This window comes from Streptomyces sp. NPDC050743 (assembly GCF_044456925.1).
Lineage (GTDB): Bacteria > Actinomycetota > Actinomycetes > Streptomycetales > Streptomycetaceae > Streptomyces.
In genome coordinates this window covers 1-57,671 of sequence record NZ_JBITGJ010000008.1, presented here as the reverse complement: position 1 = coordinate 57,671, position 57,671 = coordinate 1, and the positions used below count along the sequence as shown (strand labels likewise).

46 protein-coding genes, 2 tRNA genes and 3 pseudogenes (1 of these 51 running past the window's edge) are annotated in these 57,671 nt (G+C 71.0%); 11 read left to right on the top strand and 40 right to left on the bottom strand.

The window, feature by feature from the left end; all coding sequences use genetic code 11:
* Positions 1-491, bottom strand: partial view of a leucine--tRNA ligase gene (leuS, locus tag ACIBJF_RS11530; RefSeq protein WP_399173479.1) — the start only. 2,389 nt of this gene lie to the left of the window's left edge; 491 of the gene's 2,880 nt are visible here — the first part of the coding sequence; its start codon is at positions 489-491; its stop codon lies beyond the left edge, outside the window.
* Between the two features lie 423 nt (positions 492-914).
* On the opposite strand from leuS, the gene ACIBJF_RS11525 reads away from it, so the two are divergent.
* A complete protein-coding gene (locus tag ACIBJF_RS11525; protein ID WP_399173478.1) occupies positions 915-2,192 on the top strand; it encodes a cytochrome b/b6 domain-containing protein in 1,278 nt (425 codons plus the stop codon).
* Positions 2,189-3,799, top strand: a complete 1,611-nt coding sequence (locus ACIBJF_RS11520; protein ID WP_399173477.1) for an NADH-ubiquinone oxidoreductase-F iron-sulfur binding region domain-containing protein — start codon at positions 2,189-2,191, stop codon at positions 3,797-3,799. Before ACIBJF_RS11525 ends, ACIBJF_RS11520 begins: the two co-directional genes overlap by 4 nt.
* A 115-nt stretch (positions 3,800-3,914) precedes the next feature.
* On the opposite strand, the gene ACIBJF_RS11515 is transcribed toward ACIBJF_RS11520, so the two are convergent.
* The 4 genes from ACIBJF_RS11515 to ACIBJF_RS11500 all read right to left on the bottom strand — a co-directional run bounded on the left by ACIBJF_RS11515 (position 3,915) and on the right by ACIBJF_RS11500 (position 6,448).
* Positions 3,915-3,987 (bottom strand) — tRNA-Ala (locus tag ACIBJF_RS11515).
* Between the two features lie 634 nt (positions 3,988-4,621).
* Positions 4,622-4,855, bottom strand: a complete 234-nt coding sequence (locus ACIBJF_RS11510; RefSeq protein WP_006136074.1) for a hypothetical protein — start codon at positions 4,853-4,855, stop codon at positions 4,622-4,624.
* A 3-nt stretch (positions 4,856-4,858) separates the two neighbouring features.
* Complete coding sequence (locus ACIBJF_RS11505; protein WP_351797802.1) at positions 4,859-5,032, bottom strand: hypothetical protein; 174 nt, start codon at positions 5,030-5,032, stop codon at positions 4,859-4,861.
* A gap of 69 nt (positions 5,033-5,101) precedes the next feature.
* A complete protein-coding gene (locus tag ACIBJF_RS11500; protein ID WP_399173620.1) occupies positions 5,102-6,448 on the bottom strand; it encodes an MFS transporter in 1,347 nt (448 codons plus the stop codon).
* Between the two features lie 351 nt (positions 6,449-6,799).
* On the opposite strand from ACIBJF_RS11500, the pseudogene ACIBJF_RS11495 reads away from it, so the two are divergent.
* The 4 genes and pseudogenes from ACIBJF_RS11495 to ACIBJF_RS11480 all read left to right on the top strand — a co-directional run.
* A pseudogene (locus tag ACIBJF_RS11495) lies at positions 6,800-7,096 on the top strand (hypothetical protein); the annotation flags it as partial.
* 38 nt (positions 7,097-7,134) lie between these two features.
* Positions 7,135-7,878 carry a hypothetical protein gene (locus ACIBJF_RS11490; protein WP_399173476.1) on the top strand — a complete coding sequence of 248 codons (744 nt, stop codon included), beginning with the start codon at positions 7,135-7,137 and terminating at the stop codon, positions 7,876-7,878.
* A 503-nt stretch (positions 7,879-8,381) separates the two neighbouring features.
* Positions 8,382-9,011 carry a LuxR C-terminal-related transcriptional regulator gene (locus ACIBJF_RS11485; RefSeq protein ID WP_399173475.1) on the top strand — a complete coding sequence of 210 codons (630 nt, stop codon included), beginning with the start codon at positions 8,382-8,384 and terminating at the stop codon, positions 9,009-9,011.
* Positions 9,012-9,867: 856 nt separating this feature from the next.
* A complete protein-coding gene (locus ACIBJF_RS11480) occupies positions 9,868-10,614 on the top strand; it encodes a transcriptional regulator (RefSeq protein WP_399173474.1) in 747 nt (248 codons plus the stop codon).
* 53 nt (positions 10,615-10,667) lie between these two features.
* Here ACIBJF_RS11480 and ACIBJF_RS11475 read toward each other — a convergent pair.
* The 7 genes from ACIBJF_RS11475 to ACIBJF_RS11445 all read right to left on the bottom strand — a co-directional run bounded on the left by ACIBJF_RS11475 (position 10,668) and on the right by ACIBJF_RS11445 (position 14,968).
* Positions 10,668-10,740: transfer RNA gene (locus tag ACIBJF_RS11475), tRNA-Ala, on the bottom strand.
* A gap of 92 nt (positions 10,741-10,832) precedes the next feature.
* Positions 10,833-11,501 carry a histidine phosphatase family protein gene (locus tag ACIBJF_RS11470; protein WP_399173473.1) on the bottom strand — a complete coding sequence of 223 codons (669 nt, stop codon included), beginning with the start codon at positions 11,499-11,501 and terminating at the stop codon, positions 10,833-10,835.
* Positions 11,501-11,944 (bottom strand): ribosome silencing factor, encoded by a 444-nt coding sequence (rsfS, locus tag ACIBJF_RS11465; RefSeq protein ID WP_228620453.1) that lies wholly within the window; start codon positions 11,942-11,944, stop codon positions 11,501-11,503. The genes ACIBJF_RS11470 and rsfS overlap by 1 nt, the downstream gene beginning before the upstream one ends.
* 102 nt (positions 11,945-12,046) lie before the next feature.
* Positions 12,047-13,762: a LytR C-terminal domain-containing protein gene (locus tag ACIBJF_RS11460; protein ID WP_399173472.1), complete on the bottom strand. Its 1,716-nt coding sequence runs from the start codon at positions 13,760-13,762 to the stop codon at positions 12,047-12,049.
* Between the two features lie 16 nt (positions 13,763-13,778).
* On the bottom strand, positions 13,779-14,474 hold the full coding sequence (gene nadD, locus ACIBJF_RS11455; RefSeq protein ID WP_399173471.1) for a nicotinate-nucleotide adenylyltransferase: 696 nt from the start codon (positions 14,472-14,474) through the stop codon (positions 13,779-13,781).
* A gap of 56 nt (positions 14,475-14,530) precedes the next feature.
* A complete protein-coding gene (locus ACIBJF_RS11450) occupies positions 14,531-14,683 on the bottom strand; it encodes a hypothetical protein (protein WP_399173470.1) in 153 nt (50 codons plus the stop codon).
* A 120-nt stretch (positions 14,684-14,803) separates the two neighbouring features.
* Positions 14,804-14,968, bottom strand: coding sequence for a hypothetical protein (locus tag ACIBJF_RS11445; protein WP_399173469.1), 165 nt, complete (start codon positions 14,966-14,968; stop codon positions 14,804-14,806).
* 104 nt (positions 14,969-15,072) lie between these two features.
* Here ACIBJF_RS11445 and ACIBJF_RS11440 point away from each other — a divergent pair, with 104 nt between their 5' ends.
* Entirely contained in the window at positions 15,073-16,161 is a 1,089-nt protein-coding gene (locus ACIBJF_RS11440) for a M48 family metallopeptidase (RefSeq protein WP_399173467.1), read from the top strand.
* 234 nt (positions 16,162-16,395) lie between these two features.
* Here ACIBJF_RS11440 and ACIBJF_RS11435 read toward each other — a convergent pair whose 3' ends face one another.
* The 5 genes from ACIBJF_RS11435 to proB form a co-directional block, all read right to left on the bottom strand.
* Positions 16,396-17,466 (bottom strand): hypothetical protein, encoded by a 1,071-nt coding sequence (locus ACIBJF_RS11435; RefSeq protein WP_399173466.1) that lies wholly within the window; start codon positions 17,464-17,466, stop codon positions 16,396-16,398.
* An 89-nt stretch (positions 17,467-17,555) separates the two neighbouring features.
* Entirely contained in the window at positions 17,556-18,122 is a 567-nt protein-coding gene (locus ACIBJF_RS11430; protein ID WP_399173465.1) for a hypothetical protein, read from the bottom strand.
* Positions 18,123-18,242: 120 nt separating this feature from the next.
* Entirely contained in the window at positions 18,243-19,529 is a 1,287-nt protein-coding gene (locus tag ACIBJF_RS11425; RefSeq protein WP_399173463.1) for a glutamate-5-semialdehyde dehydrogenase, read from the bottom strand.
* Between the two features lie 111 nt (positions 19,530-19,640).
* Complete coding sequence (locus tag ACIBJF_RS11420) at positions 19,641-20,066, bottom strand: hypothetical protein (protein WP_399173462.1); 426 nt, start codon at positions 20,064-20,066, stop codon at positions 19,641-19,643.
* A gap of 133 nt (positions 20,067-20,199) precedes the next feature.
* Positions 20,200-21,306, bottom strand: coding sequence for a glutamate 5-kinase (gene proB, locus ACIBJF_RS11415; RefSeq protein WP_351798653.1), 1,107 nt, complete (start codon positions 21,304-21,306; stop codon positions 20,200-20,202).
* Positions 21,307-21,528: 222 nt separating this feature from the next.
* On the opposite strand from proB, the gene ACIBJF_RS11410 reads away from it, so the two are divergent.
* Positions 21,529-22,923 (top strand): polysaccharide pyruvyl transferase family protein, encoded by a 1,395-nt coding sequence (locus tag ACIBJF_RS11410; RefSeq protein WP_399173461.1) that lies wholly within the window; start codon positions 21,529-21,531, stop codon positions 22,921-22,923.
* Positions 22,924-23,316: 393 nt separating this feature from the next.
* Here ACIBJF_RS11410 and ACIBJF_RS11405 read toward each other — a convergent pair whose 3' ends face one another.
* From ACIBJF_RS11405 to ACIBJF_RS11340, 14 genes are all read right to left on the bottom strand, one after another.
* On the bottom strand, positions 23,317-24,531 hold the full coding sequence (locus ACIBJF_RS11405; protein ID WP_399173460.1) for a glycosyltransferase family 2 protein: 1,215 nt from the start codon (positions 24,529-24,531) through the stop codon (positions 23,317-23,319).
* A 303-nt stretch (positions 24,532-24,834) separates the two neighbouring features.
* Positions 24,835-26,928 (bottom strand): hypothetical protein, encoded by a 2,094-nt coding sequence (locus ACIBJF_RS11400; RefSeq protein WP_399173618.1) that lies wholly within the window; start codon positions 26,926-26,928, stop codon positions 24,835-24,837.
* Between the two features lie 165 nt (positions 26,929-27,093).
* Positions 27,094-28,590 (bottom strand): D-ribitol-5-phosphate cytidylyltransferase, encoded by a 1,497-nt coding sequence (locus tag ACIBJF_RS11395; RefSeq protein ID WP_399173459.1) that lies wholly within the window; start codon positions 28,588-28,590, stop codon positions 27,094-27,096.
* A gap of 207 nt (positions 28,591-28,797) precedes the next feature.
* Positions 28,798-29,814, bottom strand: coding sequence for a hypothetical protein (locus tag ACIBJF_RS11390; RefSeq protein ID WP_399173457.1), 1,017 nt, complete (start codon positions 29,812-29,814; stop codon positions 28,798-28,800).
* Positions 29,815-30,142: 328 nt separating this feature from the next.
* On the bottom strand, positions 30,143-31,606 hold the full coding sequence (locus ACIBJF_RS11385) for an FG-GAP-like repeat-containing protein (RefSeq protein WP_399173456.1): 1,464 nt from the start codon (positions 31,604-31,606) through the stop codon (positions 30,143-30,145).
* A gap of 151 nt (positions 31,607-31,757) precedes the next feature.
* Positions 31,758-33,206, bottom strand: a complete 1,449-nt coding sequence (obgE, locus tag ACIBJF_RS11380; RefSeq protein ID WP_399173455.1) for a GTPase ObgE — start codon at positions 33,204-33,206, stop codon at positions 31,758-31,760.
* A 127-nt stretch (positions 33,207-33,333) separates the two neighbouring features.
* Positions 33,334-33,588 carry a 50S ribosomal protein L27 gene (gene rpmA, locus ACIBJF_RS11375; protein ID WP_055703572.1) on the bottom strand — a complete coding sequence of 85 codons (255 nt, stop codon included), beginning with the start codon at positions 33,586-33,588 and terminating at the stop codon, positions 33,334-33,336.
* Positions 33,589-33,602: 14 nt separating this feature from the next.
* A complete protein-coding gene (rplU, locus tag ACIBJF_RS11370) occupies positions 33,603-33,923 on the bottom strand; it encodes a 50S ribosomal protein L21 (protein ID WP_030653874.1) in 321 nt (106 codons plus the stop codon).
* A gap of 232 nt (positions 33,924-34,155) precedes the next feature.
* Positions 34,156-38,652 carry a ribonuclease E/G gene (locus ACIBJF_RS11365; protein WP_399173453.1) on the bottom strand — a complete coding sequence of 1,499 codons (4,497 nt, stop codon included), beginning with the start codon at positions 38,650-38,652 and terminating at the stop codon, positions 34,156-34,158.
* Between the two features lie 262 nt (positions 38,653-38,914).
* Complete coding sequence (locus tag ACIBJF_RS11360) at positions 38,915-39,691, bottom strand: TIGR03936 family radical SAM-associated protein (protein WP_399173452.1); 777 nt, start codon at positions 39,689-39,691, stop codon at positions 38,915-38,917.
* A gap of 46 nt (positions 39,692-39,737) precedes the next feature.
* The gene (locus ACIBJF_RS11355; RefSeq protein WP_399173451.1) at positions 39,738-40,850 is read right to left on the bottom strand and encodes a hypothetical protein; all 1,113 of its coding nucleotides are present in this window, start codon (positions 40,848-40,850) and stop codon (positions 39,738-39,740) included.
* Positions 40,851-40,913: 63 nt separating this feature from the next.
* Positions 40,914-41,090: a hypothetical protein gene (locus tag ACIBJF_RS11350; RefSeq protein ID WP_399173450.1), complete on the bottom strand. Its 177-nt coding sequence runs from the start codon at positions 41,088-41,090 to the stop codon at positions 40,914-40,916.
* Entirely contained in the window at positions 41,084-41,359 is a 276-nt protein-coding gene (locus ACIBJF_RS11345; RefSeq protein WP_399173449.1) for a hypothetical protein, read from the bottom strand. Before ACIBJF_RS11345 ends, ACIBJF_RS11350 begins: the two co-directional genes overlap by 7 nt.
* A gap of 11 nt (positions 41,360-41,370) precedes the next feature.
* Entirely contained in the window at positions 41,371-41,511 is a 141-nt protein-coding gene (locus ACIBJF_RS11340) for a hypothetical protein (protein WP_399173448.1), read from the bottom strand.
* 484 nt (positions 41,512-41,995) lie between these two features.
* Between ACIBJF_RS11340 and ACIBJF_RS11335 the strand changes: the two genes are divergently transcribed.
* Both ACIBJF_RS11335 and ACIBJF_RS11330 read left to right on the top strand, forming a co-directional pair.
* Positions 41,996-42,373, top strand: a complete 378-nt coding sequence (locus tag ACIBJF_RS11335; RefSeq protein WP_399173447.1) for a hypothetical protein — start codon at positions 41,996-41,998, stop codon at positions 42,371-42,373.
* A 166-nt stretch (positions 42,374-42,539) separates the two neighbouring features.
* Complete coding sequence (locus ACIBJF_RS11330) at positions 42,540-43,667, top strand: glycosyltransferase (RefSeq protein ID WP_399173446.1); 1,128 nt, start codon at positions 42,540-42,542, stop codon at positions 43,665-43,667.
* A 58-nt stretch (positions 43,668-43,725) separates the two neighbouring features.
* On the opposite strand, the pseudogene ACIBJF_RS11325 reads toward ACIBJF_RS11330, so the two are convergent.
* The 5 genes and pseudogenes from ACIBJF_RS11325 to ACIBJF_RS11305 form a co-directional block, all read right to left on the bottom strand.
* Positions 43,726-44,466: pseudogene (locus ACIBJF_RS11325) on the bottom strand (PP2C family protein-serine/threonine phosphatase); the annotation flags it as partial.
* A 74-nt stretch (positions 44,467-44,540) separates the two neighbouring features.
* The gene (locus ACIBJF_RS11320; protein ID WP_399173445.1) at positions 44,541-47,186 is read right to left on the bottom strand and encodes an amino acid permease; all 2,646 of its coding nucleotides are present in this window, start codon (positions 47,184-47,186) and stop codon (positions 44,541-44,543) included.
* Positions 47,187-47,388: 202 nt separating this feature from the next.
* Complete coding sequence (locus tag ACIBJF_RS11315) at positions 47,389-47,943, bottom strand: DoxX family protein (protein WP_399173617.1); 555 nt, start codon at positions 47,941-47,943, stop codon at positions 47,389-47,391.
* A gap of 978 nt (positions 47,944-48,921) precedes the next feature.
* Positions 48,922-49,440: pseudogene (locus tag ACIBJF_RS11310) on the bottom strand (aldehyde dehydrogenase family protein); the annotation flags it as partial.
* 568 nt (positions 49,441-50,008) lie between these two features.
* Positions 50,009-50,932, bottom strand: a complete 924-nt coding sequence (locus ACIBJF_RS11305; protein WP_399173444.1) for a TauD/TfdA dioxygenase family protein — start codon at positions 50,930-50,932, stop codon at positions 50,009-50,011.
* Positions 50,933-51,257: 325 nt separating this feature from the next.
* On the opposite strand from ACIBJF_RS11305, the gene ACIBJF_RS11300 reads away from it, so the two are divergent.
* Positions 51,258-52,580: an MFS transporter gene (locus ACIBJF_RS11300; protein WP_399173443.1), complete on the top strand. Its 1,323-nt coding sequence runs from the start codon at positions 51,258-51,260 to the stop codon at positions 52,578-52,580.
* A gap of 10 nt (positions 52,581-52,590) precedes the next feature.
* Here the strand turns inward: ACIBJF_RS11300 and ACIBJF_RS11295 are convergent, their stop codons facing one another.
* From ACIBJF_RS11295 to ACIBJF_RS11280, 4 genes are all read right to left on the bottom strand, one after another.
* The gene (locus ACIBJF_RS11295; protein WP_356317870.1) at positions 52,591-53,196 is read right to left on the bottom strand and encodes a TetR/AcrR family transcriptional regulator; all 606 of its coding nucleotides are present in this window, start codon (positions 53,194-53,196) and stop codon (positions 52,591-52,593) included.
* 294 nt (positions 53,197-53,490) lie between these two features.
* Positions 53,491-56,547, bottom strand: coding sequence for a SpoIIE family protein phosphatase (locus ACIBJF_RS11290; RefSeq protein ID WP_399173442.1), 3,057 nt, complete (start codon positions 56,545-56,547; stop codon positions 53,491-53,493).
* A gap of 416 nt (positions 56,548-56,963) precedes the next feature.
* Positions 56,964-57,395, bottom strand: a complete 432-nt coding sequence (locus ACIBJF_RS11285; RefSeq protein WP_399173441.1) for a hypothetical protein — start codon at positions 57,393-57,395, stop codon at positions 56,964-56,966.
* A 24-nt stretch (positions 57,396-57,419) separates the two neighbouring features.
* Positions 57,420-57,575 (bottom strand): hypothetical protein, encoded by a 156-nt coding sequence (locus ACIBJF_RS11280; RefSeq protein ID WP_399173440.1) that lies wholly within the window; start codon positions 57,573-57,575, stop codon positions 57,420-57,422.
* Between the last annotated feature and the right edge of the window lie 96 nt (positions 57,576-57,671).

The following is a 57,671-nucleotide window of genomic DNA, read 5'->3' as shown; positions in this document are numbered from 1 at the left end:
CACTTGTAGTAGTCCGCGTCGATCGTGGCGAAGGACCGGCGCTTGTCGTGGCCCAGGCCCAGCCGGCGCAGCTGGACCTTCATGTTCTCGATGTTGGACTCGGTGGACACGCGCGGGTGCGTGCCGGTCTGCACGGCGTACTGCTCGGCGGGCAGGCCGAAGGCGTCGAAGCCCAGGGTGTGCAGGACGTTGTGACCGGTCATGCGCTGGAACCGGGCGAAGACGTCGGTGGCGATGTAGCCCAGCGGGTGGCCGACGTGCAGGCCCGCACCCGAGGGGTACGGGAACATGTCCATGATGAACTTCTTGGGCTTGGCGGCCAGCCCGGGGTCGCCCGCCAGGTCGCCCTTGGGGTTCGGCGCCGCGTACGTGCCGTCGGCGTCCCAGAAGTCCTGCCAGCGTGCCTCGATCTCGGCTGCCATGGCGGCCGTGTAGCGGTGCGGCGCGGCCTCCGCCGACGTGGCGGCGGCAGCGGGGTTCGTCTCGCTCATGATCCTCAAAGCTCCATCGATCGTCTCTGCCTGCGGAAATGAAAAAACCCCTCGCACAGGAGGGGACGCCGCGCCGATGCCGACCTCACGGTTCGACCCGGGGTCGGTACTGATCAGCGCGGCCCGCTAAGCAGAAGGCGTACGGCACGCATGGCGCTAGGGTACCGCAGGCCTCGAGCGAGCGGCGACGGCCTTGAGCAAGCCGCGATCCGCTTCCGTATCCCTAGTGGACATGCCACGACCACGAGGGGAGCTGAACCAAGGTCAACGATTACTTCGCGTACCGTCCGCTAAGGGACATCGCCACAGTCGCCTGGTCCGTTGATAACAACGCAATAACTCAAACCCCCGTACTGATCGGTATGGCGCCACTTAGAGTTCGGCAGCGGGACCGCCTTCCCGAAACTGCTCGGAGTTGCCCCCATGAACCCTCGTCGTAGTACCAGCTCCCTCCCCAAACCGGGCCGCTCGGCCTATGGGGTGGCATCGGCTGTCGTCCTGCTGCTCATACCCGTGGTCGTGCTGGCCGGAGGCAACCAGTTCCGCGACTTCCTGAATTTCGGCGCGGGTGTGTTGTCCCTGGTCTCGCTCAGCTGCTCGGTGATCTGGGGCCTGTTCGCGCAGGACCGGATCTTCCTGAACATCCGGCAGCGGATCGTCGGCCAGGCCGTGCACCGCACGCTCGGGGTCGCCTCGATCGCATTCCTTCTGCTGCACATCACCACGAAGGTCGCACTCGGCCACACGAAGGCGATCGCCGCCATCATTCCGTTCTCACTCGGCGTCACGGGAATCGGCGGCCTGATCGGACTCGGTTCGCTGGCGGGCCTGCTGATGATCTTCGTGGGCGTCACCGGCGCCCTGCGCAGCAATTTCGCCACCCCGGCCCCGGTCGCCGCCCGCTGGCGCGCCATGCACATGCTCGCCTACCCGGCCTGGTGCGCCGCGCTGATCCACGGCCTGTACGCGGGTCGCGCGGCCAAGCCGTTCTTCGTGATCTCCTACGGCCTGTCACTGCTGGGCGTGATGGCCGCCCTCGCGCTGCGCGCCGCCCCGCGCCCGGTCAAGCGCCGGGTCGCCGACCGGCTGGTGGCGCTGTTCGGCAGCTCGGAGCGGCCGGGACTGGAAGAGCTGGACGCGAGCCGTTCCCGGGCGGCCGAGCCGGCTCCGGCGGGCTTCGAGGGCCGGCGCGAGCCAAGGGGTGCCGCCGCCCCGTCCGCGCCGCTGTACCAGTCCCCCGCCGGCCCCGCGGCGGAACCCGCGTCGGGCTTCGCGGCCGCTTACCGGGCCGTCTCCACACCGGGCCGCTCCCGGCAGGCGTACCCGGCCGGCCAGACCGCCCGCATGGACATGCCGCTGGACATGCAGGCCACGGAGGCCATGCCGCGCGTGGACGGCGGTTCCAGCACCTCGGGCAGCTGGCCGATCCCGTCCCCGCCGCCGGTCGGCGAGGCCCCGCCGTCCGTGTACGACCCGTTCCAGGACACCGGGCAGACCGTTCCGGTCTACGGCAATCCGGGCACCGCCGGGTACGGCGGAAGTGACATGTACGACACCGGTGAGACAAACGGCCTCTATGGCACGTACAACGCCGGTGACACGTACAACAGCGGTCCCGCTACCGAAACGCTGCCCGGCGCGTCCTACGACACTCCGGGTTCGGGCGAACCTTGGAACACGCCGTCCGGAGGCTTTAAGTGAACGAGGCCCTGCCCGACGTCCCAGAAGTCCGCGTGGTCGGTCTTCCGCAGCTCACGTCGGGCTTCGACCTTGTGGAACGGCTCGACCTGCCCATGCACCTGAAGGTGCACGGGCCGCTCGACCCGCTCGGCGGCGAGCAGCTCGCGCAGCTCGCCGAACGCATCAACCTCAGGGGCCGCGGCGGCGCGGGCTTCCCCTTCCACAAGAAGCTGCGCTCGGTCGCCGAGTCTGCGATCAAGCGCGGGGTGCGGCCGGTCGTCGTGGTCAACGGCAGCGAGGACGAGCCGGCCTGCCGCAAGGACACGGTGCTGATCAACCGTGCCCCGCATCTGATCCTGGACGGCGCGCTGCTGTGCGCGGAGGCGCTCGGCGCGCGGACGCTCGTGATCGGTGTCACACGCGAGTCCACGCAGCGCTCCATGGAGGCAGCGCTCGCCGAACGCGGTCTGAGCAACAGCCGTAGATCTGCGCTACGCGCGTGGGTGCAGCGCAACCCGGTGCGGATGGTCACCGGCGCCGCCGCCTCGCTGATCCGCTCGATCGACGGCGGCCCGGCGATCCCGCCCGGCCGCAAGATCAGTGCCTCGCAGACCGGCGTCGGCGGCGCGCCCACGCTGCTGTCCAACGCGGAGACGTTCGCGCAGCTGGCCATCGCCGCCCGCATCGGCCCCGAGCGCTACGGCAACACCGGTCTGTACGACGAGCCGGGCACCGTCATGCTCACCGTGTCCGGCGCGGTCGCCCGCCCGATGGTGATCGAGGTCCCCACGGGCGTGCCGCTGCGCTACGTGCTGCAGCTGGCGGGTGCCCCGCCGGTGCCGCAGGGCGTGCTGACCGGTGGCTACCACGGCAAGTGGATCGACGCGGCGACCGTCAACGAGGCGATCGTCTCCCGCAACTCGCTGGACGCGGTGGGCGGTTCGCTGGGCGCGGGCGCGATCCTTCCCATCAGCCAGGAGACCTGCCCGCTGGGCGAGTCGCTGCGGGTGGCGCAGTGGCTGGCCGAGGAGAGCGCGGGCCAGTGCGGGCCCTGCTACCTCGGACTGCCGGCCGCCGCGCGCGGCATGGAGGACATCCTCAACGGCGGCGGTCCGGCCGCCCTGGAGGCGCTGAAGCAGGTCGCGAAGAACGTCAAGCGCCGCGGCGCGTGTTCGCATCCGGACGGCTCCGCGATGTTCCTGGAGTCGACCATCAAGGCGTTCACCGACGACCTGGCCGCGCATGTCCTCGGAAACGGCTGCGGACGGCGTGTGGAGGGCGTTCTGCCGCTCTTCGAGGGAGGCAGGGCCCCCACGGGCATCCTGGGCGGCGGAGAGCCCGAGGAGACCGGCGCGAGCCGTCAGAAGATCTACGTCGACTGGACGCTGTGCCGGGGCCACGGACTGTGCGCCGACATCCTCCCGGAGGTGTTCGAACTCGGCGCCGACGGTTTCCCGACCGTCGCCCAGGCGCAGGTGCCGCGGTACGCGGAGGCGAAGGCGCTGCGCGCGGTGCGCCGCTGCCCGGCGCTCGCCCTGCGCATCGAGGAGGACACGCGCGGGCAGGCGCCGTCGCGCAACCTTCCGGTCGTCTCCCAGGGCCGCGGCCGGCGCGCTCTCGGCCGCTGAGCACACGAAGGGGCGTCACCCGGTCCGGGTGACGCCCCTTCGTTCGACTGCGACTCTCCGGACGCAACACGCCGAAAGCGAACCATCCGTCGGGATGATCCGCTTTCGACTTCTGTGGAGCTAAGGAGAATTGAACTCCTGACCTCCTGCATGCCATGCAGGCGCTCTACCAACTGAGCTATAGCCCCTTGTTTTGTTGTTTCGCCCGACTCCCCCGGCGACGACGTAAACATTACAGGTCCGGGGACGCAGCGCCAAATCGGTTTCAGCTTCGCACCGATACGGTCACTAATGTCTTATTTTGTTCGCCGCACCACCGGCGGCTACGCCCGCGCTGTTCCCGGTGTTCCCGCTCGTGAGGGCGCCGCAGCCCGCCTGCGAGGCGGGGACGCGACGCCATGGTTGCGGCACGCGCGCGGTGCGGCCGTCCCGCCGTACGACCCATGGCGGTTCCGGACGGACACGGTGTTCGCTGCGGGCCGGGCCGGTCACGCGAGGACACGGCCGATCAGGCCCTGGGCGGCGTTCTGGCGCGCGTTCTGCCCACGCCCGACCCGGGGATCCTCTGAGCCGCCTCGGCGGCCGTCGTGACCGCTCTGGGTCTCGCGGCCGCCGCGGCGGCGGAGTTGCGCGGGCGGCGGGATCGGGCGGTGTGTGCCTGCGCGGTCACCGTCCTGGTGGGTACCGCACGGAACCGGGCGGCCCGAACTGCACCAGAGATGCCTGGAATTGGCGCTTTCGGCCTCTATGCGGCAGCCGGGGCGCTCTTCCTCGTGCCGGTCCCGACCTCGTCGCCGGAACGCGACCGCGGTGCGCCGGGTATCAGGCGGTCACGAACGAGTAGAACCGCTTGAGTGTGCAGTGCTCTTCCAGAAGGCGGCCGTAGATCGGCTCGCCCTCCAATTCCCGGTACGTCTCGATCGGGTCGCCTTTTATGATCAGCGCCCGCGCGCATTCCTCGCACCAGTACTGGTAGTCGGGATTGATCGGCTCCATGTCACGGACGATCGGCGTACCGCTCCCACACCAGTCGCACTTTCGCCTGTGTGCACCCATCGATCAGCTCCAGCAGTGGCCGCAGGCCGTGCACACGTAGGAGATTCCGCCGTTGTCGCCGAGGACCTGGGCAACATGCGCGGAACCACAGGAAGGGCAGCTCAGCCGGGTGGTCGTGTCCCGTATCAACGCCGCACCGAGGAGGTGGCCGCCCTCCTCAAGGATGCTCGCAGGCATCGCTACTCCCTCCCGTCGGGCCGCGCCCCCTTCCGGCCGTTTGATTCTGCCACGGCCGGAGCAATACGGTCAGCGACGCCTCAGTACCAGTCCGGACACGGCGCCCGCCGCAGCCGCTGAGGCCAGCGCCCAGGCACACACCGAGAACGCCTCCGCAGAGGTATACGAGCGCAGAACACCGATTGACTCAAGCCGGTTCAGGAACAGTGTGCCGAAAGACGCCACCCCGATCAGCTGGCCGAGCTGGGTGACCGTCGCCAGCAGACCGCTGGCGTCCGCCGCGTCCTCGGGCCGCACGGTGGCGAGCGCGCCGGTGAGCGTCGGGCTGAAGGCGAGCGCCAGCCCGGCGCCCAGGCCGGTGTACCCGGCGTACAGGACCGCTCCCCCGTCGCCGCCCCCGTGGAAGGCGAGCCCCACGACGGCCACGGACACCGCGGTCAGCGCGAACCCGGCCGGGGTCAGCGCCCGCTGCAGACCGGCGGGCCACCTCCGCCAGGTCAGGCTGACGGCACCGAAGACGCCGGCGGTCGGGGCGAAGCTCAGGCCGGCCCGCAGCGCGCTGTAGCCGAGGCCGCCCTGGATGTGCAGGGTCAGCGCGAAGAGGAAGCCCGCGTTGACCGACATCACGGCGAGGATGCGGAAGACGGCCAGGCCGATGCCGGGGTGGCGCAGCACCCGGGGCGCGATCAGCGGGGCGCCGCCGCGCCGGGCCAGCCGGGTCTCGTACCCGCAGAACAGCGCGAACAGCACGACGGCGCCGGCCAGTGACAGCCAGGACCACAGCGGCCAGTCCTCCTCCTGCCCGAGCACCAGCGGCACCGTCAGCAGCGACACGGCCGCGCCCAGCAGCACCAGTCCGGGCAGGTCGAGCGCACGGCCCCGCTCCCTCCCGCGCGCGCCGCCCAGCGGCAGCACCCGGCGGCCGAGTACGAGCAGCACGGCGCCCACCGGCACGTTGACGAGGAACACCGGCCGCCAGCCGGTGCCGAACAGATCGGCGCTGACCAGCACGCCGCCCGCGATCTGTCCGGCCGCCGCGCCGACGGCGAGGACCGCGGAGTAGGCGCCGAGCGCCCGGGCCCGGGCCTCGCCGGTGAAGGTCCGCTGGATCAAGCTGAGCACCTGCGGGATGGCCAGCGCCGAACCGGCGCCCTGTACCAGCCGGAAGACGATCAGCTCGGTCGCCCCCTGCGCCAGACCGCAGGCGAGCGAGGCCGCGGTGAACAGGGCGACGCCGGCGAGGTGGACCCGGCCGTGGCCGAGCCGGTCGCCGAGCCGGGCGCCGGTGATCAGCAGCACGGAGTAGGAGATGGCGTAGCCGGCGACGACCAGTTGCAGGTCGGCGCCCGAGGCACGGAGTTCGGCACCGATGGTGGGGGCGGCGACGTTCACGATGAAGACGTCGAGGGCCGCCATGAACAGGGCGGTGAGCAGGACCGCGAGCAGCAGCCGAGGCCGGTTGTCAGTGCGGGGTGCTTCACTGTCGGTGACGGGTGATGCGGGACCGTCGGCGATCGAGGGGTCACTGTCAGTGGCGGGTGCTTCACTGATCGCAGGGTTCGGAACGGGCCCGTTGCCCGGCCCGGTTCGGGATGTCGTCGTCATGGCACCGAGCCTGACGACGGTCCGGTACGGGTGCCGAGAGCCCGGCGATGCTGGTACTGCCAGCACCTGGCAGGGCCGGGCCCGGGTGCCGACGATGAGGACGGGGATGACGGGGGATCGCAGGGCATGACGGGGATGGCGGGCAATGACGGGGGACGCACGATGGCGACGGACACGAGCAACGTGACCAGCACGACCAACACCACCAAAACCAACACGACGAGCACCGCAGCGGCGCGGACGGCGAACAGGGCGCGGACGGCGAAGCCGACCCGGCCGGCGAGCACTCAGCGCCGCAGGCCTGAGCTGGCCGCCTTCCTGCGCAGCAGGCGGGCGCGGGTGACACCGGCCGACGTGGGCATGCCGCCGGGCCTGCGGCGGCGCACACCCGGGCTGCGCCGGGAGGAGGTCGCCCAGCTCTCCGGCGTGGGGGTGACCTGGTACACGTGGGTGGGGCAGGTCTGTGGGATGTAGCCGAGTTGCTCCGGCGTACGGAGATGTCGAGCATCAACAGCGCCGCCCTGGAGTCGATCGAGCAGGGCATTGATCAACTGGCCCGCGCCTACCCATACGCCGACGCCGATTACCCGCACGAGCGCACCCGGAACGGCCTGCAATACGTCACCAAGCAGCTCGAAGGCCGGATGACCCTCCGCCAGCACCGCGAACTTCTCGTCGATACCGGATGGTTGTTCCTGCTGAACGCGTGCGTCCAGTACGACCGCGGGCAGCGCGAGGCCGCCAACCTCAGCAAGGCCGCCGCTCTGCGAGTCGGCGAGGAAACCGGGCATGGCGAGATCATGGCTTGGGCGTGGGAAATCGAGGCTTGGTTCGCACTCACCCAGAGTCGTTGGCAAGACATGCTCGACGCCGTTGAAGCCGGGCACGCCGCCGACCAGACACATTCCGTCGGTGTGCAGCTGTACGCGCACAAGGCGCGCGCAGCCGCCCGCATGGGAGACGCCCGCCTGGTCCGTGACTCCCTGGACGCTGGCCGCGCACGCCTCGACCGGCTACCCCGACCGGACCATCCCGAACACCACATCATCATCGACCCCGACAAGTGGGACTTCTACGAGATGGACGCCTACCGTCTCCTCGGCGACGACGACGCGCCGCCGCCCACGCCCGCTCCGTCATCCGAATCAGCACCGGCCCGGACGGTACGAAGATCTCCCCCATGCGCGCGGCAGAGGCCCGCCTCACGCTCGGAGTCACCGCCGCCTGCACCGGCGAAATAGAAGAAGCCATCGGCATGGGTACAGCGGCTCTCGAAGCCGACCGGAAGTCTCTTCCGTCGCTTCTTTTAGTCGCCGACGAGCTGGACAAGGCTCCGCTCCCGACACCCACGCGAAGCCGCCGCACGCGACTTCCACGAACAGATCATGACCATCAAGCGAGGCGCAGCCCGGCCCGAGCTTCCGTTGTGACCTGAACTGGATCAAGCGACGATCCAGGCCCCGCTTCGATGGAAACGGGGCCCGGACCCATGCGTATACCCTATGCCGCCTGGGGTCTCCAGCGGCATCGCCCTGTCGAGCCTGGTTTTCCGCGCCCTCTGCGTCTCCTGGGCCTCCCCACTTAGCTAAGGAGCTTGGTCCCAGACGGGCTAGACCGGCATGCCGATGAGCGAAGCAGTGCGGATGCTGGAGAGCAGGCGGTCGGGTCACTCGGTTGTCTACTTCGACGCCCGTATTAGGGACGCCCGTATTAGGCAGGTGTCGCTGTCCGTCATGGAGCCTCGATGCGCCCACATCCGACGTACGTAGCAGTCATCTCCAACTGTCCGCTCCTTCGGCACGGCCTCTCTCACGTCGTCGACAGTGCGCCGGACCTGCAGCGAGTGATCTCCGTCAGGCGTATCGGTTCGCAGCGCTACGAGGTGGGTGAGGCAGACGTCGTCCTGCTCGCGATGCAGGCTTCCGTCAGAGAAACCTGCGATCTCGTCGCAGGGCTGCATGGGGAGGGGCACAGAGCCGTCGTGCTGTCGCCCTCCAAAGCGCAGACCAACCTCGTCTCGTTCATCGAAGCCGGCGCTCGGGGTTATCTGAGCCAGCACATCGAAGAAACAGAGCTGCTGACGGCGGTCCGTACCGTCGCTTCCGGTCGCACCTACTTCTCCTTCAGCTTTTCCAACGATCGGGATGTGCGCAACCAGCCGCTTCGAATCACCGGCCGGGAAAGGCAGATCTTGGAGCTCGTCGCGAGTGGCGCCACCGACCGTGAAATCGCCTCCAAGCTGAGCATCAGCGAGCACACGGTTCATTCACACCTTGACCGGCTGGGCAGTAAGACGGGTTTCCGCCGCAGGGCGGACCTCACCCGTCTGGCGCTGGAGCTGGGCGTGGCCGGTGAGCTTACGGACGAGGGGTAGTTCTCCCCACGTCGTCGGGTGTTTTTGCCTCTGGATCTTCGGGAGCCGCGGACTGAGCCTTGAGCATGGGGCCAGGGATGCCCCGTCAGTGACCCTGATGATTGGGATCCTGTCCGCTCCGAGATGTGGGGTGACGTACATGAACAAGAGGCTCTTCCGGAACATCGGTGTCGCAGTGACTGCCTCCTCCTGCCTGGCGGCAGGCGCCTGGGGCATCTCGGCAACTGACGCTGGCGCGTCATCGCAGGCTTCTCGTGTCACGCCTGCTGCCAAAGCGCTCACGTGCTACAAGACCAAGCGCAATCCGAACAGGATTGTTTGTTACGAGCGGAGGCAAAAGCGCCAGGGCACTCGGATAATTTATGTCCTGGTTCAGGTTCCTACCCCTGCGAACCCTCCGGCTCCTATCATCGTGATCAACCTGCCCGCGACAACCCAGACGAGCACCCCGAGCGCAGGGCCGACCACCCCGAGCGCAGGGCCGACCACCCCGAGCGCAGGGCCGACCACCCCGAGCGCAGGGCCGACCACCCCAGGCACAGGGCCGACCACCCCGAGCGCAGGGCCGACCACCCCAGGCACAGGGCCGACCACCCCGGGCACAGGGCCGACCACCCCAGGCACAGGGCCGACGTGAGTGGTGGCGGCACGTGAGACGGGGAGGTACTCCCTGCGCGGGACTGCGTCGGACCGACAGGCCCAGGCAGGGGGCAATAGCGAGTCGTGAACGTACTCACTCTTGCCCACATGACCCAGACGTCGAGCGCGCCGGCATCCCCGGCAGCCAGGCTCCACGCCACGGCTGCCGGGCCGCCTGAGCCCCAACGCGTAAGCCCCTCCCGGAGGGGCTTACGCGTTGGCGGAGAGCAAATGGTTACATCCGCCAAGGTGTTGCTGGCTGGAGCAGGGCCGGCCGATCAACGCCTCGCCGCAGGTGCTGGACGCGGTCGCCCGCACGCTGCGGCTGGACGCGCCGGAGCGGGAGCATCTGTACCGGCTGGCAGAGGTGCCCTTCGAGACGGAGCCGGGTGCCCTGCCCCGCGGGGTCGCCCCCGAGGTGCAGGGCATCATCGACGCCCTCGATCCCCTGCTGGCGGTGGTCTACAACTCGCGGTACGACATCCTGGCCGCCAACCCGGCCTACCGTGACCTGTTCGCGGTGCGGAAGGCCCGCGGGATCGGAGTGCCGAACGCGTTGTGGACGCTGTTCACCGTGACGGACGAGGACTGTCCGGTGGTGCACCGGGAGCGCGAGCTGCCGGTGATGGTGGCGACGCTGCGGTCGTCCTACGGCAGACACGTGGGCGAGCCGGCCTGGGAGGAGTACATACGCGCGCTGTCTGCGGCGAGTTCCTGGTTCGCGCAGCTGTGGGCGAGCGGTGAGGTGATACCACCGGGCCCCCGGGTGAAGACGTTCCGTCACGCGGCGGTGGGCGACATGCGGATGACCTCGCAGTCGCTGTCCATCGACGGGATGCCCGAGTGCCGGATCGTCGCCTACACCCCGGAGGACGAGGAGTCGCGCGAGAAGGTCACGCTGCTGCGGGAGCGAAGAGAGCGGCTGTGGCCGCCGGCGTACACAACAGAAAATCCCGCCCCCTGAGGGGGCGGGACCTTCGACTCCGATCTTTGACAACTCAACAGAGTGTCGATCAGTGGAGCTAAGGAGAATTGAACTCCTGACCTCCTGCATGCCATGCAGGCGCTCTACCAACTGAGCTATAGCCCCTCGGTTCTTCCCGCTCGGCGGGGCGAACAAGAAGAACTTTAGCCTGTGACCTGCCAGAAAGTGAAATCCGGGGTCCGCGAGCCTCCGGACGCTCAGTCGTCGTCGCCGAGGACCGGCTCCGGGAGGGTGCCGGCGTTGTGCTCCAGCAGGCGCCAGCCGCGGGCGCCCGCACCGAGCACGGACCAGCAGCAGTTGGAGAGACCGCCGAGGCTCTCCCAGTGCCCGGCTTCCAGGCCGAGCAGCCGGCCGATGGTGGTGCGGATGGTGCCCCCGTGGCTGACGACGACGAGGGTGCCGTCCTCGGGCAGCTTCTCGAGGTGCCGCAGCACTACGGGCGCCGCGCGGTCGGCGACCTCGGTCTCCAGTTCGCCGCCGCCGCGGCGGACCGCCTCGCCGCGCTTCCAGGCGGCGTACTCCTCGCCGTAGCGGGCGATGATCTCCTCGTGCGTCAGCCCCTGCCAGACGCCCGCGTAGGTCTCGCGCAGGCCTTCCTCGCGGGTGACGTCGAGGCCCGTGAGGGCGGCGAGCTCGGCGGCCGTGTCCGCCGCCCGCTGCAGGTCCGAGGAGATGATCGCGTCCGGGCCCAGGGAGGCGAGCAGCCGGGCGGCGCGGCGGGCCTGCCCGATGCCGGTCTCGGTCAGCGCGACGTCCGTGCTGCCCTGGAAGCGGCGCTCGACGTTCCAGGCGGTCTGGCCGTGCCGCCACAGGATGATGCGGCGGCCGCGGTTCTTGCGGTCGGTCACCTCGCCGGTGGCGCTCATCACCACTCCCCGCCCGGCTCCTGCTCGGCCTCGGCGGCCTGCAGCTTCGCGTGCTCCTCCGCCTTGCCGCGGGTGGCCTTGGCGTCGGCGGGCAGCTCCAGCTCGGGGCAGTCCTTCCACAGCCGCTCCAGGGCGTAGAAGACCCGCTCCTCGCTGTGCTGGACGTGCACGACGATGTCGACGTAGTCGAGCAGGATCCAGCGGGACTCGCGGTCGCCCTCGCGGCGCACCGGCTTGGCGCCGAGTTCCTTCAGCAGGCGCTCCTCGATCTCGTCGACGATGGCCCTGACCTGGCGGTCGTTCGGCGCGGAGGCCAGCAGGAAGGCGTCCGTGATCGACAGCACGTCGCTGACGTCGTAGGCGATGACGTCGTGGGCGAGCTTGTCGGCCGCCGCCTGGGCGGCAGTGTTGATGAGCTCAAGGGAACGGTCGGTGGCGGTCACTACGAAGCTTTCCGGTCGGCGGTCACTGGACCTCAAGGGTCTCACGGACCGCCCGGCGCACCCCACGTGATTACGGTGGCACGTGGGGTGGCCGGGACCCGGTCAGGAGCTGGCGGGCTTGTAGTCCTGGCCGAGGACGACCGAGACGTCGGCGCCGGAGGACACCGTGCCCTTGGCCACGGAGCCGGCGGGCAGGCCGAGGGTCTTGGCGACCTCGGTGGCGTCCGACTTGTGGGAGGCGTCCGAGTAGACCACCTTCGAGGTGGCCTGCGCACCGGAGGCGGTGCCGCCCTCCAGGAAGGTGAAGCCGCCGTTGAGCAGCACCACGCGGGCCTTCTCCGAGTCGTCCTTCACACCGGTGGCGTTCTGCACGGAGACCCGGACCGCGGAGCCGGCGTCGGGGCTCTTGGCGGTGCCGCCGAGGATGTCCTTCACCACGCTGTCGCTGGTCTTCGCGCTCAGGGTGCCGTCGGCCTGCACGGGCAGCAGAGCGGTCTTGTAGGCGCCGCCCTTGGCGAGGTCGGCGAGCTTGGCGAGGAAGGCGCCGAGGTCCTTGTCGGTGAGCGGCGGGTCGAGGATCTGCGCGAGGGTCTGCACGGTCGTCGTGGCCGCCGACGGGTCGGAGGACATCTTGCGCAGCACACCCTGCATGACCTGGCCGAACCGCTCCAGCTGGGCGTTCTGGGCCTCGCCGGCGGCGCGGTAGGTGGCGTAGGCGACGGCCATCTTGCCGCTGAGGGTCTGGTCGCTTCCCTTGTGGACGAGGGGTTCGGCGCCCTTCTTCTTGGCGTCCGGGTCGGGCACGTCGGTGTTGGTGTCGATGTCGATGTTGCCGACCAGGTCGACCAGGTTCTGCAGGTAGGGGGTGTCCAGGCGCCAGGTGCCCTGGATGTCGGTGCCGAGGACGGTGTCGAGCTGGTCGCGGGTGCCGGAGGAGCCGTCGTCGTCCACCGACTTGGCGAGGGTCGTGGTGGAGCCGTCGTCGCCGCTCAGCGCGAGGGAGTTGGGCAGCAGCACGGTGCTGCCCTGCTTGGTGGTGGTGTTGTCGACCAGCAGCGCCGTGGAGGTGCCGCCCTTGCCGGTGTTGTGCAGGTGGACGACGATCACGTCGCGTTTCTGGGCGCTGACCGGGGTGGCCGCACCGGGCTTGGAGGCGGTGGAGGACAGGCCTGGCAGCTTTCCGGCGTACCAGAGGTAGCCCACGCCGCCGACGGCGACGAGGGCGAGGACGACGAGGAGGGCGATGAACCGGCTGCGGGCGCGGCGGCGGGCCTCTTCGCGGCGCTCGGTGCGGTTCTCGGTGAACTTCAGCCAGTCGATGACGTCCTCGGAGTCGCCGTCCGGCTCCTCGACGAACGCGAACTGCTCGGTGTGGTAGTCCCGGTCGCCGTCGTCGTGCGGCCGCTCGGGCTCCGCCGGGGCGTGCGAGCGCTGCGCCGGGTCGGCCTGCTGCGGGATGTGGGCGGTCTGCTCGGTGACCCGGGGCTGCTGTCCGCTGTCGGCGGCCCGCCCGTAGGGGTCGTGGCCGGCGGGGTGCTGGGTGCCGGTGCCGTAGGGGTCGTACGGGGCCTGGGAGCCGTAGGGGTCGTACCCGGGTGCGGGCCGGCCGGGGTCGTAAGAGGGCACCGGCGGCTGCTGGCCGGTGGCGTACGGGTCGTAGCCGTAGCCCTGCTGCTGGGCGTACGGGTCGTAGGTCGCCTGCTGAGCCTGCGGTGCCGGGACCTGCCGGTACATGGGCCGGCCGTACTCGTCGTAGCCGACGATTTCGTACGGGCCGGCGCCGTAGCCGCCGTCACCCGCGTCGTATCGGTCGTTCACCGGTGCCCCTCTCGGCTCACTCGCCGCGGTACAGCTCGCGCTTGTCGATGTAGCGCACGACTCCGTCCGGCACCATGTACCAGATGGGTTCTCCCTTGGCGACTCTCGCACGGCAGTCCGTGGAGGAGATGGCCAGTGCCGGGACCTCGACGAGCGAGACGCCGCCTTCCGGCAGGCCGGGGTCGGTCAGGTGGTGGCCGGGCCGGGTGACGCCGATGAAGTGCGCGAGGGAGAACAGTTCCTCGCTGTCCCGCCAGGTCAGCAGCTGCGCGAGGGCGTCGGCGCCGGTGATGAAGAACAGGTCCGTCTCGGGGTTGAGGGCGCGCAGGTCGCGCAGGGTGTCCACGGTGTAGGTGGGGCCGCCGCGGTCGATGTCGATGCGGCTGACGGAGAACTGCGGGTTCTCGGCGGTGGCGATGACCGTCATCAGATAGCGGTCCTCGGCCGGGGAGACCTTGCGGTGGGACTTCTGCCACGGCTGGCCGGTGGGCACGAACACCACCTCGTCCAGCTGGAACTGCGCGGCGACCTCACTGGCCGCCACCAGGTGCCCATGGTGGATCGGGTCGAAGGTGCCGCCCATGACGCCCAGGCGCCGCTTGCCTGTGTGGGCGGGGCCGTGGCCCGGCCGGTGCTGCCGGTACTGCGGGTGCTTGACCGTGTCGTCGGCGGTCTCGTACGCCGGACCGGTAGGCATGTCCTGCTCTCCCATGCGTGCAGACCCTACCGGCCCGGCCTGTGACGTCCGGCCGGGGACGGGGTCCCGGTTCAGCGGTCGCGGTTGAAGCGGGTGGTGATCCACAGCAGGAGCAGCAGGATGGCGAGGGCGCTGCCGCCGGTGACCGCCGGGTTGAGGCTGTTGTGGTGGCCGCCCTCTTCGGCGAGGGTGACCAACTGGGCTGCGGTGCTGGGAAGGCTCATCTTCGGCAGGACCTAACGCGTGTGGGCGGGATAAAGATGTCGGCCCATCGTATGCGGGCGCCCCGTCGGCGATCACGCCGACTCCACCGTTCGGGCCGGGCGGGGAACTTTCGCGAGCCGTCAGTCGTCTTTCCGCTTGTAGCCGCGGAGCAGGAACCAGGCGGTCAGTACACAGCCCAGGACCATCACGATCAGGACGATGCGGAGCAGATTCCCCGCCCCGTGCTGCTGGACGGCGCTCGCGGCGGCCTCGGTCAGCCGGGCGGCTGCGGGGTGGTGCTCCATGAGTGGACTCCTTCGGCTGTACTGCCCGTCCACGGTATCTCCGCCTAGGCTGGGCTCCGCTTCGGGGGCACAGTGGGCACTCACACGAGCACATGGGGGAAGACATGTCCGACGACGGCCAGCAGCAGACGGGGCACGAGCGTGTGCCCAGCAGGCAGCGCAGGCGCTTCCCGGGGATCTCCTCGCGTGCCTACGAGCATCCGGCCGACCGCTCGGCCCTGGTCGCACTGCGCAAGCTGAGCGGATTCGACACCGTCTTCAAGGCGCTCAGCGGGCTGCTGCCCGAGCGGAGTCTGAGACTGCTGTTCCTGTCCGACTCGGTGCGCGTCTCCGAGCGGCAGTTCCAGCATCTGCACGACATGCTGCTGGACGCCTGTTACATCCTGGACCTGGAGAAGGTCCCGCCGATGTACGTCAACCAGGACCCGCAGCCGAACGCGATGTGCATCGGCCTGGACGAGCCGATCATCGTCGTCACCACGGGGCTCGTGGAGCTCCTGGACGAGGAGGAGATGCGGGCGGTCGTCGGGCACGAGGTGGGACACGCGCTGTCCGGTCACTCGGTGTACCGCACGATCCTGCTGTTCCTGACCAGCCTCGCCCTCAAGGTCGCCTGGATCCCGCTGGGCAACTTCGCGATCATGGCGATCATCACGGCGCTCAGGGAGTGGTTCCGCAAGTCGGAGCTGTCCGCGGACCGGGCGGGGCTGCTGGTGGGGCAGGACGTCCGGGCCTCGATGCGCGGCCTGATGAAGATCGCGGGCGGCAACCATCTGCACGAGATGAACGTGGACGCGTTCCTGGAGCAGGCCGAGGAGTACGACTCCGGGGGCGATCTGCGCGACTCCGTGCTGAAGATCCTGAACGTGCTGCCCCGCTCGCACCCCTTCGCCACGATCCGTGCGGCCGAGCTGAAGAAGTGGGCCGAGTCCCGGGACTACCAGCGGATCATGGACGGCCACTACCCGCGGCGTGACGGGGACAAGGACACCTCGGTCAGCGACTCCTTCCGCGAGTCGGCGGCCAGCTACGCGAGCGACGTGAAAACCTCCAAGGACCCGCTGATGAAGCTGGTCACGGACCTCGCGGGTGGCGCGGGCGACCTGGGCGGCCGGGTCCGCCGGGGCTTCGACGGCTTCCGCAGCCCGCCTCCGGCCAAGGGAGGCCCGGCGGACGCCCCTCAGGAGGGGTGACACCAGCCCACCCGACCGACACCGGCTCCTCTCGCCCCGCAACACCGACAAACCGGCTCCGCTTGCCCGCCGCAATGGCTCTCGCCCCGTCGCAACGGCGCTCGGCCACCGCGGCGGGATCCGGCGGTGCCGACCTCCTCGGCCCGACGTGTCCCTCTCGGACCGCCCGGAAGGCCCCAGGGGTGCCCGAACCGCGCCACGATCTCCTCGGCCGGCCCCGGGAACCGTCCTCGCTCACACCTTCGGCTGAGCCCCAGCGGCCAGCGTCCCGCACAGGGCCGTGGGGCTGTCCGTCTCATAGGGGTCGGTGCCCGCGGGGCCGCCGGTGCGGGCCGTCTGGCCGGCCAGGAGGGGGCGGAGGTAGGAGGTGGAGTCCTCGGCGCAGGCGAGGGGGCCCGCCTGGACGTAGGACGTGACCAGCTGGACCTGGTGGGTGCGCAGGTCGTCGCGGGTGAAGCGGAAGGTCAGTTCGCGGCGGACGGTGAACAGGGACACCGGCGCGTGCGCCGCGGCGCCGGTGGGGCGCAGGGCGTAGACGAAGGTGTGGTCGGCGGTGACCTCCAGCGTGCCCGAGTCGCCCTCGAGGGCCTGAAGGTCGCCCTGGACGCGGATCCGGTCGTCGGCGAGCTGGGCGCGGGAGGGATCGAGGCGGACCAGCCAGCCGGTGGGGGCGTGCCGGCCGTCCGACGCCGGGCGGTCGAAGCTCTGGTCGAACTGGTCGAGCTGGTCGGCGTCGACGAGGGACCGGGCGGGCCGGACCTGGCGGCCGGTGAGCACCTCGGGATAGAGCGAGGAGCGGACGATGTAGTCCTTGGCGGTGGTGAGCGCGGTCAGCACCTGGCTGTCGGAGAAGTGGGCGGTGCTGCGGGAGGCCGGCAGGGGGATGCCCTCGGCGCCGACCTCGTACTGGGCGGCGGGGCTGTGCGCGTACAGGTACTCGGCGTCGGCGGTGCCGGGCACCTTGCCCGTCGGGGCGAGCGGGATCACCGTCATCCGCAGGGGCTCGGCGGGGCGCCGGGTCTGCGGGGCGCCGTAGGGGTGGCGGACGCCCATGTAGATCGCGGTGCCGAAGGCGACGGCGATCAGCAGGACGAGGATCAGGGCCTGCCGGGTGAGCCCGCGGTGCAGAGGCGGTCGGCGGCGTACGGCGGGCGCGTGGTCGGCCATGCGCTCCTCGGCGGAGTACTCCTGGAGGCGGGCAGCGCGGACGAACGACTCGTCGAAGACGACGGATCGGTACTCGTCCTCCCCACCTCCGGGGCCGCCCTCGGGTGTGCCCTCCGGTGGGTCTCCAGGCCCGCCCATACTTTCAGAGTAGGTCGCGTGGGCCTCAGGTAAACGCCCTGCTACACGACAAGTTCTGACAGGTGCTCACCAAGAACGCACGCGGGCGTTCAGGGGGAGCGCGGGATGGCCGAGGCGGCCGGCTGGGAGGTGTCGGCGGAGACGGAGGGCGCGGCGGCGCTGCCCTGTTCCAGGCCGGTCGGGGCGGGCGCGGGGACACCGTCACGGGTGCCGGCGGTGCCGCCCCGGTAGACGGCGGCGAAGGCCAGGGCGACCATGCCGATGCCCATCACGACGGCCAGCACCCAGGCCACGGGGCGGTGCCAGCGGACCTGTTTGCCGTATCCCCCGAAGTGGCGGTCGCCGAGGACGTAGGTGTCCTCCAGCTCGTCGTCGTCCGGATCTTGGCCGAATTCGGTCCCCTCGGGGCCGAAGGCGTCGTCGTAGCGCTCGCCTCGGGCGCGGGCACGGCGGGCCTCCGCCTCGGAGGCCTCGGCTCTGGCCTGTGCGGCGGCAAGCAGGCGCTCGACGGCGGTCGGCTCATGGACCGTGGCCGCCTGTACGAAGGCCTCGTCGAAGACCACGGAGGCGAACTCTTCGTCCGACACCCCGTGGTCGTGGTCGTCGTCGGGCTCCCAGCCGTCAGGGAACGGCGTGCCCCCCACGTCCTCCGGCACGCGTCCAGAGTAGACCTGGGGGGTCAATTTGGGCAGACGGTATGGAAATTCGTCTGACTGGTGAGACGGCGTTTCGGCCGTCCGCCACGACTCCCGGACGTACGGCCGAACGGGTGAATGTCAGGGGCGCACGTGGCCGTCGCCGGTGACGATGTACTTCGTGCTGGTCAGCTCGGGCAGGCCCATCGGTCCGCGGGCGTGCAGCTTCTGGGTGGAGATGCCGATCTCGGCGCCGAAGCCGAACTGGCCGCCGTCAGTGAAACGGGTGGAGGCGTTCACGGCGACGGTGGTGGAGTCGACCAGCTGGGTGAAGCGGCGGGCGGCCTGCTGGGAGGTGGTGACGATCGCCTCGGTGTGGCCGGAGGTCCACAGCCGGATGTGCTCGACGGCCCTGTCGAGGGAGTCGACGACCGCGGCGGCGATGTCGTGGGAGAGGTACTCGGTCTCCCAGTCCTCGGCCACGGCCTCCACGACCGTCGCCTTGGAGTCCTTGGCGTAGGCCATCACCCGCTCGTCGGCGTGCACGGTGACGCCGGCCTCGGCGAGGGCGTCGAGGGCGCGCGGCAGGAACACCGGGGCGATGTCCTGGTGGACGAGGAGGGTCTCGGCGGCGTTGCAGACGCTGACCCGCTGGGCCTTGGAGTTGATCAGGATGTCGATGGCCATGTCGATGTCGGCGTGGGCGTCGACGTAGACGTGGCAGTTGCCGGTGCCGGTCTCGATGACGGGCACGGTGGACTCGCTCACCACGGTCTGGATCAGGGAGGCGCCGCCGCGCGGGATCAGGACGTCGACCAGGCCCCGGGCGCGCATCAGCTCGCGGACGGACTCGCGGCCCTCGCCGGGCACCAGCTGGACGGCGTCGGCCGGCAGCCCGGAACCGCCGACGGCGTCCCGGATGACGCGGACGAGGGCGGTGTTGGACTCGTAGGCGGAGGCGGAGCCGCGCAGCAGGACGGCGTTGCCGGACTTCAGGCAGAGGGCGGCGGCGTCCACGGTCACGTTCGGGCGGGCCTCGTAGATGATGCCGACGACGCCGAGCGGGACGCGGACCTGACGCAGGTCGATGCCGTTGGGGAGGGTGGAGCCGCGGACGACCTCGCCGACCGGGTCGGGCAGCTTCGCCACGTCACGGACGTCGGAGGCGATGGCGCGGACCCGCTCGGGGGTCAGGGTGAGCCGGTCGACGATGGCCTCGCTGGTGCCGTTCTCCCGGGCCTTGGCCACATCGCGGGCGTTGGCCTCCACAATCTCGGCGGTCCGGACCTCCAGCGCGTCGGCGATGGCGAGCAGCGCGTCGTCCTTCACGGCCCGCGGGAGCGGCGCGAGGTCGGCGGCGGCGGCCTTGGCCCGGTAGGCGGCCTGGGTGACCGGGGACATCGAGTCGTACGGCGAGAGCGTGGTCATGAGGGAAGGGTAGTGCGCGAGGCGGGTCACCCACCGCTCATCCCAAACCCCGAGACAAGGTCCCAGGTGGACACAAGGGCACTCAAGAGGATCCAAGAGGGTCAAGGAGGATCAAAAGGGGTGAACGCCGACCGGTGTCGCGGGGGGTGGGCCGTAGCCCTCGGCGATGCGCTGGTGGTAGGTCTCGCGGTCGATGACCTCCAGGCCGACGATCTCCCACGGGGGCAGTCCGGCGGTCTGCCGGTGCTCGCCCCACAGGCGCAGGGCGACGGCGGCGGCGTCATGCAGGTCGCGGGCCTCTTCCCAGTACCGGATCTCCGCGTGGTCGCTCGCGTACCGGCTGGTCAGCAGGAAGGGGTGGTCGTGGGCCAGCTGTTCCAGGGCCCGTCGCAGGTCGGTGAGGGGGACGTCGGGGCCGGAGACGCTGAGAGTGACGTGCCAGAGCCGGGGCATGTCCTTGGGCTCCTCATAGGCCTCGCCGGCAGCGACGCTCGTCAGGGCACCGCGGGTGGCCACCCCAGGGCGCACTCGTCTCACGACGGCCTCCTTCACCCACCGCTCGGGGACGTCTCTCGGAACGTCTCTCTGAGACAAAGTTGAGCAGGCCCTACGGCACCGCGGGGCGGTTTTACGGAACGTCCCCCACCAGGGGCCGTCGTTACGTCCCGTTTTACGCGTGCAAGAGCACCAGGTCGTCCCTGTGTACGACCTCGCGTTCGTACGCCGGGCCGAGTTCCCGGGCCAGTTCGCGCGTCGAGCGCCCGATCAGCCGGGGGATCTCCTTGGCGTCGAAGTTGACGAGTCCACGGGCCACCGCGCGCCCGGAGGTGTCGCGCAGTTCGACGGGGTCGCCGGCGCTGAACTCGCCCTCCACGGCGGCGATTCCGGCGGGCAGCAGCGACTTGCGCCGCTTCACGACGGCGTCCACCGCCCCGTCGTCCAGGGTCAGCGCCCCTTGCGGGGTGGAGGCGTGCTGGAGCCACAGGAGCCGGTCGGCGGAGCGCTTGCCGGCGGGGTGGAAGTAGGTGCCGGTGTCGCCGCCGCTCAGGGCCTCCGCCGCGTGCACGGCGCTGGTGAGGACCACGGGGATGCCGGCCGCGGCCGCGATCCGGGCGGCCTCGACCTTGGTGACCATCCCGCCGGTGCCGACCCCGGCCTTGCCCGCGCTGCCGATCTCGACGCCCGCCAGGTCCTCGGGACCCTTCACCTCCGCTATCCGCGAGGTGCCGGGCTTGCTGGGGTCGCCGTCGTAGACGCCGTCGACGTCGGAGAGGAGGACCAGCAGGTCGGCGTGGACGAGGTGGGCGACGAGGGCGGCGAGGCGGTCGTTGTCGCCGAAGCGGATCTCGTCGGTGGCGACCGTGTCGTTCTCGTTGACGATCGGGAAGGCGCCCATCGCGAGGAGCTTGTCGAGGGTGCGGGAGGCGTTGCGATGGTGGGCGCGGCGGCTCATGTCGTCGGAGGTGAGCAGGACTTGGCCCACGCGGACGCCGTAGCGGGCGAAGGAGGCGGTGTAGCGGGCGACGAGCAGGCCCTGGCCGACGCTGGCGGCGGCCTGCTGCCGGGCGAGGTCCTTGGGGCGGCGACGCAGCCCGAGCGGGGCGAGGCCGGCGGCGATGGCGCCGGAGGAGACGAGGACGACCTCCCGCTCTCCCCCGCTGCGGCTCTTGGCCAGCACGTCGACGAGCGCGTCGACGCGGTCGGCGTCCAGGCCGCCGGCGGCGGTGGTCAGCGACGAGGAGCCCACCTTGACGACGATCCTGCGGGCCTCGCCCACGGCCTGCCTTGCCCTTGCCACCTTGCCCTCTGTTCCCTCTCGGTCCCGCGCGCTGTTCCGGCTGCCTGAGCGGCAATCTACGCGAAGTGGATCGTCCCTCGCCCGTCGGTCCAGCCTCCGGACACGCGGTCCGTAGCCGTTCCTTCACGGTTTGCGTATGGCAAAAAGGTTGTACTGGTTGCGGATAGAAATTAAAGCTAGTTCAAACATAAGTTGAAGTTTGTGAAGCGCATTCTGTTGCGGTCGGGCAAGAGCCCGTACGACGTCCTGTCCGTCGAGGAGGCCCTGCACCGGGACGTCATCGCCACCAACTCGGGCAATCTGATCTTCAGCGACGCGGCGCACAAGATCCTGCAGACACCGGACACCGAGGTCGTCTCCAACGGCATCGGCACGGACCTGGCCGCGGCCGCCCGGATCAACGAGGAGTACGACGCGTTCGTCGTCCCGCTGGCCAACGCCTTCCGGCCGTCCTTCGAGGGCCGGCTGAAGCGGCTGACCCGGCTGATCGACAAGCTCACGATCCCGGTCGTGGTGCTGGGCGTCGGCGCGCAGACGGGGGTGAGCTACAACCCGGCCCGGCTGAAGCCGATGGAGCAGTCGGTGCGCGAGTTCTGCACGGCTGTGCTGGAGCGCAGCTCGTCGATCGGCGTCCGGGGCGAGTTCACCGAGCAGTACCTGCGGGACATGGGCTTTCGTGACGTGGAGGTCATCGGCTGCCCGTCGCTGTTCCTGTACGGCCCCGAGCTCGACGTCCGCAAGCGGGTGCCGGCGCTGAGTGCCGAGTCGCGGATCGCGGTCAACGGTTCGCACAGCGCGGTGCAGAAGCAGGGCCTGGAGCGGATCATCGGCCGTACCCACGCCCGCTATCCGAACCTGCGGTTCATCGGCCAGAACCTCAGCGACGCACGGCAGTTGCACTGGCGGGACCTCACGGATCCCAACTCCCAGGTGGCCGCCATGCCGACGCACCCGGACCACCCGATGTACCGGGAGGACAAGGTGCGGGTGTACGTCGACCCGGTCACCTGGATCGACGATCTGCGCGGCTTCGACTTCTCCTTCGGCTCGCGCATCCACGGCAACATCGCGGCGCTGCTGGCGGGGACGCCCGCCACCGTGCTGTGCGGCGACTCGCGCACCCTGGAGTTGTGCCGGTACTTCGAGATCCCGCACCAGCGACTGGACCAGGCCGCCAAGGACCCGGAGGCGGCGGATCCGGCGCGGCTGTACGAGGAGGCGGACCTCGGCGGTCTCGTGGGCAACCACCAGGAGCGGTTCGACCGGTTCGTCGGTTTCCTGGACAAGAACGGGCTGCGGAACACCTTCACGCACGGCGACGGCGGCGCGGCGTTCGAGGAGCGGCTGCGGTCGCTGTCCTTCCCGCCGGGCATCCGGCCGTGGAACGACACCGACCTCGCCTCGCTCAGCAGCCGGTTCGGCTGGCTGCACACCCAGATCGGCGAACTGGCCCAGGACAACGCGAAGTTGCGCAAGGAGCTGGCCCGGTCCCGCAAGGCGCAGGCCACGTCCGCGCCCGCCGCCTCCGTCTACCGCCGCGCCCGCCGCGTGGTGGTCCGCCCGCTCCGCCGGGCCCTGCAGTCGGGCAAGCAGTAGGCCCGGTCCCCTCAGGCCCCAGCGCGGTCCGGGCAGGCAGGACAGACCCGGGCCGCGCGGCCGCCACGCAGCAGAGAGCCCGGCCGTGCCGGCCGCCACGCAGCGCGGATTCCGGCCGCTGCGGGTGACCGTACAGCAGAGACCCGCCCGCCCAGGCCACCGTGCAGTACAGAGCCCTACCGCTCAGACCACCTCACCCAGGCCGGCCAGGGCGAGCCGGGCCGCGGGCCGCACCCGCGCACCCGCCCGGAAGCACCGATCCCAGCCGCGCAGACCCCCGCTCACACGCCCGGCACCGGCAATCCCAGCCGCTCAAGCCGCACGCCCGGCACAAGCGCCCCCGCCACTCAACCCGCCGCCCGGACACACCCGGCAACAGCGGACGTCGGCCGATCAGGCCGCCGCGGCCTTGAAGTCCTTCGCCGGCAGCATCCGCCGTGCCTTGCGGAGTGCCCGGCGCAGGAAGGAGTTGGCGGCGGCCTCGCGGTAGCCGTGGACGGCACGGGCCTCGCGGGGTGCGGCGAGGTAGATGTCGTCCGGGATGCCGGCCGTCTTCGAGCGGAAGTGCGGGTAGGCGAGGTAGACGCGGGTGCCGCGCTTCTCCAGGAGCGCGGCGGCCTGCTTCTTCGCCTTGACGAACTCCACGACGTCCAGCAGCAGATCCGCTCGCTGCAGGGCGACCAGGTGCAGCCGCAGCCGCTCGTGCACCTTCAGCCGCCGGGCCACTCCGGGCGTCCAGTAGGCGTCCATCAGCGGCTTGGCCAGCTCCAGCTTGTGCCGGCGGACCTTCTCGCTGTCCTTGAGGAACTTCGGCCCGAACTGCGGCAGCAGGGTGATGACGAAGGGGCGGATCATGAGCAGGTCCCGCTTGTCGCCGGCCGGGACCATGTCGGCGATCAGCTTCATCAGGGCACGCGCGGAATCGAAGCGCAGGGTGTAGCTGCCGCTCTTGGTGACGTGCTTGCCGTCGTCGCGGCCGACCAGGTAGTAGCAGGGGTAGTCGGCGAGGACGGAGACACCGTCCGCGCGCAGGTACGCCTCCATGGTGAACAGGGCGTCCTCGCCGGTGAACAGCGACTCGTCGAACCGCATGCCGTGCTTGTCCAGCAGGTCACGGCGGAACAGCTTCTGCGCGCTCAGCGTGAACTTGATGTTGGAGGAGAAGACGTCGGTACGGCCGAGGGTCTTGCCCCACATGGACTTCGGCGGGATGCGGTTGATGCCCTCGACCTTGCCGAGCACCACGTCCGTGCCGTTCTCGTCGGCCATGGCGACCATGCGCTCAAGGGCCTCGGGGCCGAGCCGGTCGTCGGCGTCGAGGAAGAACACGTACCGGCCGGCGGCCTTGCCGAGGCCGACGTTGCGGGGGCCGCTGGGGCCGCCGGAGTTCTCCTGGCGGATGACGGTGACGCGCATGGGGGCGCGGGCGGCGAACTCCTCCAGGTACTCCCCGGTGCCGTCCGTCGAGCCGTCGTCCACCGCGATGACCTCGAGGCGCGCCGGGTCGATGGTCTGCGCCTCGACGGACGCCAGGCACTCGACCAGGTACGGCATCGCTTCGTACGCCCCGATGATCACACTCACATCAGGCTGCGGCACGACGGTCACACTTCCCCCTTGCTTACCAAAAGCGCGTTTTCCCCGTATTGCCTTGATGGCAACCTGTTAGACGGACATCTAAGGCAACCGGTTGCCCCACTCTGGCTGATCAGTGGCGCACGTCACACGGGGTTCGGGTGTCCACCCGACAGTACGTAGGGTCGGTAAGAACCGCTCACCGCCGGTCGGCGGCCGAGGTAAGAGCGATCGTAAGAAACCTGAACATAAGCGACCCTGGAAAACGGATCCGCACGACGAAAAGGGCCGGCCCCGGGATCGCTCCCGGGGCCGGCCCTCGCACGGCAGTGGGTGTCAGCCCGCGTTCACACCGTCCTGGTCATCGGCGGACGCGCCCCGCTGGCCGGGCACCGCGTTGGTCAGCTCGGCGGCCTCGGCGGGGTCCGCGCTGGCGGCGCCCACCCGGGACTGCTGGCCGACGTTGCGGGCCTCGGCCTTGAGGGCCAGGTCGGCCACCGCGGCGTTGAACTGGACGATGGACGTCGGCTCGTCCGGGCCCAGCAGATAGCGCTTGAGCTCCTTGCGGGCGTCCCTCAGCGGGTCGGCGGACGGGTCGCGCACGGCGTCCAGCAGGCCACCCAGCTCGCCCGCGTCGTTGGACAGGATCACCGCGGCGCGCACCGCCGTGTTCTGCCGCTTGAACTCCTCGTGACCGAGCTCCCCGGAGTCCGTGACCGCGTACGGCTTGCCGCTCGCGATGAAGTCGGAGACCACGGAGGAGATGTCGGAGACCATCGCGTCGGAGACGTTGAAGCAGTCGTACAGGCGCGGCTCGGCGCCGGTGATGACGCGGTGCTCGTACGACGGGAAGGAGCGCCAGTAGGCGGTGTTCCACTCGGCGCGCAGCCGGGCGATCTCCTCGTGCCTGGCCACGTCGACGACGCCGTCGCGGGTGGCCTCGGCCTCGTCGCCCTTGTCGCCGCCGGCCGCGACCAGCTCCGCGAGCCGGGCCTCGATCCGGGCCAGGTCGGCCTTGGCCCGGGCCATCGCCGCGTCGTCGGCGGTGAAGCGGGAGTCGGCGGCGCGCTCGGCGGCGGCCTTCTCGACCAGGGCGGTGATCCGCTGGTGCGCGGCCGCGGCCTGCTTGCTGACGGTGCCGGTGAACGGGTGCGGCTTGTACAGCACGCGGACCGGCGGGTTCGCCGCCACCAGCTTCTTCACGATCGTCTCGCCTGCGAGCACGATCGAGGTGTTGCCGGGGTTGCCGTCCCAGCCCTCCCAGGTGGGCGCGTACAGAACCGTCGGGATGCGGTCGTCGGGCACGCCGTGCCAGCCCTCGATGGGCGCGAGCTGCGGACGGCCGACCTCCACGATGTCGTCGTCGCGGACACCGACGTCGGCGATGGCGTAGCGGTCGCGGCCAGCGCGGCCGGCGGTCCACACCTCGTCGTAGACCTTGCTGTACGGGTTGACGCTGGCGAGCTTGTCGCTGTCGCCGTGGCCGATGAAGACGTGCTTCATGGTGGGCACGCGCAGCAGGTGGATGTTCTTGCCGACGTTCGCGGCGTACAGGGCCACGCGCACGGTCGACAGGTCCAGGTTCATCAGGTGCACCCCTCCGGGCACGCAGATGACGGGGACCGTGGTCGGCGCGAGGTTGTTCAGGATGGCGCGCTCGCGGAGGATGATCAGCGGCCGGGTGTCCAGCTGCTCCATCGTCTCCAGCCACATGTTGACCTGGTACGCGGAGTCCTTGGAGCCGGAGAAGTACAGGACCGTCTCCGGCTTGTAGCCCGCCAGCCAGTCGTCGACGGCGGCGAGGACGACCTCGGCCTTCGGCGGGATCCTCCGGCCGCGCACGTACGGCACGAGCACCAGGACGTACAGGACGCCGAGGCCGACGGTGAGGCCGACGCCGGCGAAGCCCGGGGCGGCGGGGGCGCCCTGCCCGGCGGAGATCAGGATGCCGATCACCGCGAACAGGTCGAGGTGGAGCATCTTCTCCGCGCTGCGGTCCAGCAGCCGGCGCGACGGGGCGTCCGGGATGCGGATGCGGGACTTGAGGTCGATGTTGCGGGTGGCGACCGGCATCCGGCGTCGGTTGCGGATGAGGGTGACCAGCGCGCCGTGCGGGGCCTGCAGGCCGTAGAAGGCGATGAAGCAGGCGACGGCGGCGTAGAAGATCAGGTCGTCCGCGTGCGACAGGCGGGCCAGCAGCAGGATCAGCAGCAGCTGGCGGATCAGGAAGCGGATCGACAGACCCGCCCGGATCTTGCTGAGGCGGTTGATCAGGTAGCTGCCCTTGCGGTGCAGATAGTGGTCCGCCAGGTACGTCACGGCGGCCAGGGCCGCGAAGGCGGGAACGCTCGGGACGAGCGCGGCCAGCATGAGCGCCGGGAAGCCCAGGATCATGAGGGCCGCCGCGGTCAGCTCGGCCGCGCTGCCCACCCGGGCGACGCGAATAGCGGTGGATATCACGGAGAAACCTGCTCTGGGAGGAGGAGTGCCGGTTCGCGGGGAATTGTGTGAGATGTACGGATTCAGGCCTCTGCTAACGCCCGGTGAATGAGCGACGGCAGAGGCCTGAAATTCCTAAAAGCTATTGACGAATTATTACATGCCGTTCTGGCGGTCCAGAACAGCGGCCAGCGCCTGCTCGAAGCCGGAGGCCTGGGCGGCGCCCGCCGTGGGGTCCTGCTGCCGGACGTCGATGACATGGCCGGTCAGCTCCGACAGCAGCACGTCCAGGGACGTACGGGCCACGGCCTCGGAGGAGAGCAGCGTGCCCGCGGGCTCCTGGCCAAAGGCCTTGGTGCGCATCGGGGTGGCGGTGCGCTCGGGGTTGACGCAGTTGACACGGATGCCGTCGCCGGCCCACTCGTCGGACAGCGCCTGGGTGAGGTTCACCATGGCGGCCTTGGTGGAGGAGTACAGGGAGTACTCGGCGCGGCCGCGGGTGTAGCTGCTGGAGGTGTACAGCAGCAGCTGGCCCTTGGTCTCGGCGAGGTACTTGTAGCTGGAACGGGCGATCTGCACCGGGGCCAGGTAGTTGACCTTCAGCGCCTCCTCGATGGTGGCGTTGTCGGTCTCGGCGAGCTTGCCGATGCGCAGCACGCCCGCGGTGTTGACGACGTAGTCGATCCGGCCGGTCTCGGCGTACGCCTTGGACAGCGCGTCGTCGACCTCCTCCGGGTTCTCCACGTGGGTGCCGGTGGTGGAGCGGCCCAGCGCGTAGACGTTCGCGCCGTAGGACTCGGCGAGTTCGGCGATGTCCTTGCCGATGCCGTAGGAGCCGCCGAAGATGACGAGCGTCTTGCCGGTGAGGAGCTCGCGGTAGGCGTCCTCGCCCTTCTGCTCGGGCGCTGCGGCGGAGGCGAGCTGGAACAGCTTGTCGGCGATGAAGACGTCGACCGGCTGGGTCACCTTCATGTTGTACTCGTCACCCGCGACGACGTGGATCGGCACGTCCGGCAGGTACTTGAGCACGACGGAACAGTCGTCCGTGGCCTGGAAGTTGGGGTCGCCGGCGGCGACCTCGTAGGCGCGGCGGATCGTGGACAGCTTGAAGGCCTGCGGGGTCTGGCCGCGGCGCAGCCGGGAGCGGTCCGGGATCTCGGTGATGAACTCGCCGTCCTCGCCGTGCGTGCGCGTGACGATGATGGTGTCCGCGGACGGGATGGCGACGTCCACGGCCTGGTAACGCTCCAGCGCGGCCACGCAGTCGTCGATGACGCGCTGCGAGAGCAGGGGGCGTACGGCGTCGTGGAAGAGGACGTTGAGGTCCTCGCCCTCGGCCAGGCCCTCGCCCAGCGCGGAGATGGCGCGCTCGGTGGTCTCGTTACGCGTCGAGCCGCCCTCGATGATCTTCTTCACCTTGGTGAAGCCGGCCTTGGCCACGATCTTCTCGACGTCCGGCACATAGCCCGGCGCCATCAGCACGATGACGTCGTCGATCGAGTCGGCGTGCTCGAAGGTGGTCAGGGTGTGCTCGATGACTGCCTTGCCGGCGATCTTCAGCAACTGCTTGGGGATCGACAGACCCACCCGCTGACCGGTGCCACCGGCCAGGATCACTGCGGTGGTTCGGGGCTTGGCTATGTGCTGGGACACAGGTGACCTACCTTGGGGCGTCAGGGAACCGTGAAATGGTCCCACTTTCGGTAAGCGCAGTGCAAGGTGAGCGACATCCCATGCATATGTGAGCGCAACCTGTCATTCACCTTGTACCCCTGGTGATTGGCCCCAGGCCTCGCGAACCCCCGTGAATTTGCTGTGAGTAAGTCCACAGGTGCGTCACGAGACGGCGGCGAGGCCCGTTCAGCGCCGCCCGAGCCGCTTCAAGCAACGGTGCCCGAGCACCCGCACGAGCTCCCTCGACGACGTCTGATGCACGCTGCGCACGGAAGCCTGTCCGGCCGCCGCGGCCAGGGCTCCGTACAGCGCCCGCGCCGCGACTTCCGGGGCGAGCCGCGGCTCGGCCGGGCCGGGCTCCGGCTGTTCGAAAACGGCGGACAGCAGGGCCGGATCACCGAGGATCCGCACCCCCAGCGCGGCGATCCGCTCGGCGGATGCGGGGCCGATCGCGGTCGCCCGCTCGACCGCCCAGCGCGGGGTCACGATCTTCACGTCTCCGGGCGCGGGAGGGCACGGGTTCTTCATGTGAAGCACCGCGCCGCCCCGGACGAGACGGGAATACAGCTCGTCCGGCAGTCCATTGCCGCGGAATTCGACATTAAGATTCCGCAGCATTTCGGTCTCGGCGAGGGTAAGCGAGCGATTAGCGGTGTCCGGAACGGGCCGGAGGAGGTTCTCGGGCCGTCCGAGCAGCGCCTCGAAGGCGCGCAGCAGGCCGCCGCGGTCACGGTCGTCCACCACGACCACGGTCACCCGCCCCGGACCGACGGCCCGCGCCCAGCGCTCGACCAGCCGGTCGTGCCGGTGCCGGTGCCAGAAGCTGGGATCGGGCTTCTCGTACGGCGGCCTGCGGAGCATGTGCTCCAGCCAGGCCGCGTAGCCCATGCGCAGCCCGTTCTGCACGTACTGCTGCCACTGCGAGGGCATGATCCTCACCAGGGGACGCAGCGTGACCAGCACGTGCACCCTGTCCCGCTCTCGGCCTCGGTCGAGCGGGGGCACCCCCGCGCCGCCGAGCTGCTCCACGATCCGGGCGATCGTCGCATCGCCCCGGGCGTCGGCGAAGAACTCGCTGCTGATCACCGAGGTCCGCCTGCCCGTGGCCGCCACCTGGTCCAGCAGCCGCCTCCAGTGCCGGTCGGTGGGCACGGCGTCGCCCATCATCGCGGGCCGGGCGCAGGCGGCGAGGGCGGCTTCCATGGGGTGCCGGGTGTGGGCGGAACTCCACGCCGAATTCCGGCAGCCGGTCCTTCGCGGCGAACAGGGCCCCCTGGATGGCGGTCGTCCCCGTCTTGTGCGGGCCGATGTGCAGCAGGCGGGTGCTGGGCGCCAGGGGTGCGGGGGTCGTACGGTCCGTCTCCATGGTCACGGGACGGTAAGAGACTTGCCTGAGGCTTGCCTGAGAGCACCGTGGGACTGCGATGAGTCCCACGGTGCCCGCACGGAGACCGCAGGGGATCCGTTGCGACGCGGTAAGCCCTTGTGCCGCAACGGACCTGACGGCGGATCGGGAAAACCCGCCGCGGAGTCAGGAGCCGAAGCGGTAGCCCAGCTGCGCGCCCGTCGCCACGGTGCCGAGGGTGCCGCTCGCGAAGGTGAACGAGCCGGTCGGGGTGATGCCTGTGGAGGTGCCGCGCAGCACCCACACCGCCCCGGCCTTCGTGTTCTCCCCCGGTGCGCCCACGGCCAGGTCGGCGCGCCCGTCGTGATTGGCGTCCACCAGGCGGACGGCCGAGCCGAACGAGTCGCCTGACTCGCCGCCGCCGGGCACACCCGTGGTGTCCTGGCTGAACGACTTCGCTCCACTGCCCGTCGGGCCGTTCGCGGTGCCGCGCAGGGTGACGACCCGTCCGCCGCCGCTCGCGCCGGGCACGCCGACCGCGATGTCGCGGTAGCCGTCGCCGTCGATGTCCGCGATCGAGAGGCCGGCACCGAAGCGGGACCACGGCACGGCGGTGCCCGGGACGCCGGAGCTGTCCTGGTTCATGATGACCGCCTTCGTCCCGTCGGGTCCGGCCGCGGTGCCCGGGATCCAGGCGATCCGGCCGCCCTTGGAGAGCGGGGTGTCCACATCGCTGTCGGCACCCTCGACCGTCCGGCCCACCACGATGTCGGCGTAGCCGTCCCGGTTCACGTCGCCGACGGCGAGGCTCTCGCCGCCCTGCATGCCGTAGCCGCTGTTGTCCCGCACCACCGTGTACGGGTTGAGCCCGTTGTGCGTGCCGGTCCAGACGACGACCCGGCGGGCGTCCCACTCGTCGCCGTCGTTGACGGCGGCGACGACGTCGGTGATCCCGTCGCCGTTCACATCGCCCTTGGCCAGGTCCAGAAAGCGGCTGTTGTCCGGGTCGATGACCACCTGTCCGCCGTGCGTGGTGGAGCCGTTCCGGGCGAACGGCCCGCTGAGCACCCGCAGATCCTTGGCGTTCTCGACGAGCACGACATCGGGCGCACCGTCCCCGTTGACGTCCCCGACCGTCCCGTGCGCGCCGAGCGATTCGTACGCCGTCCCTCCGGCCAGGGACGCTCCGCCGGACAGCCCCGTGGGGCCGCCCCAGAGCACCTCGACCAGTCCGGCGTCGGTGCCGGCGGCCGAGTCCTCGCCACCGACGCCGACGACCAGGTCGGCGTAGCCGTCCCGGTCGAGGTCGGCGCTGGACACGGTGCTGCCGAACCCGTCGTCGGTCTCGGCGCCGCCCGGCACGCCGGCGCTGTTCTGGCTGAGGACCTGCTTGGTGGAGGTCTTCAGCCCGCTCGACGAGCCGTACACGACGGCGACATAGCCGGCGCCCTTCTTGCCGTCCACGGTCGCCGTGGGAGCGGCGACGGCGAGGTCGGCGTAGCCGTCGCCGTTGAAGTCGTCGTGCAGATGCCTGCTGCTGGGCACCGACGTGGTGGCCGCGTGGCCGGGGACCGCGAGAGCCCCGACGGCGAGGGCGATGCCGGTGGCGATCGTCAGGGAGCGCCGACGGAGGGGACGGGGGTGGGACACGTGAGCTCCGGGAGTCGTGGAGACAGGAGTGCGGCGCCGAGAGATCTCGGCGCCGCACCGTTCGACTCACCGGGGTGGGCCGGGGTTGCCCTGAGTGCACCCTGTGTTTTCCCGATGTTCAGAAGAACTCGGGAGGTCACGGAGACGAGCCTTACTCGAACGGGTCGAACTCGTCGTACTCGCGCAGCGTCTCGTCCCGCTCCGCCTGCTTGTCCCGGCGGCGCTGCGCCGCGGGCCGCTGCGCGTCGAAGCGGTGGTCCTCGCCGCGGCGGCCGAGCATCTCCGCGCCGGCCATGACCGTCGGCTCCCAGTCGAAGACGACCGCGTTCTCCTCGGGACCGATGGCGACACCGTCGCCGGCCCGGGCGCCCGCCTTCATCAGCTCCTCCTCGACACCGAGGCGGTTGAGCCGGTCGGCGAGATAGCCGACGGCCTCGTCGTTGTTGAAGTCGGTCTGACGGACCCAGCGCTCGGGCTTCTCGCCGCGCACCCGGAACAGCGGCTCGCCGCCGACCTCCTCGCGGGTGACGGTGAAACCGGTGTCGTCGACGGCCTTCGGCCGGATGACGATCCGGGTCGCCTCCTCCTTCGGCTTCGCCGCGCGCGCCTTGGCGACCAGCTCGCCGAGCGCGAACGTCAGCTCGCGCAGCCCGATGTGGGCGACGGCCGACACCTCGAAGACGCGGTAGCCGCGGGCCTCCAGGTCGGGGCGGACCATCTCGGCGAGGTCCTTGCCGTCGGGCACGTCGACCTTGTTCAGGACGACGATCCGGGGCCGGTTGTCCAGGCCGCCGTACTCCCGCAGCTCGGCCTCGATCACGTCGAGGTCGGAGACCGGGTCGCGCTCGGACTCCAGCGTCGCGGTGTCCAGCACGTGCACCAGCACGCTGCACCGCTCCACGTGCCGCAGGAATTCCAGGCCCAGGCCCTTGCCCTGGCTGGCACCCGGGATCAGACCCGGTACGTCGGCGATGGTGTAGACGGTCGAACCGGCCGTCACCACACCGAGGTTCGGCACGAGCGTGGTGAACGGATAGTCGGCGATCTTCGGCTTGGCCGCGCTGAGCACGGAGATCAGCGAGGACTTGCCGGCGCTCGGGTAGCCGACCAGCGCCACGTCGGCGACGGTCTTCAGCTCCAGGACGATGTCGTGCAGGTCCCCGGGCTCGCCGAGCAGCGCGAAGCCGGGCGCCTTGCGGCGGGCGGAGGCCAGCGCCGCGTTGCCGAGGCCGCCCCGGCCGCCCTGCGCGGCGATGTACGAGGTCCCGTGGCCGACGAGGTCGGCGAGCACATTGCCCGCCTTGTCCAGCACGACCGTGCCGTCCGGCACCGGCAGGACGAGGTCCTGGCCGTCCTTGCCGGAGCGGTTGCCGCCCTCGCCGGGCTTGCCGTTGGTGGCCTTGCGGTGCGGGGAGTGGTGGTAGTCGAGAAGTGTCGTCACCGACTGGTCGACGGTCAGGATGACGTCACCGCCACGGCCGCCGTTGCCGCCGTCCGGGCCGCCGAGCGGCTTGAACTTCTCGCGGTGGACGGAGGCACAGCCGTGACCTCCGTTACCCGCGGCGACATGCAGTTCGACGCGGTCCACGAAGGTGGTCATGGTTCAGTGCCTCCAGAAAACGAGCGGTATGTCTAGCTGTCAACACGCGAAAGGCGGACCCGCCTTCCCGTTCGGGAAGTGAGGTCCGCCTCGCGAAACGTTCGGTCTGAGCCGTAAGCCGGAAGACTCAGGCGACCGGAACAACGTTCACGACCTTGCGGCCGCGGTGGGTACCGAACTCCACCGCACCGGCCTGCAGGGCGAACAGCGTGTCGTCGCCGCCACGGCCGACACCGGCGCCGGGGTGGAAGTGGGTGCCGCGCTGGCGGACCAGGATCTCGCCCGCGTTCACGACCTGACCGCCGAAGCGCTTCACGCCGAGCCGCTGGGCGTTGGAGTCGCGACCGTTCCGGGTGGACGATGCGCCCTTCTTGTGTGCCATTTCTCCTCAGTCCCTTACTTCGCAGCCGCGGGGATCGACGTGACCTTGATCGCCGTGTACTGCTGGCGGTGGCCCTGCCGACGGCGGTAGCCGGTCTTGTTCTTGTAGCGCAGAATGTCGATCTTCTGGCCCTTGTGGTGGTCCACGACCTCGGCCTGGACCTTGATGCCGGCCAGCACCCACGGGTCGCTGGTCACGGAGTCGCCGTCGACAACGAGCAGGGTCGAGAGCTCGACCGTGTCGCCAACCTTGGCGGTGGAAATCTTGTCAACCTCAACGATGTCGCCGACAGCAACCTTGTGCTGGCGACCACCGCTGCGCACGATGGCGTACACGCGGATCTCTCTTTCGCTCGAAGAAACGGCACCCCCGCAGGCCAGCCGCCCAGGAAAACCACGGACGACCTCTCCCGGCCAACCTTGTGCCCGGGAGGAAGAGGTTTACGGGGATGTGGCGTGCTCAGTGGACACGCCGACGGTCAAGGTTACGGGGCCATGACCTGGAGGGTCAAACCGGGCCCCTGTGGGTGTGGGGCCGGTCACCCGGACCGGCCCCACACCCCGGGCGTCAGCCCTCGTCGGTGGCGTCCGAAGTCGCGGCGACCGTGGTGGTCTTCTTCGCCGTCGACTTCGCGGCGGCCGTCTTGGCCGCCTTCTTGGCCGTGGTCTTCTTGGCGGCCGTCTTCTTGGCCGCGGTCTTCTTGGCGGCGGCCTTCTTCGCCGTGGCCTTCTTGGCGGTCTTGCGGGCCGCCTTCTTGGCCGGAGCCGTCGCCTCGGCCACCTCCTCGGCCGTGACCTCGCCGGCCGGGGCCTCCTCCGCCGCGGCCGACGGAAGGACCACGACGGCCGCCTCCTCGGACGCGGTCGGCGCGCCGACCTTGCGCACGGCACGACGGCGCGGGCGCGCCGGGGCGGCGGACTCGGCGGGCTCGGGCGCCTCCTCGGCGGCGACCGGGGCCGGGGCCGCTTCGGCAGGCGCCTCGGCGGCAGGCTCGGCCACCGGCTCGGTGACGGTCACCACGGCCGCCTCGGCCCCCGCCGGGGGACCGGCCGGCGCCGACACCTTCCGGGTCGCACGACGGCGCGTACGGCCCTTGGGCGCGGCCTCCTCGGCGGCCTCGGCCTGCGGCGCCGCGACCACCTGGTCCTCGACGGCCGCCGGCTCGGCCAGGGCCTGGGCGGCCGGCTCCTGCCGCACCGGGCGCTCCGCCGCCTCTTCGGCGGTGACGTCCTGCGCGGTCGGCGCCTCGGCGGCCACGGCGGCCTCGGTCTTCGGGGCCTCCGCACGGCGGGCGCCGGCCTTCGGCGCGCCCGCCGGAGCAGAGGCCCGGCGGCTCGCCCGGCGCCGCGTACGGCCACGGCCGGCCGCCGCCTCCGCCTCGGCGACGGAGCTGTACAGCTCCTCGTCCGGCGCGAACTCGGGGGCCGGCAGGGCGACCGGCTCGGCGGCCTCGGCGGCCACCTCGACGGCGGTCTCCACCTCGGGCTCGACGGCCTCGCCGGTCTCCACCGCCACGGCGGCGGTCTCGTGCACGTGCTCGGGCACCTCGCCGCCCCGGCCGCGCTTCTTGCGCTTGCCGCCACCGCCGCCGGCGGACACCGGCTGCTCCATGTGCACGATGACACCGCGGCCGTTGCAGTGGACGCAGGTCTCGGAGAAGGACTCCAGCAGGCCCTGGCCGACCCGCTTGCGGGTCATCTGCACCAGGCCCAGCGAGGTCACCTCGGCCACCTGGTGCTTCGTGCGGTCGCGGCCCAGGCACTCCAGCAGGCGGCGCAGCACCAGGTCGCGGTTGGACTCCAGGACCATGTCGATGAAGTCGATGACGACGATGCCGCCGAGGTCGCGCAGCCGCAGCTGGCGCACGATCTCCTCGGCCGCCTCCAGGTTGTTCCTGGTGACCGTCTCCTCCAGGTTGCCGCCCTGGCCGGTGAACTTGCCGGTGTTGACATCGATCACGACCATGGCCTCGGTCTTGTCGATCACCAGCGAACCGCCGCTGGGCAGCCAGACCTTGCGGTCCAGCGCCTTGGCGAGCTGCTCGTCGATCCGGTAGGTGGCGAAGACGTCGACCTCGGACGTCCACTTCGACAGCCGGCCGGCGAGGTCCGGGGCCACGTGGGAGACGTAGCCGTGGACGGTCTCCCAGGCGTCGTCACCGCTGACGATGACCTTGGCGAAGTCCTCGTTGAAGATGTCGCGCACGACCCGGACGGTCATGTCCGGCTCGCCGTACAGCAGCGTCGGGGCGTTGCCGTTCTTCGACTTCTTCTGGATCTCCTCCCACTGCGCCTGCAGCCGCTCGACGTCCCGGCGCAGCTCCTCCTCGCTCGCGCCCTCGGCGGCGGTGCGCACGATGACGCCCGCGTCCTCGGGGACGATCTTCTTGAGGATGGTCTTCAGCCGGGCCCGCTCGGTGTCGGGCAGCTTGCGGCTGATGCCGGTCATCGAGCCCTCGGGGACGTACACGAGGTAGCGGCCCGGGAGGGAGACCTGGCTGGTCAGACGGGCGCCCTTGTGTCCGATCGGGTCCTTGGTGACCTGCACGAGGACCGACTGCCCGGACTTGAGCGCGGACTCGATGCGGCGCGGGCCGTTGGCCATGCCCAGCGCCTCGAAGTTGACCTCGCCGGCGTACAGGACGGCGTTGCGGCCCTTGCCGATGTCGATGAAGGCGGCCTCCATCGACGGCAGCACGTTCTGGACCTTGCCCAGGTAGACGTTGCCGACGTACGAGGTCGACTGCTCCTTGTTGACGTAGTGCTCGACGAGCACGCCGTCCTCCAGGACGCCGATCTGCGTGCGCTCGCCGTGCTGGCGCACGACCATCACGCGCTCGACGGCCTCGCGGCGGGCCAGGAACTCGGCCTCGGTGATGATCGGGACGCGGCGCCGCCCCTGCTCACGGCCTTCCCGGCGGCGCTGCTTCTTGGCCTCCAGACGGGTCGAGCCCTTGATGGACTGCACCTCGTCGGACGGCTCGGCGGGCTTGCGGGGCTCGCGGACCTTGACGACCGTGCGCTCCGGGTCGCCCTCGCCGGGCTCGGTGTCGACGCCGGTGTCACCGGCGCGGCGGCGACGGCGACGGCGGCGACGGCTGCTGGAGCTGGAGACACCGCCCTCCTCGTGGGCCTCCTCGGCGTCCTCTTCCTCCTGCTCGGCGGTGTCCTCGGCGTCCTGCGCGGCCTGCTCGGCGGCCAGTTCCTCGGTCTCGCCCTCGGCGCCCTCGCCCTCGGCGGCCTCACCGCGACGGCGACGCCGGCCGCCACGACGGCGACGGCGACGCGCACCGGCCTCCTCGAAGCCCTCGGCGCCCTCCGTCTCGTCGGCCTCCTCGGCCTCCTCGCCCTCGGCGACGGCCTCGGCGGACTCCTCCGGCTCCTCCTCCGCGGCGGCCTCGGCGGCCCGGGTCTCCTCGGCGACGGCACCCCGGCGGCGACGGCGACGGCGCGTGCCGGTCTCGGCGCGCTCCTCCGCGTACTCCTCGGGCTCCTCCGGCTCCTGCGGCTCGGCGGCCCCGGCGGCGGCCTCGGCGGCAGCGCGCTCCGGGGTCTGGAACCTCGGCTCGGTGAACACCGGCGGCTGGAAGACGGCGACGGCCGGGCGGGCGGGCCGGCGCCGGGTCTCGGCCTCGGGGGCCTCCGTCTCGGCCTCGGGCGCGGGCTGCGTGGGCTGCGGCTCGGAGAAGCCGAACGTGGGTCGCACGACCCGACGCCGGGTACGACGCGGGCCGGCCTCCTCGGCGGGGGCCTGCGGTTCGGCGGCCTGCGGCGCCTCGGCGGCGGGCTCGGTGGTGTGCGTGGTGACGGGGGCCTCCGTGGTCTGGGCGCCGGTGCCGGTCTCGGCGGCCTCGGCCGCGGCGGACTCGGCGATGTCAGTGGCGGGCGCGGACACCCGGCGGGTGGACCGGCGACGGGTACGGCGCGGGGCCGCCTCCTCGGCGACCGGTGCCTGGTCGGCCTCCGCGGTCTCCTCCGCCGCCACGGCGACCGGGGCGGGGACGGCTTCGGCGGCGGGCGCCTCCTCGGCGGCCTGCGGCGCACCGGCGGGCGCCGAGGCACGGCGGGCGACCCGGCGACGGGTACGACCGGCCGGAGCGGGCTCCTCGGCGGCGGGCTGCTCCGGGGCCTCGGCCTCGGCGGCAACGGCCGTACCCGGTGCGGCAGCGGCCGGTACGACGGTCTCGGCGGCCTCGGCGGCGGCCGGGGATCCGGCGGGCGCGGCGGCACGGCGGGCGACCCGGCGCCGCGGACGAGCGGCAGCGGCGGGCTCCTCGGCAGCGGGCGCCTCGACGACCGCCGCCTCCTCCTGAGCCTTCTCGGTCTCGGCGGCGGCGGACGCGGCACCGGCCGGGACCACGGTCTCGGCGGCCTCGGCGGCGGCCGGCGACCCGGCGGGCGCGGCGGGCGCGGCGGCACGGCGGGCGACCCGGCGCCGCGGACGAGCGGCCGGAGCGGCCTCTTCAGCGGCGGCGGGGGCCTCAGCGGCCTCCTGCGTCGCAGCGGTCTCCTCGGCACCGGCGGCGACGGCGGCCGGCGCGGCGGCACTGCGCGTGGCACGGCGGCGGGCGCGGCGCGGCGCGGCCTCCTCGCCGGAGAGGACCTCGCCACCCTCGGCGACGGCGGCGGGCTTCTCGGTCTCGGCGGCGGACGCGGCCGGAACGACGGCCTCGGCGGACGCCGGCGCCCCGGCGGGCGCGGAAGCCCGGCGGGTGGCGCGGCGGCGCGTACGACCGGGCGCAGGCTCCTCGGCAGCGGGGGCCGGGACGGCCTCGGCCGCTTCGGCCTGCGCCTCCTCGCTCTGCGCACCGGCCTCTTCGGCCTCGATGGCGGCTACGGCCTCTTCGGTTCCCTCGGCCTCGAAGGCCTCGGCAGTCTCAAGGACCTCCGCGACCTCCTCGGGGTCCGCGGCCGGTATGGCCGGCACGGTCACCTCGGCGGGAGCCTCGGCCGCGGCGGGCGGACCCGCCGGGCGGGAGGCGGCACGGCGACGCCTGCGCGGCGGCAGGGTGTCGCTGGGAGTGTTCAGTTCGGAACCCTCGTTGGGTTCGGTCGGCTCGAGCATGCGGGCGTTTCTCCCGTCAGGCCCCCGGGCGCCGCGCCTGGTCCGGCGGCGGTCCGAAAAGACCGTCCGCCGTTGACGTCCACGGCCCGCGCGATGCGCGATGGCCGCCGTCCGGGGCGCGGGCGCCGCACGGGAGCACTCTGTGTCCTGTCTCGCCGGTTCCGTACGCCTTGTCGGTACGGCCTGGCGAAAGTCTTCTGGTCGGTGCGCTGCCCGACCCAGGTGGCTCCCGAGTACGAGGGCGGCGCTACGACGTCCGTCCCTACGCGGGACCTTCCGGCGTCGGCGCCGTCGCGGCGGCGGCCGGTACGGCCGTCAGGGCCTCGGCTGCCTCGCGGTCGGGCGCGAGCGGGTCGGTCACCGTGCCGGTCTCTTCATCGAACAGCCCCTGCGCCAGCCTGGTCACCGCTGCGGGGACCGGCGGCGCCAGGTCGGCCACGGCGCGGAGACCGGACAGGACGTCGTCGGGTCGTACGGCAGGCGTCACGTGCCGAACAACCAGCCGCAGTATCGCACAGGGCTGGTCGGTAGGCCTATCAGCCGGTGAACCGTGCGTTTCCAGGCTCACCACGGCCGGGCGTGCGTCGAAGGTGCGGACGCCGTTCTTGGTCATCCGCTGGACCTCGACGGTCTCGGCCCGGTTGAACGCGTCGACCGCGCGCTCGGCGTCGGCCGGGTCGACGCCGTCCAGCCGCAGCTCCCAGACGGAGGCCGTCAGCCGGTCGGCGAGGCCCGAGGTCCGCGCCTCGACCGCCTCGACGACGTCGAGCCCGGCGGGCATCGACTCGTCGAGGAGGACACGCAGGGTCTCCGGGTCGCGCGCCGCGGTGAGCGCGATCTCCAGGTACTCCGCCTCACTGCCCGTGCCGGTGGGTGCGGCATTGGCGTACGACACCTTCGGGTGCGGCGTGAACCCGGCCGAGTACGCCATGGGCACCTCGGCGCGGCGCAGCGCACGCTCGAAGGCGCGCTGGAAGTCTCGGTGGCTGGTGAACCTCAGGCGGCCGCGCTTGGTGTAGCGCAGTCGGATGCGCTGCACCGCGGGTGCGGGCGGCGGGCCTTCGGGCTGTCGCTTGCCCAGTGTCCTAGTCCTTCGTGAGTGCGGTCGTACTGCTACCAAGAGTACGTGTCGCGGGCCCGTGAGGTTCCCGCCGGTTCGGCTCGGCCGGCCGCCGGGGCTCGCCGAACAGCATCCGCCGGACGTCGGCGCGGGCCTGCCGTACCGTGGCGCGGGCGCCGGCCAGGGCCTCCCGGACGGCCCGGCCCACCCCGCGCGCGCCCTCGGCGACGGGCCGCAGGACGGCGTCCCGGACGAGGTGGCCGACCGGGGTGAGGACACTCCGGTACAGCCGGCGCAGGGGCTCCACGAAGATCCACCGGAAGAGGGTGCCGAGCGCGCGGCCCACGGCCCGCGAGATCCGTCCGGCGATCCGCCAGGCGTGCCCGAGGGCGTCGCCGACCTCGCGCACCAGGACGGCGAGGAAGCGGCCGACCGGCGCGAGGACCCAGCGCCACAGCGCGAGGGCGGGCAGGAAGAAGAGAACGCGCAGGGTCCAGTACAGGGCGACTCCGATGCCGGTGCCGAGCACGCCGAGGAGCCACCCCAGGCCTCGTACACACCAGGCGACGGCACGTCCGACGGGCGTGAGGACCCGGTCGTACAGCCATCGCGCGGGGACGACGAGCAGACACCGGACCAGCCAGGCGACGGCCGTGTACACGCCGACGCCCACGGCGGCGAGGACCGCGCCGACGCCCCTCAGCAGCCAGGTGACCGCCTGCCCGATCGGGCGGAGCACGCGCGCGTACACCCAGGCGAGGCCGGCCGCCGCCCCGCGCGCCAGCCAGGCGACGGCGTGCCCGGCGGGGGTGAGGACGTACCGGTACAACCACAGGGCCGGTACGACGACGAGGACGCTGCCGAGCCATGCCAGCGCCGTGCCGACGGGGACCAGGACGTAGCGCCACAGGCCCACGAACGGCCACACGAACAGGGCCCTTCCGGCCCACTGCAGTGCCCGGCCGAGCGGCCTGAGCACGGTGTCCCGCAGAAACCTTCCGGTGACGACGAGGGCGTCCCACACCATGCGCACCGGCACCACCAGCACCAGGACGACGATCCGCAGGGGCACACGGATCGCGACGGTGAGGCAGCCTTCCGGCTGCCGGGGCCGGGGAGGCGGCTTGCCGAGTTCCATACCGGGATAGACGCCGGCGCCGCCCGTTCGGATCCGGCGTTCCGGTGCATCCGCCGCATCCCGCTAGAGCACCCGTGCCTTGTACCGCTCCGGATAGCGCTGGGTGAACTTGACCGCCCCCACCAGCAGGGCGATGGGGACGACCCAGTTGAACCAGTCGTCCTGGGACGGGAAGCGGATGGCCAGCCAGGTCGAGACCGTCATCAGGGCGAAGGCCGCGCCCCACACGGCCGTCAGCACGCGGTTGATGTGCCGGAAGACCGGCGAGTCCCACACCTCGCGGGGGGCGACTCCCGGGCGTACTGCGCGGTGAAGGGGTCGGCGAGCAGCGATCCGAGCGCGACGACGGCCACCAGACCGTTGGAGATGACCTGGGCGTACGTCTCCACCCAGAGGAGCTGCCCGCGCACCAGGGCCAGCCCGAGGACCGACAGGACGGCGAAGAACACGATGCCGGTCACGTCGAGGAGCCGGAGCCTTCCGCGCAGGAGGTCCTGTCCCGACAGCACGATCGAGGCGATCAGTGCGGCGAGGGCGCGTACTCCCAGGTGCTGGGACTGGCGACCACGCCGAAGATGATCCAGGGCGCGAACGACAGGAACACGCTCCCGGTACCCACGGGCTTCCTGACCGGCGCCTTCGTTGCCGTCTGCTGAGCCATGGGAGTCCCTCCCGTCAGCCTGCCACCACCCGCCCCTCGTCCTCATCGTGCCGCCGCCCGAGCCGAAGGGCACCCGGTAGACCGGATGCCCCCCATCGGGAGACATCGCGTAGTCCGAAATAAGGACAGGACGGCGCGTTGCCCACGCACTCGGCGGCCACCTCGAAACGCTCCGGTCACGCGCCCCCTGGAGTCCGGGAGATCACCCGGACCGCTTCGAGCCAAGGAGCATGACGATGCGTCCTAAACACAGGACATCCACCCTGCTCGGGCCGGTAGCCCGGGCCAGGGTCAAGAAGGCCGGAATGGCGACCTCGCTGGCCGTCGTCCTCGCGGCCGCCGTCGCCGTCCCCTCGACGGCGGCGGCCCGCGCCCTGTCCGAGCGGCCCACGGCCGCCTGGCGGTACGGGGGTGACGGTGACTGCAAGCCGAGCCACCACAAGTCGACCGTGGTCGCCGCCGGCGGCGACCACGGCAAGGACGGGTGCCGGGGAGCGACCGGACCGACCGGCCCCACGGACCGCAGGGCGCGACGGGCGCGGCCGGTCCGTGCGCCGACATCGACGCCCAGCAGGACTCGGCCGACTTCGAACTCCGCGCCGCGGTCAAGCCCGGTGTCCCCTTCCCGCACACGTTCGTGGGCATCCGGGACCTCCGGGGCAACGACGCGAACCCTCCCCTGCGGTGGACCGACCTCAGCGGCCTGCCGGGCTACCCCAACGGCACTTCGGACATGACAGGCGTCGCCTGCGGGGTCTCGATCAACGGGCACTCCGCAAGCGGCAACAACCAGAACCCCATCAAGATCGACATCATCATCTGCGGCCCCAGCTGGACGTTCGTCACCAATCAGCCGATGTGACCCGCGGTCCGCGCCCCGCCCGAACGGCATGAGTCCGAGCGAGCCGGCGCACCGCACAAGGGGTGCCCGACGGGACCTGACGGACCGTCGGGCACACCCCTTGCCGTACAGGACCAGGACCGACCACACAGATCACCCAACGGATCACCAGGGAAAAGAAGAGGTCATGAAAACGGTCTGCCTCAACATGATCGTCAAGAACGAGGCGCATGTGATCCGGCGCTGTCTCGCCTCGGTGCGCCCCCTCATCGACACATGGACGATCCTCGACACCGGCTCGACCGACGGCACGCAGGACATCATCCGCGAGGCCCTCGCCGACCTGCCCGGGGAACTGCACGAGAGCCCCTGGAAGGGCTTCGACCTAAGCCGCACCGAGGCGATCGAGCTGGCCCGGGAGCGCGCGGACTACCTGCTGTTCATCGATGCCGACGACGTCCTGGAGGTCGACCCCGGCTTCACGATGCCGGAACTGGCCCATGACTGCTACGACTTCGAGGTGCGCCACGGGCCGCTCGTCCACTGGCGCCCCACGATGGTGTCGACCCGCCTGCCCTGGCGGTACGTCGGCGTGCTGCACGAATACCTGGAGTGTGGCGGCCCGTTCGCCCGGGCGACCTTCGACGGCGCACGCATGGTCATCATGGGCGGCGGCGGACGCCTCCAGGGCAGTCAGCGGGAGAAGTACCTCCGCGACGCCGCGACTCTGGAGGCCGGCCTCGTCAAGGAGCCGGACAACCCCCGCTACGTCTTCTACCTCGCCCAGAGCTGGCGCGACGCCGGCGAACCCGCGAAGGCGATCGCCGCGTACGACCGCCGCGCGGGCATGGGCGGCTTCGCCGAGGAGGTGTTCTGCGCCCGCCTCTACGCGGCCCGGCTCGCGGTGGATCTCGAACGCCGGCCGGCCGAGATCGTCTCCCGCTTCCTCGACGCGCACGAGTGCCGGCCCACCCGGGCCGAACCGCTCGGCGACCTCGCGCACCTGTGCCGGGTGAACGGAGAGCGCTGGCCGCTCGCCTACATGTTCGCGCGGCGCGCGACCGAGATCCCGCAGCCGGAGGACATCCTGTTCGTCGAGCACGCCTGGTACGAGTGGCGGGCCCTGGACGAGCTGGCGGTGTCCTCGTACTGGATGGGCGAGTACCGCGAGTCGCTGGAGGCCTGCGAGAAGCTCCTGGACGGCGGCAAGCTGCCCGAGGCCCATCGCGAACGCGTCCTGGCCAACAGGGACTTCGCCCTCTCCAAGCTGCGCCTGACCACGGGAGCGAACGCCCGACCGCTCATCGACGCCTGACCCCTGGTGCGGGTGGCCCGCCCGATGCGGGCGGGCCCGGGCCCCGGTCGGGGAAGCGCTAGGGGGTGGGGCGCAGCGCGAGGAGGGCGATGTCGTCGGTGCTGTCGGCACCGAATTCGATGATCAGTTCGTCGCAGAAGACGTCGAGGGGATCCTGTGCCTGCTCGGCGGTGTGCCGGCGGAGTCGGATCATGGCGTCGTCGAGGGATTCTCCCCGGCGTTCGATGAGGCCGTCGGTGAAGAGCAGCAGGGTGGAGCGGGGTGGCAGCCGATCGCGGGCGGAGGCGCGGGGCAGGCCTGCGTCCAGGCCGATCAGCGGGCCGCTGCCCGCCTCCAGGTAGCGGGTGTCGCCCTCTCGGGTGGTCAGCAGGGGCGGCAGATGGCCGGCGGAGGAGTGGTGCAGGCTGCTCCCCCGGTCTTCGTCGCCCTTGATCAGGGCGTAGACGCAGGCGGCCGTGGACTGGGGATCGAGGGTCTGGCTCGCGAGGTCCAGGCGGCGCAGGACGTCTCCGGGTGGTTCCTGACGGCCGACGGCGATACCGCGCAGCATGTTGCGCAGCGTGCTCATGGAGACGGCGGCCTGGAGGTCATGGCCGGACACGTCGCCGACGACCAGCGCGATGTCGCCGCTGGGCAGGAGGAAGGCGTCGTACCAGTCCCCGCCGACCTCGGCAGTCGTGCTGGAGGGGAGGTAGCGGGCGGCCGGCTCCAGATGGTCGACCCGGGGCAGCTGGGGCAGCAGGGCGCGCTGGAGGTGTTCGGCGTTGGAGTTGGTGTACTGGTGCAGACGGGCGTTGTCCCCGGGAGGAATGGGGCTGCCCATACCGGCTGGGTGCCCAGAAACCTCTGCACGGAAGGGACAAATGCCACTGTTCAGGCCGGTCGGGGGCCGCTGTTCTGCTGCAGGTCCTGCTCGGTCCAGATCGTCTTGCCGGTGCGGGTGTAGCGGGTGCCCCAGTGGTTGGTCATCTGGGCGATGATGAACAGGCCGCGGCCTCCCTCGTCATCGCTCGCGGCGTGCCGCAGATTGGGCGAGGTGTGGCCGGTGTCGGAGACCTCGCAGATCAGGGCCCGGTCGCGGATCAGGCGTACCTGGATCGGACCGCCGACGTAGCGGATGGCGTTGGTGACCAGTTCGCTGACGATCAGCTCGGTGGTGAACGCCAGATCGTCCAGTCCCCAGTCGCCGAGCTGCTTGCTGACGGCGGTGCGGACGGTGGCCACCGCCGCCGGGTCCGGGACCACCGCCCACTCGGCGTACTGGTTCCGGTCGAGCAGGCGGGTGCGGACCATGAGGAGTGTCGCGTCCACGTCCACCGCCCCGGGCAGCAGGGTGGTCACGGCCCGGTCGCACAGCGCCTCCAAGGACGCCCCGCCGTCGGCCAGGAGGCGGGAGAGCTGCGCGAGCCCGGCGTCACGGTCGTCGGCCGACTGGAGGAGGCCGTCGGTGAAGAGGGCGACGAGGCTGCCCGGCAGGAGGTCCACTTCCGTGCTCTGGTAGGGCAGGCCGGCGGTTCCCAGCGGCGGCCCTGCCGGCAGCTCCGGGTAGTCGACGACGCCGGTGTGCGGCTGGACGACCGCCAGCACCTGCTCTCCGGCCCGCGCGACGCTGCACTTCCCGGAGAAGGGCTCGTACACCGCGTACAGGCAGCTCACCCCCAGGACCGGGTCGGCGTGCTGCCTCGGGTGGTCCGGGGCCGGGCCGGCCGCGCCCTCGTGCGCGGTCTGCTCGTACAGGTCGGCCAGGCGGGACAGGACCTCGTCCGGGCTCAGGTCCAGCCGGGCCAGAACGCGCATCCCCGTGCGCAGGCGTCCCATGGTGGCCGCGGCGCGCAGGCCATGGCCGAGCACGTCCCCGACGACCAGGCCGACCCGGGTCCCCGACAGGGGAATGACGTCGTACCAGTCGCCGCCCACCCCCGACCCGCTGTCCGCGGGCAGGTAGCGGCTCGCCGAGTGGACGGCGGCGTGCCTCGGCAGGCAGCGCGGAAGCATGCTGCGCTGCAGTTTGAGGGCCACGCTGTGGCCACGGGTGACCAGCGGCATCAGCAGCAGACCGATCAGCAGGGCGCCCAGGCCGAGGACGGTGACCCCGCCCGTCCTGCCGATGAGCGGCAGTTCGACGGCGGTCGTGCCGTACCGGGGGTCGGCGTAGACCACGAAGGCGGCGTACAGGAACAGCGAGGCCATGATCAGCCCGCCGAGCCCCGGCAGTACGCCCTTGAAGACGAGGTTTCCGGCGCTGCGGGTCAGGACCTTGCGGTGGTGCCAGACGCAGGCGAAGCCGGTCACACCGTACTGGAACGCGATCGCGAGACCGACCGAGTCGATCGAGTCGGCCAGGACGTTGTGGCTGACCGACGACAGCAGGACGAACAGGACGAGGGAGGCCGCTCCCATGCCGAGGGTCCCCCAGGTCGGGGTGAGAAACCTGCGGTGCACCAGGGCGAGCCGGGAGGGAAGCGCCTTGTGGACCGCCATGGAGAAGACGGTCCGGGCCATGGGCAGGATGGTGGTCTCCGCGGAGGCCAGCGCGGAGGTCAGCACCATGAGGATCAGCAGTCTCGACAGCAGCAGCCCCGTGCCGTGACTCCCGAACACGGCCGCCCCCAGCCCGGACAGCACGTCGTCCGAGTTGTGTGTGTTGCCGAGCCCGACGCCCGAGGTGCCGACGCCCGCGAAGGCCTCGGCCGAGGTGGACACGAGCCCGTACATGATCAGCAGCAGCACGGTGGACAGGATCCCGGCACGCCCGGGGATGCGCGCGCTGTCGACGGTTTCCTCGTTGACCGCGAACGCCGTGTCCCAGCCCCAGTAGATGAAGACCCCCGCGAGAAGGCCCGCGGTCAGGGCCCTTACCGAGGGCACCTCGAAGGGGTTGAACCAGGAGGCCGCGACGTGGATCGCCGTCGCGGGAGGGTCGGTGTAGACCCTGACCAGCGCGGCGACGGCGAAAAGGATCAGCATCGCCACTTCCAGGCACAGCAGCCAGCGCTGGACGGCCGCCGAGACCTCGATGCCGACGTAGCAGACCGCGGTCAGCACGGCGATCCAGACGATGCCCGCCAGGGTGGTGCACAGCCGGTTGTCCGCCAGTCCGTCCAGGCCCACCAGGCGGAAGCCGTAGGCGGCGGCGATCGCGGCGAGGTTCGCCATGACGATGATGTTGGCGACGATGAGGCCCCAGCCGCCCATCCATCCGGTGCGCGGTCCGAAGGCGCGGGTGGCCCAGGTGAAGGTGGTGCCGCAGTCGGCGTTGCTCGCGTTGAGCTCCCGGAAGGCGTACGCCACCAGCAGCATCGGTACGAACGCCAGCATCGTGACGATCGGGGCCTGCAGTCCGACGCCGGCCACGATGATGCCCAGCGTGGCGGCCAGGCTGTACGCCGGGCCGGTGGAGGCAAGGCCCATGGCCACCGAGGAGAACATGCCCAACGCGTTGTTCTTGAGCCCTTTCCGGCCGACCCCCGTCCCGGGAGCGGGGCGGCCGTCGAGCACGGCGCCGTCGAAGTGCCTCACACTTGATTCCAACGCGGGGCCGCTCCCCTCCGCAACAGCGCGGCGGCGGCCGGAACACCGCCGGCCCCCTCACCAGGCAGCACGGGTGACGCCCGCCTCCCGCCCCACAGCTCGCGGCGGCAGCCGCCGGGGGGTCGATTTCACGGGCCCGCACATCCGGGTGGGGGCACAGGAACGGGGCACGTCGTGGAATCCCGCGCTCTCACAGGCTCAGTGTGATCGCAGCGGCGATGCCCCCGAGTCCCAGCGCGAACGCGGCTTCGGGCCAGCCGCCGGCGCCCCAGGGGAAGAACCGGTCGACGGCCAGCCGGCCCGGGCCGATCGCGGCGATGGCCAGGGCGACGACGGCGATGGCGACGCTGTACTCGACGCCGCCGTGGACCTCCCACAGTCCGTGTGCCCCGGTGACGGTCGCCATGGCGTTGATCATCGTGCCGATGAGGGCCGCGGCCGCGAGCGGCGTGAACAGTCCGACGGCCAGGCCGAGGCCACCGAGGAACTCGGAGAGACCACCGATCACCGCGAAGACCTTCCCCGGGTGGTAGCCGAGCTGGGCGAACCCCTTGCCGGTGGCCGTCAGCCCCTGCCCCCCGAACAGGCCGAAGAGCTTCTGAGCGCCGTGTCCGGCCATGAACAGCCCGAAGGTCAGCCTGATGAGGAGGAGTCCCCAGTCGCCGGCGGCCAGCCACTGCGCGGGCTCCCGCCGTGTCGTGGATCGGGTGGTGGCCGAACGCCCACCCGAGTTGTCCTTCGTCATCTGAGCGCTCCGGTAGGGACGGCCGAATCGGGCGTTGCACACCGGCCCGAACAGGCATCGGCTCACCGGTCGGCGGAACGAACCCGCACTCCGCGGCAAGGTGCGTACCGCCCCTACCGATGCTTCCGCAACAGCAACCGTTTCGCACATCGGATGACCGGCCGGCAACCGGCGTTCCGCCTCCCGGGTCTCCTGCTCACCCGCGCAGGGCGGAGGCGAAGACGGCGGGCAGTCGGGCGTAACGCGGCGCGGTGGTGAAACGAGTGACGCGTTCGATGGTGGTGCGACCGGTGCGGTTGGTGACGAAGTACGGCGGCTTGGGGGACAGCGAGGGGCAGCCGGTGAACAGGCCGCGGGGAGCGGGGGCGAAGGGGGCACGCAGCACGGTCTTCTCGATGTCCGCGAGCATGAAGGCGTTGTTGACGAAGCCGATGCCGCTGCCGATGGCCTGCCGGGTGTGGCCGGGATGGGCACCCACGGCGTGTATCCCAGCAGGAAGCCGACGCCGGACCAGGTGTTGACGCCGATGGTGCCGTAGCGCAGTTCACCCAGGGCCGCTTCCACCGCACCGGGCTGGGTCCGCTCGGTCCGGGGGTGCACGATCAGGGTCGCGCCCAGGGTGCCGGGGAGGACGGTGTTGGCGAAGTCGACGGCATGGCGCAGGAAATGCGCGGGCGTCTCGCCGGGCAGGCGGACGACGCCCAGCGCACTGGCGAAGACCTCGTCGGTGAGCAACATGTCGTCGCGGTCGGCGACGTCCGCGACCAGGATCCGGCAGTCGTCACCGTGGCATTCGGCCCGCGGGTGAGCCGCCAGTACGGCCTGAAGCCGCTGATGGGCCCCGGGGTAGTAGTCCGTGCGGGCCGGCAGGGCGCGCAGCACGCGCCTGATCTCCTCCAGCAGCAGCTCGGTTCCCTGCCAGGAGCGGGGCAGCACCAGCACCTGGCCCGCGACGCAGTTGTGGCCGGAGTTGTTCATCTTGCTCGTGACGATGTGCTCGGCCTGGAAGCGGAAGTCCGCCCTGCTCCACGGCCCCGGCACCACGATGCACGGGCTGACCCCGCCCAGCTCGCTCGTGAACGGTTTGCCGATCAGCGGGGTGTCCTCGCGGCGACGCCGCTCGGCGTGTTCGTCGGTGCCCCAGACGATGGCGTCGTGGGTGCGGTCGCTACCGGTCACATGGATGGAGTCCACGCCGTCGTGGGCGGTGAGATAGGCACCTTCGGCGGTGCCGCCGTCCACGAACCGCACCCAGCCGCGCTGGATGTACTCGGCGAAGATCCGCTCGAAGTGCGGGCGCAGATAGGCGTTGACCGGGTTCATCTTGGCGATGACGACCTGGCCCTCCGCATAGAGCTTGTGCAGGATGTCGGTCGCGGTGAGCGAGGCGACGTTGCCTGCGCCCAGGACCAAGGCCACACCGGGGCGCCGCACACCGCCCCGGTACGGTGCGGCCGCGCCCTGTCGCACCTGCTCGGCCGTGACCCCGGCCCGCATCCGGACCTGGGCCGAGTAGCCGCCCAGCAGCAGGGTGTCCCAGCCGGTGACGGGAAAGACGTCCACCCGGGTGCGGCCGCCTCGCTCGTGCACCGCATCGGCGTGCAGAGCCTCGCGGCCGGCGGCCAGGCGTCGCAGCACGTGCAGCCGTGCGGTGACGTGCTGGGCCAGCGACCATGGACCGCCGGCCCAGTCCTCTGCGGCCCACGGGGAGTCAGGGCCGTATCCCTTGGCGCGTGCGCCCGCCGCGGCCAGGTCGGCCGCGGCGTCGCGGACCCTCGGCATGAGCCTTTCCAGCAGGCCGATGCGTTCGGCGAGCGGCGCCGTCGCCCAGGACGAGGCGTTGTGCCACAGCTCCCCCAGGGCGCGGTCGAGGACGGTCGTGTCGAGGGCGGGGCTGGTCACGTTTCTCCTTGACGGGGCGGACGAGCAGAGCGGGAAAGGGCATGGCCGGGCGGCGCGACGCCGAACGTCGTCGCCGTTCGGCGCGCAGGGGGTGACGGTGGCCGAGCGCCGGACGCGGGCGGCACAGCCACCGGTCGCAGGCCAAAGGTGATCTGCGGGCTGCTCAGGACAGCGGGACGCCGGCGATCGCGATGCGCTCCATCACTCGACGCTGGGGGTAGTAGTCGTTGACGGCGTAGTGCTGGACGGCGATGTTGTCCCAGATCGCGATCGAGTCGGGCTGCCAGCGGAACCGCACCTGGAGCTCGGGAACGCGCGCCTGCAGGCCGAGTTCGTGGAGCAGTTCCCGGCTCTCCTCCTCGGGCAGTCCGACGATGCGGGTGGTGAACGGCTCGTTGACGTACAGGGTCCTGCGCCCGGTGCGCGGGTGCCGCACGACGACCGGGTGCTCCACCGGAGGCAGGAACACGCGCAGCGCCTCGATCTGCTGGGGGGTCATGAACGTGCCCCAGCTGGGCTCCCAGTCGTGTACGGCGGCGAGGCCCTCGATGCGCTGCTTCATCTCGTCGCCGAGGTTGTCGTAGGCGGCGCCCATGTCGGCCCACATGGTGTCGCCGCCGGCCGACGGGACCTCGACCGAGCGGAGTATCGAGCCCAGGGCGGGCGCGGCCATGAACGAGTGGTCGCTGTGCCAGATGTTCTCCTGGCCGATGGCCGTCGCGTCCTTCGCCAGCCGTGAGACGCCGACGGTGTCGCCCTTGGGGAAGAACGGATTCGGCTCCGGCTCCCCCCACACCGCGGCCAGGGCCAGGTGGGCTTCGGCGCCGAAGTCGCGCTGGTCCCGGAAGAAGATCACCTTCCATTCGAGCAGCGCCTGCCGCAGTTCCTCGGCGAGTTCCTCGCCGATCGGCCGGGACAGGTCCACGCCGCCGATCTCCGCACCGATGTGCGGAGTCATCGGCGCGATCTGCAGCAGCCGGTACTCGACCGGCTCCGTACCGGGCGCGGTCCGCTCCAGCACACGCCGGCCGAAGTGGATCAGCGGCTTTTCCAGGAGCGGGTTCTTGTCGGCTCGGGTGGTCTCCATGCGGTCCTCCGCGGTCGCATCCGAAAATCGTTACGGGCAGTATCGATATTCAGCGCGGCCACGGCAAGGGCTTCCCATGACCATTTCGCCGCGCCACCCATCCCCCCGGAGTCGCTACGCGGCGACTCGGCCAGAACAGCAGGCCTTCCGAATTCACAGCGAACGGGCCTTGCCGCCCCCACCGAGCCGTATCGATACTGCACGTAACGATTTCCCGGCCGCCGCAACCGGCGGCCCTCCGGTGCGCCCCGATCCGCCGGCGGCCTCTCCCCGTGCTGCACGCCGACCACGCCTGCCCCAGAGCAGCTACCTCCGCGGAGCCCCCGTGCCCAACACCGATCTCACCCCCGCCACGCTCACCGACCCCGTCGCGACAAGCCGCAGGCACCGACGGCAGGCCTGGACCGTCACCGGGTTGCTGGTGGTCTTCATGATGGTCAACTTCGCCGACAAGTCCGTCCTCGGACTGGCGGCCGACCCGATGCGTCGTGACCTGGGCCTGTCGGCGACCGGCTTCGGCCTGACCAACAGCGCGTTCTTCCTGCTCTTCTCGCTGTGCGGCGCCATGGGCGGGCTGCTGGCGGATCGTGTGCGGCCCCGGTGGCTGCTGCTGGGCATGGCACTGCTCTGGTCGATCGCCCAGACGCCGATGGCCCTCGGCGGAGGGCTGACCGCGCTGGTCGCGTCGCGGATCGTGCTGGGTGCCGCGGAGGGGCCCGCCTTTCCGGTGGCCCAGCACACCGCCTTGGCGTGGTTCCCGGACCACCGCCGCAATCTCCCCGGCGCCCTGATCACCATCGGCATCACCCTCGGTGTGGTGCTCGCCGCCCCGGGGCTGACCTGGGTGATCCAGCACCACGGCTGGCGTCCCGCCTTCGCCGTGGTGGCCGTCGTCGGCATGGTGTGGGCGGCCGCCTGGGCCCTCTTGGGCAAGGGCCGGACCTCGCCGGCCGACGTCCACAGCGCCGGCACCGGCAGCGCCGACTCCTGCGGTGCCGGCGAAGACAGCGCGCACGCCCCCTCGTACCGCCGCATCCTGACCACCAGGACCTGGATCGGTGCCACGGTCGGCTACTTCAGCACCTACTGGATGATCGCCCTGTCACTGGTGTGGGTGCCCTCCTACCTGTATGACGGCCTGGGCTACTCCGCCGCCACCGCCGCCGGCCTGGTCGCCGGGATCTGGGCGGTCAGCGGCATGGCCGCGCTGGGGCAGGCGGGAGTGACCGGATGGCTGCTACGACGTGGCGTGAGCAGCCGGTGGGCCCGTGGCCGCGTCGGGGGCATCACACTGCTCGTCTCCGCGCTCGGCTGCGGCGCCTTGTCACAGGTCGCGCGCGGACCGGTCATCGTACTGCTCCTGCTCGTCGGCTTCGGCCTGTGCGGGGCCATGTCGACGGTCGCGGTGACCGAGGTCGCCGAAATCGTCCCGGCCCGCCGACGCGGCGGCGCCCTCGGCCTGATGAACGCCGTCGTCACCACGGGCGGCCTGATCGCCCCCGCGCTGACGGGATACCTGGTCGACGCCCAGGGCGGGACCGGCTACCAGCACGCGGTGCTGCTCGCGGCCGCACTGCTCGCGCTGGGCGGCACGGCCGCTGTGACACTGATCCACCCGGCCCGCGACGCTCGGCGTCTGGCCCCGTGACGAGCGGTCCTCAGGTACCCGGGTGACCGACCGCCCGGACGAGCAGATCCACCAGGTCCTCCACGAAGTGCGCGTTGGGCAGTTCACGCTCCGCCAGCAGGCGGTACACCAGCGGGGCCGCCACCAGCGTGGCGGCCGACCGGATGTCGACCTCGGGCCGCACCTCCCCACGGGCGATACCCCGCTGGAGGATACGGCGCGTCTCGGCCATCAACCGTTCCGTGTAGTCCACGTACTCCCCGCGGGGGCCGCCCGCCTCGGCGGCCGAGGCCATGAGTTCCGTCAGCAGCCGCGCCGTACCCGGCAGCCGGTAGGCCGCCAACCGCGCCGTCAGCACTTCGCGCAGCTCGGCCCGCACATCACCCAGGTCCGGCACCGACAGGGGGCCGATACGTGATTCGGCCGCCGCGATGATCAGGGCCTGCTTGGACGGCCAGCGCCGGTAGATGGCGGGCTTGCTCACCCCGGCGCGCGCGGCGACGGCATCCATCGTCACCGCCTTCACGCCCTGCTCGGTCACGATCTCGATCACCGCCTCGAGCGTGTCGTCCGTGACCCGCTCCTGCCGCGGCCGCCCCGGCCCCCGCTCGGCCCTCTGTGTCTGTGCCCCGACCATGCTCCGAGAATACGGGGCGCGGCGAGCGCCCCACCGTGTACGGATCCGGAGTCGTCTGCGACCGACCCAGTTGATAACGGAAAAAAATGCCAAAAGCCCCGGACCAAGATCGGTCCGGGGCTCCCTCTTCCCATCAGACTCGCCGCGGCAACCGCGAAGGAACTCATCGAGCTTGGCTGTGGACAGGTGGAGCAACTCGCGCGTCTACCTGAATATGCGTGTCCATGGCGGGGCAGGTGGCCACCCACACCCGCGCCACGCAGTGTCAGAGCGCCGCGCCTCGGAGCTCGCGAGTCAGACTGAAGCCGTGGGGAGAGGCTGTTCGGTCCAGATGGACTTGCCGGTTCGGGTGTGACGGGTGCCCCAGCGCCGACAGAGTGCGGAGATGAGCTGCAGGCCTCGGCCACCCTCGTCGGTGGCGGAAGAGTGGCGGATGTGCGGCGTGGTCAGGCTGGCGTCGGAGACCTCGCAGATCAGTGCGCGGCTGCGGAGCATGCGCAGCCGCATAGGGCCGCATGCGTGCCGGATGACGTTCCCGACCAGCTCACTGACCAGAAGTTCGGTGGTCATGATCAGATCCTCGTCGGCCAAGTCCCAGTCGGCGAGCTGGGCGCGGACCAGCTCACGGGCATGGCCTGCCGCCATCGGGTCCTGCGGCAACGGCCACTCCGCGACATTCTCCGCGTCCAGCGGGTGGGTGCGGGCCAGCAGCAGGGCGGCGTCATCCGCCAGCGCACCTTGGGCGGGGAGGAGAGCAGAGGTGAGGGTGGCGCAGAGGGCGTCCAGGTCGGACGCCTCCACCCGTGAGGTCGACATGGCGTTCACGGACTGAAACAGGAGCTCGGCGAGGCGGCTCATGCCAGTGGTGAGGTCCCTGTCCTTGCTCTCGACCAAGCCGTCGCTGTAGAGGGCGAGCAGGCTGTCGGCGGGCAGCAGGGTCTCGAGGGTTTCGAAGGGTGGAGCGGCCACCCCCAGCGGCGGGTCCGGGGTCATGGGCAGGAAGGTGACAGGGCCGTCGGGGTGGGCCACCGCCGGGGGCGGATGACCGGCGCTGGCGTACGACAGACACCGGGTCACCGGGTCATAGATGCCGTACAGGCAGGTCGCGAAGGCGTCGTTGCCCAGGTCGCCGACGATGTCGTTGAGGTGACCGAGGATTTCGTCGGGTGGCAGCTCCAGCTCCGAAAGGGTGCGCACGGCCGTACGGAGCCCTCCCATCGTGGCGGCCTCGGCCATGCCGTGGCCCATGACGTCGCCGATCACCAGCGCCACCCGGGCCGCGGACAGCGGGATCACGTCGTACCAGTCGCCGCCGACGCCGGCCCCCTGTTCGGCCGGCTGATAGCGCGCCGCCGTCGTCACCTCGGGCAACTCGGGCAGTGCCCGCGGCAGCAGGCTGCGCTGGAGAGTACGGGCCCGGGTCGTCGCCTCGTCGTAGAGCCCGGCCCGCTCCAAGGCCTGCGCGATCAGTCCGCTGAGCGCGGTCAGCAGCGTTCGTTCGTCATCGTCCAGCACCCGCGGTCGGCCGAAGGAGATCACAGCCGCGCCGATCTCGCGCCCCGATACCGCCAGCGGCAGAATGGCCCACGCCTGCTTTTCGCCCTCCCGGATCAGACCCTCGGTCTTCGGGTATCGCTTCAGCATCTCCTCCGGGGAGGAGATGAAGAGCGTGGTGCGGGTGCTCAGGGCGTCCCCCACCGGGGTGGTGGTGTCGCTCACCGTCCACTGCCCGTCCAGCCGTCGGGTGAAGCGCTCCGCATATCCCCGGGAGCCGACCACGTTGAGCCGGTCGCCGACCACGCCGAGCATGACGAGTCCGGTGGCCCCGAGGGGTGTCATCACACCGTCGGCCACCGCCGCCATCACATCCTGGGCCGTGACGGCCTCGGCCAGCTCCCGCGTGATCCCCTGCACCAAGGCCGCCCGCTCCGCGGCCGCCCGCTCCGCGGCGGCCCGCTCGATCTCCCGCAGATGCCGCTCGGTGGTGTCGGTGATGTAGAGCGTCAGGCCTTGCGGCACCGGTACCAGCCGCAGGTGGTACCAGGACGTCCCGTCCGGCCCCGGTACGTCGAATCCGGCCGGTTGGCCCTCGGCCGCCGTGGCCCGGCATTGTTGCTCCAGCCCCGGCACGGCATGCAGCGCAGGAATGTCCCAGAGCAGGGCTCCGGCCACATCTCCTGCGGCGCCGAAGAGCCGCTCGGCGGCCTGATTGAGAAATCCGATGCGCCAGTCCGTGTCCAGGGAGACGAAGCCGTCGCTCATGTGTCGCAGCGCCCGCCCTACCGACTCGGCGGCGGTGTGCGTCTCGCTGCTGTCCCGGAGGGTGCCGATCACCTTCACCGGTGCCCCCTCTTCGTCCGTGAGCGTTCGGGCGCGAGCCTCGATCCAGAGGTATGTGCCGTCCTGGCGCCGGACCCGGTACTCGTCCTGGAAGCCGCCGCGGAGCTGGATGCCCATGTCGAAGCCGCTGACCGCCCCCGGCAGGTCGTCCGGGTGGATCAGCTCTGCCCACGCCTCGATGCCGCCGGCCATCACCTGCGGATCGATGCCGGCCAGCACGTCCTCGACGGGTCGGTCGGAGGTCAGCTCGCCGGTACGCAGGTCCCAGGTGTATGTGAGGGATAGCGCCCCTTCCGCGTCCCGCGGGGGTGCCTCCCGTTCGGCGTCCCACGGGGGAGTCTCCTGCGGTCCCGGCCCGTTCTCCAGGGCGCGCAGCAGGGTCGGGGACGGATTGAGGATCCCGGACGACCTGAGCCTCCCGGACATCCATGCCGCCACCTCGTTCAGAAAGGCGCACTCCGCCGCGTCAGGCTCGTCACCCGGGGCGAAGAGGACCGAGAGCGCGCCCCGTCGCCGGCCGCCGGGAATGGGGACGGCCAGGTGAGCGATGCCGGCGGGGACTCGGGAAGGCCACAGGGCGGCGGGGTCCCGGCCTGGCACCGGGTCGGGCGGGGCGAGGTGGGTCTGCCAGGTGAGGGTGTCCTCGCGGGCGGCCCTGCTGGGCGGCGCCGTGCCCCGTGCCGGGATGATCAGCCAGGGCCGGATCATCGACTCCGGCAGGCCGCTGTCAGCGACCAGGTAGAGGATGCCGCTCATGCCGCCGCCCGGAAGATGAACCATGCCGCCCAGGCCGTGCACCTCGGCTACCGCCTGCTGGAGCGCGGTCAGCAGCACTTCGACATCGCGCCGGTCCTTGTCCACGGCGTCGAGCAGCCGCATCCGCATGAGGAGACGCTCCGAGAGCCGTACGGTCTGTACGGTCCCCGAGCCCTGCGGCTGGTGCGGCGGGTGGGAGGAGCGGGGTATGGACGGGTCGGTGTTGTGCGCATAGCCGCCTCTGGAATTCGCCACTGTCGACGGTCACCTCCGCTGGGCCGCATGGATTTCGGATGCGTACCTGCAGCGATCTACATTCGGGCAATCCATCCTAATCGGGCTAACTTAAGTGATTTCCCCCACCAGGGGGAACCCATCGCATATTAACCGCGCCCCTTCCGAGCAGAAGGGGCTCTCACCGGTCAGACAGCCACGCCCGGCCCTGGAACGCGCTCTCAGATCCACTTCGCCTCGGAGAGGATCCGCGAGCTGCCTCCAGGTCGCGGCGGCGGCGCCCTGGGCAGGACCGGCACACCTCAGTCGAGTGCCTCGCTCACCTCAGTGCGCGTGCCCACTCGAAGCGGGCGCCGACGCGGCGTTCTTGACCGCCAGAGGCAGCAGCTTCTTGCCCGTCGGACCCACCTGGATGTTCGTGTCCACGGACCTCTGGATCAACCCAGGCCCGGCTCCGCCGACGCACCGTCCCAGGTGAACTGGTAGCGATTCCTCTCGCGACCGACGGTTAGGCCGATGTCGACGCCGTCGATGCCGCAGTTCTCCCTCAGGCACCCGATGACAGCTGCGGCGGCGACTTCCTCCTGGTGGTCCGTGAGCATGGGTACGTCCCAGTCCTCCACGCGCACCAATAGGGCATCGGCGCCCTCTCTCAAAGCGTCCAGTTGCCCGACCACCAGGCCGAGGCCGAACGCCATCCACTTCTCGTCCGTCGCAGCGATCTGCTGCGGCGGCAGCCACCAGACGCGTGAGTCGTCGATTCTGCGCCCCTCGCGCGGCGGCTCGTCCATGGACTGGACGTCGAGGGTGACACGGGCGACGAGCCCCCACGAGCCGATACGCCTCTTATAGACGTACGTGAATGCCACGTGTGGTCTCTTTCTTCTCCGTCCTCAGAGGAATCTCAGCCGACCGAAGACACGGGAGTGGAAGTAGTGCTCTGTTCCCATGTTGGTGGGACGGGAGATGTAGTCGAAGTCATGTGGTTCGCCACGCCCGTACATGATGCTGTGGCGATCGATGAACTCGTCCATCTCGGTGTCGCTCATGGAGCCTTTCCCGGTAAGCGATCATGCCTGTGTGTGATCGTTTAGACGGTGCGGTCGTATTCGAGCTGGAGCAGGACGAGGGCTGCGGCGGCGATC

Bases quoted from the DNA above. Each gene is read 5' to 3' on its own strand.
- ACIBJF_RS11295 (WP_356317870.1), bottom strand. From the start codon at position 53,196: ATGGTCGGGGCACAGACACAGAGGGCCGAGCGGGGGCCGGGGCGGCCG.
- ACIBJF_RS11490 (WP_399173476.1), top strand. From the start codon at position 7,135: ATGTCGAGCATCAACAGCGCCGCCCTGGAGTCGATCGAGCAGGGCATT.
- ACIBJF_RS11365 (WP_399173453.1), bottom strand. From the start codon at position 38,652: ATGCTCGAGCCGACCGAACCCAACGAGGGTTCCGAACTGAACACTCCC.
- ACIBJF_RS11500 (WP_399173620.1), bottom strand. From the start codon at position 6,448: ATGGCGGCCCTCGACGTCTTCATCGTGAACGTCGCCGCCCCCACCATC.
- ACIBJF_RS11330 (WP_399173446.1), top strand. From the start codon at position 42,540: ATGAAAACGGTCTGCCTCAACATGATCGTCAAGAACGAGGCGCATGTG.
- ACIBJF_RS11280 (WP_399173440.1), bottom strand. From the start codon at position 57,575: ATGAGCGACACCGAGATGGACGAGTTCATCGATCGCCACAGCATCATG.
- ACIBJF_RS11315 (WP_399173617.1), bottom strand. From the start codon at position 47,943: ATGACGAAGGACAACTCGGGTGGGCGTTCGGCCACCACCCGATCCACG.
- nadD (WP_399173471.1), bottom strand. From the start codon at position 14,474: ATGGGAGAGCAGGACATGCCTACCGGTCCGGCGTACGAGACCGCCGAC.
- ACIBJF_RS11505 (WP_351797802.1), bottom strand. From the start codon at position 5,032: ATGCCTGCGAGCATCCTTGAGGAGGGCGGCCACCTCCTCGGTGCGGCG.
- obgE (WP_399173455.1), bottom strand. From the start codon at position 33,206: ATGACCACCTTCGTGGACCGCGTCGAACTGCATGTCGCCGCGGGTAAC.
- ACIBJF_RS11390 (WP_399173457.1), bottom strand. From the start codon at position 29,814: ATGGAAGCCGCCCTCGCCGCCTGCGCCCGGCCCGCGATGATGGGCGAC.
- ACIBJF_RS11340 (WP_399173448.1), bottom strand. From the start codon at position 41,511: ATGGCTCAGCAGACGGCAACGAAGGCGCCGGTCAGGAAGCCCGTGGGT.
- ACIBJF_RS11450 (WP_399173470.1), bottom strand. From the start codon at position 14,683: ATGAGCCTTCCCAGCACCGCAGCCCAGTTGGTCACCCTCGCCGAAGAG.
- ACIBJF_RS11355 (WP_399173451.1), bottom strand. From the start codon at position 40,850: ATGGAACTCGGCAAGCCGCCTCCCCGGCCCCGGCAGCCGGAAGGCTGC.
- ACIBJF_RS11510 (WP_006136074.1), bottom strand. From the start codon at position 4,855: ATGGGTGCACACAGGCGAAAGTGCGACTGGTGTGGGAGCGGTACGCCG.
- ACIBJF_RS11470 (WP_399173473.1), bottom strand. From the start codon at position 11,501: ATGAGCGCCACCGGCGAGGTGACCGACCGCAAGAACCGCGGCCGCCGC.
- ACIBJF_RS11525 (WP_399173478.1), top strand. From the start codon at position 915: ATGAACCCTCGTCGTAGTACCAGCTCCCTCCCCAAACCGGGCCGCTCG.
- ACIBJF_RS11425 (WP_399173463.1), bottom strand. From the start codon at position 19,529: ATGACCACGCTCTCGCCGTACGACTCGATGTCCCCGGTCACCCAGGCC.
- ACIBJF_RS11485 (WP_399173475.1), top strand. From the start codon at position 8,382: ATGCGCCCACATCCGACGTACGTAGCAGTCATCTCCAACTGTCCGCTC.
- ACIBJF_RS11440 (WP_399173467.1), top strand. From the start codon at position 15,073: ATGTCCGACGACGGCCAGCAGCAGACGGGGCACGAGCGTGTGCCCAGC.
- ACIBJF_RS11305 (WP_399173444.1), bottom strand. From the start codon at position 50,932: ATGGAGACCACCCGAGCCGACAAGAACCCGCTCCTGGAAAAGCCGCTG.
- ACIBJF_RS11445 (WP_399173469.1), bottom strand. From the start codon at position 14,968: ATGGAGCACCACCCCGCAGCCGCCCGGCTGACCGAGGCCGCCGCGAGC.
- rpmA (WP_055703572.1), bottom strand. From the start codon at position 33,588: ATGGCACACAAGAAGGGCGCATCGTCCACCCGGAACGGTCGCGACTCC.
- ACIBJF_RS11435 (WP_399173466.1), bottom strand. From the start codon at position 17,466: ATGGGCGGGCCTGGAGACCCACCGGAGGGCACACCCGAGGGCGGCCCC.